The organism is Candidatus Pseudothioglobus sp. Uisw_050_01 (genome assembly GCF_048085775.1).
GTDB lineage: Bacteria > Pseudomonadota > Gammaproteobacteria > PS1 > Pseudothioglobaceae > Pseudothioglobus.
In genome coordinates this window covers 1,725,690-1,772,508 of the sequence record NZ_CP159804.1, presented here as the reverse complement: position 1 = coordinate 1,772,508, position 46,819 = coordinate 1,725,690, and the positions used below count along the sequence as shown (strand labels likewise).

Here is a 46,819-nt window from a genome sequence, read left to right as displayed (position 1 = left end):
TTGGATTTGTTGTTCTTTATTAACCCCACATCTATATAATTTAACTAATAAAACATAAAAAATTTGACCTTCAACCCAGAAAACTGACTAATGAAAAAAAACCCTTATAGTAGACTTTTTGAGCCTGTTAAGATTGGCCCTGTCGTTACAAAAAATCGTTTTTATCAAGTTCCACATTGTTGTGGAATGGGGCATCAAAGGCCACAAGCACACGCTGCTATGAGAGCCTTAAAAGCAAAAGGTGGGTGGGGGGTTGTTAGTACAGAGGAGTCAGAAATACACCCCACTTCCGATTTGTCGCCATATGTTGAACAAAGAATATGGGATAAAAGAGATATTCCAGCTCTAAGTCTTATGACAGATGCTGTTCATAAACATGGTGCTCTTGCGGCAATAGAGTTAGCCCACAACGGAAACCATGCTGCTAACTTATATTCAAGGCTGCCTGTTATTTCGCCCGTAAGTCAATCTATAGATCTTGTTTATCCCAAACAAACTAGGCGCATGAATAAGAAAGACATTGCTGAGTTTAGGCGCTGGCATCGTAACGCCGCTTTAAACGCAAAGGCCGCTGGTTTTGATATTATTTATGTCTATGCGGGCCATGGCATGACGCTTACCCAAGAATTTTTGCTTCCAGAAATTAACGATCGTACTGATGAGTATGGCGGCAGTATTGAAAACCGCGTTCGTTTAACACGGGAGTTGCTTGAGGAAACTAAAGATGCTGTTGGTGATACCTGTGCAGTAGCTTTTAGGTTTGCTGTTGATGAGCTTAAGGGTTCAGACGGAATGCAATTCTTTGAGGAAGGAAGAGCGGTAGTTGAAATACTGGCAGAAATTCCTGACCTCTGGGATGTTAATGTTTCTGACTGGGCTAATGACTCACAAACTTCTCGTTTTGAGCCAAATGAGGGCTATCAAATTCCATATGTTGAATTTGTGAAAAGCATAACAACAAAGCCAGTAGTTGGGGTTGGTCGGCTTACATCTCCAGACCTAATGGTTAGCTTAATTGAGAGAGGGGCCTTAGATCTTATTGGTGCAGCGAGACCTTCAATAGCAGATCCTTATCTTCCTAACAAAATAAAAGCTGGAAAGACTGATCAAATAAAAGAATGCATTGGTTGTAATATTTGCGTATCGAGCGATAATTTTTCAGTTCCAATTCGTTGTACACAAAACCCAACTATGGGAGAAGAGTGGAGAAGGGGCTGGGACCCAGAATCAATTAAACCTAAAAAGACAGATCAAAAAGCACTTGTTATTGGATCTGGACCTTCCGGATTAGAATGCACTATGCAGCTAGCAAGACGTGGTTATCATGTTACGTTGGCAGAGGCAGATAATAAATTAGGAGGCAGAGTGCTTTTTGAGTCTGGGCTTAAAGGCCTTTCTGCTTGGAAACGAGTCTCTGATAATAGAATTTATGAGATACAGCAAAAAAACAATATTGAAATTTACAAAGAAAGCGCATTAACTCTTTCACATATAAATGAACTTGGAATCAATAATATATTTTTAGCTACTGGGTCAAGTTGGCGCAAAGACGGTGTCGGCAGAAGTAGAAGAAAACCAGTTCAGGGCCTAGAGTCGCTTCAGGTGCTAACTCCAGAAGAGGCGATAAAGCAGAGCCCAAATTTAAGGGGCCCTATTGTTGTTTATGATGATGAGCAGGGATATTTGGCAGGGGTAATTGCGGATCATTTGAGTTTTGATGAACACGAAGTAATTTTTATAACGCCAGCAAGCGTTGTATCTCCATGGACAGAGTCAACTCTAGAACAAAAAAGAATTCAGAAGGCGCTTTTGGTTAGTGGCGTTAACGTAATTTGCAATAAGACCATAGATAAGGCTGAAGGTAGTAATCTTAATCTTAAGTGTGTGTTTACCGGAGAGATTTCACTTTTAAAATGTTCATCACTAGTAATGGTTACAGAGCGCATTCCAAACACTACGCTCTATGATCAGCTTGTGGAGCAAGAAAATAATACTGAACAGGGCGAAGCAAAACACATCCAGTTAATTGGAGATGCCGAGTCTCCAGGTTTAATAGCAGATGCAGTCTTTTTAGGCCACCTTGCCGCGCAAAGTTTTGAGGAGCCGGAACAAGAAATACAAAAGGCCATGTTTATGCGTGAAATGCCAAGTCTTAAGTAAAGACAATACTGGAGAGGGGCTAAGGCCTATTTCACAATTGATTTTGTGCGTGTTTTAGAGTAACATTGCCCTCTTTTTGTATGACCTAATAAAGTATGCGCAAGACAATTATTGCTGGAAACTGGAAAATGAACGCCAGTAAGGTCTCTGTTAAGAGCCTAATTGATGGAATATTGTCTGGAATGGAAGGCGTTAATTCAGAGGTTTTGGTTTGTGTTCCTTTTCCATATATGTCCCAAGTTGAGTCTTTGATAGAAGGCAGTAATTTAAAGCTTGGCGCCCAGAACATTAACATAAACGCATCAGGCGCATTTACTGGCGAAGTTAGTGCCGACATGATAAAGGACTTTGGTGCAAAACATGTTATCGCTGGACATTCTGAAAGAAGAAGTTTATACGGCGAAACAAGTTTGGTCGTTGCTGAAAAAACGAAAGCTGCAATAGATGCTGGTTTGTCACCTCTCTTATGTGTTGGAGAGTCTCTAGAGCAGAGAGAGGCTGGAAAAACTGAGACAGTTGTTGCGGAACAAATTAATGCTGTTATAGAGTTAGTTGGCATAGAGTCTTTTGACAGTATTATTATTGCCTATGAACCAGTCTGGGCAATAGGAACAGGCGTGACAGCAACGCCGGAACAAGCACAAGCGGTTCATTTTTTTATACGAAACCTCTTAGGCGAGAGTAGTGAAAATATTGCTCAAAAAACACCTATACTATACGGTGGAAGTATGAATGCAGGTAATGCTGTTGAGTTAATTTCTTGCCCAGATATTGATGGCGGGCTTATTGGTGGGGCTGCTCTAAAAGCAGAAGATTTTTTACAAATATGTAAGGCAGGTTAATATGACATTTCAAATAATTTTAGTAATTCATGTGCTATTGGCTCTTGGGCTAGTCGGGCTAATATTAATTCAGCACGGCAAGGGAGCAGATGCGGGCGCTGCATTTGGTTCTGGGGCCGCAGGCTCAGTTTTTGGAGCTAGAGGCGCGCATTCATTTTTATATAAATTAACCGCAGTCATGGCTATTGGTTTTTTTGTAACCAGCATAAGTCTTGCTTACTTCGCTTCAAATGAAAGGTCTGCAGCAGAGGCCGACCAAAGTATTATGTCCCAGACAACTATGAGTGATGATGGGCTTGATACAGACGCAAGCGAAATTCCCAGCAATTAATTAAAGCCGTCGTGGTGAAATTGGTAGACACGCAGCCTTGAGGGGGCTGTAGCGCAAGCTGTGACGGTTCGACTCCGTCCGACGGCACCAAACGTAGTTGTTTTAACTCAAGCTTTATTCATACAGTTTATTAAGGATGTTATGTACAATCAGCATTCTTTCATAATTAAGAGTTAATGAAAATTACGAATATAAAAATACTTAAAGGAATAGGCTTAATGCTTTTGGCGATGACTATTGTTCCTTTTTTAGATATTTTTGCTAAGCTTTTGAGCCAAGAAGGCTATCACGTAACACAAGTTACATGGACACGGTTTTTTTTCCATGCTGTCTGGTTGTTGCCAATGATTATGTGGCAAAAGGTTAGGTTATTTTCAATCCCTGAAAAGCCCGGCTTACAGTTTTTGCGGGGCTTGATGTTAACGCTAGCCACACTATTCTTTTTTGCAGCCATTGTAACCAATGATATCCCTGAAGCGCTTACGCTTTTATTTATCTCTCCTCTTGTTGTTGCAGTTCTCTCACCCTTTATTTTAGGAGAGCGTTTTGATATATTTATTGGGGCTGGCGTTCTAATAGGATTTATAGGGGTTATAGTAGTTCTTCAGCCAGATAGCGAGCAGTTTGATCCGACTTTATTGTTTGCCCTAGTTGCGGGAGTTTGCTATGCCCTTTATATTATCATAACCAAAAAATTATCTTTTCGTGCGCCACCAGTTTTAACTTTATTTTATTCTGCTGTCGTTGGAATAGTTATTATGACGTTGATTGTTGTGCCTTATTGGACAACTCCAGATTTAAAGGGTGTTTTAATGGGGGCAGCAATGGGTTTTTTTGCTGCAGCTTCGCACTTTATGATTATCAAGGCTTTTGAGTTTGCTAGCGCCTCAGAGCTAAGCCCCTTCAATTATTTTGAGATCGTAGTTGCCATTATTTTGAGCTATTTAGTTTTTGGTGTTTTGCCAAACGTTCAAGCGATACTTGGATTAATTATTATTATTCTTAGTGGTCTTTATGTCTCTTGGCGAGCAATGAAAAATAATCAAGATCAGGAAAACAAACAAGACGCCTTGATAGAGCCTTTATAAAAAGGATAGGCCAGACTTTAATCAATTCTATTCTTATTCTTTAATGTCTAACATATAATATGCAGGCTTTAATTTTCTTATGAAGTCCTTATATACTCAACATTGCAATTAACCATAAAATAATATGAATTGGCGAACAAAAACCGAAGCAAAGATAGAGTTATTTTCTGATTGGCTTTTTGATAACGCCAAGAAAACAATACTAATTATTTTTCTTCTTGTAGCTGCTCTTGGCTCGCAATTGCCATCTTTAAAGATTGATACAACTACTGAAGGGTTTTTACATAAATCAGACCCAATGCGTGTTGAGTACGACATATTCAGAGATCAGTTTGGCAGAGATGAAAAGTTAATGATCGCTGTTAAAACTGAAAATATTTTTGACTTAAGCTTTTTAAAGAAGCTTGATAGCTTTCATGACGCTCTTGAGAGCGAGCTACCAAATATTAAAGGCGTTGACTCTCTAATAAATGCAAGAAATACTTATGGAATCGAGGGCGAGTTAATTGTTGAGCCCTTAATTGTCAGCCTCCCTGAAACTAAGGGTGAATTATTCAAACTAAAAGAAACAGTCATTAGCAATAGACTCTATGAAAACTCACTTTACAGTGAAGACTTTACTATGACTACTGTTACGATTGACACAGAAACATACTCTAATGATGGGCTTTCAAATGAGCCAGTTAATATAGAGTTTGATGATGGCCTAGAGTTTGATGATGGCCTAGAGTTTGATGATGGCCTAGAGTTTGATGATGGCCTAGAGTTTGATGATGATAGCTTGGGCGGCCAGAGGGTGTATTTAACAGATGCTGAGAACGATGAAATAATTGCAAAAACCCAGAGCATCATGCAGCGTTTTGATGGAGATAATTTTGAAATATACTTATCAGGCTCGGCTGCAATTGCAGGGATCTTTAAGCAAGCCCTAATGAATGATTCAGTTATTTTTATTAGTTTAATGATGATTGTTATTATGGTTGTTTTGTTTGCTTTATTTAGGCGTATTTCAGGCGTTATATTGCCATTAGCCTGCGTATCTCTTACGCTTATAACAACCGTCTCATTAATGTCGGTATTTTCAGCTCCTTTTACAATGGCTACCCAAATTATGCCAACCTTTTTGTTGGCGGTGGTGACTAGCGCATCTATACATTTGCTGGCAGTCTTCTATAAGGACTTTTCAAAAACAAATGACAAGAAAGCATCCTTGAGGTATGCAATGGGCCACTCAGGTCTAGCAATTATAATGACCTCTATTACCACAGCTGTTGGCTTATGGTCCTTCTCTTTTTCTGGAGTTGCACCCGTAGCCGATCTTGGTGTTTTTGCTAGCAGCGGCGTAATGATTGGCTTAGTTTTTACTCTCATCTTTCTGCCTGCTTTAATATCTATAACTAGAGTTAAAACCCTTAAGACCAATTTAGATAAAGAAGGTCAAACCCTAATGGATAGATCTCTTATCGGAATAAGTGTGTTCGCAACTGGACGCCCAAAACTTATAGTGTCGGTAAGCGCTGTATTAATTATTTGCGCAGCTATAGTTGCATCACAGCTTAGGTTTTCTCACTTTCCGCTTCAATGGCTTCCAGAAGATAACTTTGCGCGCGTCGCAACCGAGGCGGTTGACAAAAATCTTAAGGGCTCCCTAACGCTTGAAGTTATTATTGACACTGGAGAAACAAATGGACTTTATAACCCAGAGCTTTTAAAGGTGATTGATGACGTTTCTAAAAATATAAATTCTATCTCAACAGGAAACATGTTTGTTGGAAAAGTTATTAGTTATATTGATGTTATCAAGGAAACAAATAGAGCGCTTAATGAAAACCGTGAAGAGTTTTATGCGATTCCTGATGATCCTGATCTTATTGCACAGGAGTTTTTGCTTTTTGAAAGCAGCGGCAATGATGACCTTTCGAGCCTTGTAGATGCAAATTATTCTAAAGCCCGGCTAACGCTTAAAACCCCTTTTATTGACTCACTTGAGGCTAATATTTTTATAGATAATGCACAGGTCTACCTAGATCAAAAGTTTGGACCTCTTGCTAAAGTTACTTTCACTGGTATTGGAACCTTGATGACTGTAACTTTTGAAGAGGCGATTTATAGTAGTGCATTTAGTTATGTCCTTGCCTTTTCATTAATAACTATTCTTATGGTGTTATTAATTGGCAATGTAAAAATTGGCCTCATTAGTATGATTCCAAATATTCTGCCCATAATTTTTCTTTCAACAATTATGGTTGTCTTTAAAATGCCTCTTGACATGTTTACCTTATTGATTGGTGCTATAGCACTTGGACTTGCGGTGGACGATACTGTTCATTTTATGCATAACTTTAGAAGATATGAGCTTCAATATAATGATGTTGATAAGGCAGTAAGGCTTACATTGCTTGGCACTGGAAGAGCCATTACACTAACTTCTATAGTCCTCGCTCTTGGCTTCCTTGTGCTGACCTTTTCTCAAATGAACAACATGTTTGACTTTGGTGTTTTAACAGCCAGTGCAATTTTGGTAGCAGTATTGGCAGACTTTTTCTTGATGCCAGCAATAATGAAGCTGATTATTAAAGATAAGGCTAGTATGTAGGAGTTGTAAATTCGAACTATAAAAAAGGCGCCGAAGGCGCCTTTTTTGAAGATCTTAAAGCTTAGCTCTGGGCTTGAGCCATAACCTCTTCGACAAAATTATCTTCTTTTTTCTCAATACCCTCACCGACTTCATAGCGAATAAAAGACTCAACCTCTGAATTTTTAGATTTCACTAAGGCGCCAACGGTAGTGTCTGGATCTTTAACAAAAGATTGGCCGTAAAGAGTAACTTCATTGACAAATTTTTTCATTCTCCCAACAATCATTTTTTCAATAATATTGTCAGGCTTTCCACTTTCTTTAGCTTGTTCAATAAAAATTGCCTTTTCTCTTTCAAGAAGTTCAGTTGAGAGCTGGTCTTCACTTATACATTCAGGCTTTGAGGCTGCAATATGCATAGCGATATCTTTTGCAAGTTCGGCGTCATTTGAAGACAATACTGTGAGTACAGCAATTCTCTCACCATGCTTGTATACGCCTAAAACTCCGCTTTCAGTGCTGACAATTTGAACTCTTCTAACTGAAATATTTTCACCAATTTTAGCGATAATTTCTTCTCTTGCCTGATCAACAGTAACGCCAGAGTCTAGTTTTTGCTCTGAAAAAATCTCAATAGATTCTGGTTTATTCTTTAGTGCTAGGGCGCCTAAAGTGTCAACAAAATCAATAAAGGCAGAGCCTTTAGTTACAAAGTCTGTTTCAGAATTAACTTCAAGAATTGCAGCATGCATTTTATCTTCACTAATAGTAACACTTACAAGTCCTTCAGAGGCCACTCGGCCAGCTTTTTTTGCAGCTTTTGCTGCCCCAGATGCTCGCATTAAATCAATTGCAGCTTCTAGGTCTGCATTGGTCTCAACCAAAGCTTTTTTGCAGTCCATCATGCCTGCGCCAGTTCTTTCTCTTAGTTCTTTAACTAAAGCGGCTGTAATTGCCATAATTTATCTCCTATATATACTTTGTATAGCTATTTATTCAGTATCTGCCTTCTTAGCAGCAGGCTTCTTAGCAGCAGGCTTCTTAGCAGCAGGCTTCTTAGCAGCAGGCTTCTTAGCAGCAGGCTTCTTAGCAGCAGGTTTCTTAGCAGCAGGCTTCTTAGCAGCAGGCTTCTTTTCTTCAGTAGCAGCTTTAGTCTTAGCAGCAGGCTTCTTTTCTTCAGTAGCAGCTTCAGTCTTAGCAGCAGGCTTCTTTTCTTCAGTAGCAGCTTCAGTCTTAGCAGCAGGCTTCTTTTCTTCAGTAGCAGGCGCAGATTTCTTAACTGCAGCTTTGTTTTCTACAATTGAGGCTTTAGCCTCTAGTATTGCATTAGCAATTTCTCTCGCATAATAACCAATTGCTCTTATTGAGTCATCATTTCCCGCTATAACATAATCAATTCCCTCAGGACTGTGATTTGTGTCAACAACACCGATAATTGGAAGTTGTAAAGTATGGGCTTCACGAACCGCGTTCTTTTCATGACCAATATCAACCACGAAAATAACATCAGGAATGCTGCCTAAATCTTTAATTCCACCAAGACTTCTTTCAAGTTTTTCTTGCTCTCTAGTCATAATGAGCGCTTCTTTTTTTGTAAACTGAGAAAAATTTTCTTCAGCAAGAAACTCTAAATCCTTAAGGCGCTTAATAGAGGCTTTAATAGTTTTATAATTTGTCATCATGCCGCCTAGCCAGCGATGGTTGACATAAGGCATCCCACATCTAATTGCCTCTTCTTTAATAATGTTGCTTGCTGCTCTCTTTGTGCCAACAAAAAGGATTGATCCTCCAGCAGCAGCAGTTTTGCTTGCAAAGTTGAGGACATCATTAAATTGTGGTAGAGTTTTTTCTAGGTTAATTATGTGAACACCATTTCGTGTTCCGTAGATAAAAGGCTCCATTTTTGGATGCCAAAAACGAGACCTGTGACCAAAATGAACACCTGCCTCTAACATTTTTTTCATTGACGCTTTCGCCATATTTTTCTCCTGGGTTAAAACTTCCACATTGCCTATTAACCAACCTTATTAAAAAGGCACCCTGGCTAATATTGGGGCTCTGTGTGATACATTAAAATACTAACTTTATAAAGATTTAGTTAGCCCTTTTTCCAGCTCATGTTGGCTGAAAGGCGACGATTATCCCATATTTTTTTGAATTAAGCAAAGCATATTTTCTCTAATTACCTATATAGGCAGGGACTTACTCCCCTATTCACTAAAAAAACATACAACTCAAAAAAACACCCTTTATAATTATGCCTTTTTAAAATAATTGTGACCAGATGTTGGTTATGATATGTATCTAGCCTAATAAGGGGGGCTCTATAATACATATTTGATTTTATACTATGAAAATTGCTATTATTGGAAGCGGAATATCTGGCTTAACAGCCGCACACCTTCTTCACAAACAACATGATATTACCATTTTGGAAGCTAATGATTATATAGGCGGCCATACCCACACCCATCAAATCGAGGTAGACAAAAAGAAGTGGCTGATTGATTCTGGCTTTATTGTTTACAATGAAAACACATATCCAAACTTTATAAAGCTTCTTCAAAAACTTAAAGTCGACACGCAAAAAACTTCTATGGGTTTTAGCGTTAAGGCTCCAGGACAAAAACTAGAGTATTCTGGAGGCTCCCTAAATTCTTTATTTGCTCAACGCCTCAACCTATTTCGACCTTCTTTCTTGATGATGCTTAAAGACATTTTAAGATTTAATCGCATATCAGTGGCAAAGCTAAATAATTTAAACGAGTCAACAACAATCTATGAATTTTTGATTAACCATAAATTTAGTAAGAACTTTATTGAGCACTATATAATTCCAATGGGTGCTGCCATATGGTCAACAGCAGCGAAAAAAACAACAGAAATGCCAGCAGTTTTTTTTATTAGATTTTTCAAAAACCATGGACTACTTCAAATATTTAATCGTCCCCAATGGTTCGTAATTAAGGGCGGCTCAAAAGCATACATACCAAAAATAATTGCAGGATTTAAAAATAAAATTTTGCTTTCAACCCCAGTTTCCAAGGTTATAAGAAGCAAAAATAGTGTTGAGGTTTTTTATGGAAATGATTTTGCCTCTCATCAGTTTGATAAAGTTATATTTGCAACACACAGTGATCAAGCATTGGCATTATTAGAGGACCCTAGTGATGAAGAAGTTAAAATTTTAGGCTCTCTGCCTTATCAAAAAAATGTGGCACTGCTGCACACAGACTCTTCTATATTGCCTAAAAAGAAAATAACATGGTCTAGTTGGAACTACCTTTTGAGCGGTGATCAAAGTAAGCCGGTGACGCTAACCTATAACATGAATATTTTGCAATCATTAAAGTCGAAGACTAATTTTTTAGTAACCCTAAATAGTAATGGGGATGTTGACACAAGCAAAATAATTAAGACTTTAGTCTACCACCATCCTCTTTTCACGGCCAAGGGCGTTAAAGCACAAAAAGAAAAGAATAAAATAAGTGGTGTAAATAACACTTTTTATTGCGGGGCATATTGGGGAAATGGTTTTCATGAGGATGGCGTTAACAGTGCCCTTGATGTTTGTAGTTTTTTTGATAAGGCCTTATGATGCTCTCTAAAAATCACCAACTGTATTGGGGTACGATTAGTCATCAGCGACACACCCCATTTAAGCGGTTTTTTTCATACCCAATTTTTATGGCCTATATTGATATCTCGTCTTTAGCATCCACGATGAAGCCATCACTTCTTTGGAACATTAATAAGCCTGCGCTTGTTTCATTTAAAAGGAAGGACTACCATGGAGATCCAGACTTAGACTTAGATAGTGCGGTTCGAAAAACACTTCATGAAAAAACTGGTAAAGTTTTTAAAGGGCCAATTAGACTCCTGACGCACTTGAGATACTTTGGGCATTGTTTTAATCCAGTAAGTTTTTATTACTGTTTTGATGATTTAGACCAAAAGGTTGAGGCCATAATGGCTGAAGTAACAAACACACCATGGAAAGAAAGGCATGCCTACATTATTGAAGAGCAGACAGAAAATAATACTAGGACGGGGTTTATCGCCTCTCCAAAAAAACAACTACATGTAAGCCCTTTTTGGGGGATGGACCATGATTATGAGTGGTTTTTCTCACAGCCTGAAGACTCTCTAAATGTAAAAATGAAAAACTTTAAAGATGGTGAAAAGGTTTTTAATGTTTCGCTTGACTTAAAGAGGCGTGCATTTTCAAACGCAGGGCTTGTTAAGGCAATTTCCAGGTTTCCATTTATCACGCTGATGGTTGTATATAGAATCCATTGGCAAGCATTTATGCTCTATGTAAAAAGAGCTCCATTTTTTACACATCCTGACAAACTATGACTCAAGAAATTCAAACTAAAGACAGACTTTCAGTTGATGGCCTAGCAAACAATATTCAAGAAATGCAAAGAAGCACTAGAATGACTTCATTCTTTAAAAGGATTTTATTTAAAAAACTGAAAGGCTTAAAAACTGGTGAGCTGACAATAATTGATGGTTCTGAAATTCACGTATTTGGCATTCCAAAATCAGAGCTTAAGGCAACCTTAACTGTTTCATCTCAAGAGTTTTATGTTTTTTTAGGGAGTGGCGGCACCAACGGCGCAGCAGAGGCCTTCACTGCTGGTTATTGGTCTGCAGATAATTTGGTTGAATTAATTCAGATCATTATTAGAAATAAAAAAACCATGGAGGGGCTTGAATCTGGACTTGCAAGATTAACAAATCCAATCACTAAAATAATCCATAGGCTTAGACAAAACACCTTAAAAGGAAGCAAGAGTAATATCTTGGCACACTACGATTTGAGTAATGATTTTTATAAGCTATGGCTCGACTCAACCATGACTTACTCAAGCGGCATTTTTCTTAACAAGAAGTCAAGTATGCTTGATGCCTCGGTAGAAAAGCTGGATAGGCTATGTCGAAAACTAAACCTTAATAGTAGTGACCATGTTCTTGAAATAGGAACGGGATGGGGAAGCTTTGCAACACATGCAGCCAAAAATTATGGCTGTAAAGTTACCACTACGACTATATCAGACAATCAGTTTAATTATGTTGCTGCGCTGATTAGTAAGGAGAATTTAGATAATAAAATAACTTTACTAAACAAAGATTATAGAGAGCTTGAGGGTGTTTTTGATAAGGTTGTTTCAATTGAAATGATAGAGGCTGTTGGGTCTGACTTTGTGCCTGGCTTCTTTGAAAAGGCCTCTTCATTGCTGAAGAAAAATGGTTTAATGGCGCTTCAAGGAATAACATATAACGACCCAGACTTTAATGCCTATAAAAATTCGGTAGACTTTATCAGAAAATATATTTTTCCTGGCTCATGTCTTATCTCATTGTCACAAGTTGAGAAGGCCATCAAAGATAAAACGGATTTAATTATGGTTGACTCTGAAGATATAACTCTTCACTATGCAAGGACACTCGAGATATGGCGTAAAGACTTTGAAAATGTATTGCCGCAAGTGAGAGAGCTTGGTTTTTCAGATCCTTTTATAAGGATTTGGGTTTTTTACCTAGTCTACTGTGAAGCGGGATTTCTTGAAAACCTAATTGGTGATTTTCAGTTTATATTTGCTAAACCTGACTCCAAAAACATTAAAATTACACACTAAAAAAATGATTAAATTATTAATAAAACTTGCAGAAAATGGTTTATTACCAGACATGCTTATTAGGCTTGGAATAAGGCGTTTATGCGCTCAAAGGCTTTTAGAGGCAACGAGCATTGGCAAGCTTGAAATGGAAAAAAGACACTCATCTTGGATTGGCTTTTTAAATGAAAGCCCAATTGCTCTGGTTCCAGAAAAAGCAAATGAACAGCACTATGAGGTTCCACCAAGGCTTTTTGAATTGGTCCTGGGCTCGAACTTAAAATACAGTTCTGGTTATTGGCCAAAGGGTGCTTCGTCTCTTGACGAATCAGAGCTGGAGATGTTAAAGCTTTCTTGTGAAAGGGCATCCCTTTCAGATGGCCAAGAGGTTTTAGAATTAGGATGTGGTTGGGGCTCCTTGACTCTTTATATGGCACAAAATTTCCCTAATAGCAAAATTACTGCTGTTAGTAATTCAAAGGACCAGAGGCAGTTTATTGAGAACAAATGTAAGAAATTAAAGATAGAAAATATCAAGGTTATAACAGCAGACATGAACGACTTTTCAATTGATAAAAGCTTTGATCGTGTTGTTTCAATCGAAATGTTTGAACATATGCGTAACTATGGTGAGCTTCTAAAAAGAGTAAGTGGCTGGTTAAAAAAAGATGGAAAACTTTTTGTTCATATTTTTTCTCATAAAGAAATTGCCTATCCCTTTGAAGACCAAGATGAGGGAGACTGGATGGCTAGAGAGTTTTTTAGTGGCGGTCAGATGCCTTCACATAGGCTCCTAACCTGTTTTCCAAGTCGGATGAAAATTGAGAAAGATTGGAGGGTAGATGGAACTCACTATGAAAAAACCTCGCTCGCATGGCTTAACAAGATGGATAAAAATAAAGCTGAAGTGCTTAAATTATTCGAAAAAACTTATGGTAAAGATGAAGCAGGCATTTGGTTTCAAAGGTGGCGTATTTTTTTCATGTCATGCGAGGTTCTTTTTGGCTTTAAAAGTGGCTCTGAATGGGGTGTTTCCCACTATCTTTTTGAGAGGCCATAATGGATAATATCAAGGACCTTGTTGCTATTATTTTATGTATTTTGACAGCCTATTTTGTTGCAAATGCTGCAACAGTTGAGGGCGCTGTACTTTACGGCGTGCCAGCCATACTTTTATGTGCCGCTGTTAGCTTTATTGTGCACTGGATTGTTGCAATCCCTTCGCTTGTAACAAGCTCAGAAAAATATTTTGACTTTACAGGAATGATCGCAACTCTACTTCTAGTTGCTACTTCTATATTTGCACTTTTAGGCCAAGGAATGCAAGTTTCTATGCGCTCGACTATTGTGGCTATTTTTGTATCTATATGGACGCTAAGACTTGGGACATTTCTCTACATAAGAATAGTTAAAAGTGGAGAAGACAAAAGGTTTAGGGAGATCAAGAAATCGTTGCCAAAATTTTTAATGACATGGACTCTTTCAGCCCTATGGGTTTTCTTAACGACAGCAAATGCTGTTACCATTATTGTTTTAAATCAGCATGCAGCTCTTGACTTATTTTTTATAGCAGGATTTTCCCTCTGGGTTTTAGGGTTTGCTTTCGAGGCTCTCGCAGATAAACAAAAAAAGAGCTTTAGTGAAATCCCTGAAAATAAGGATAAATTTATAACACTTGGATTGTGGTCTATATCACGCCACCCAAACTATTTTGGGGAGATTGTTCTTTGGACGGGCATTGCAATTATATCGCTCCCACTTCTCTCAGGCTGGCAGTTTTTAACCCTTGTGTCGCCAGTTTTTGTCTATCTTCTCTTAACTAAAATAAGTGGACTACCTTTTTTAGAAGAAAAAGCTGAAAAAAAATGGGGCAATGACAAGGAGTATCTTGAATACAAGAACAACACACCCATATTGATTCCTTATTTTGGAAAAAAATAACTCAAACTAAAAAAATGGCAATTGAAACCCCTGAATATAAAATAATATCCAAGTATGAAGGCTTTGAAGTTCGTCGTTATAGTGACATGGTTATTGCTACAACAAAAGTTCAGGCCGACTACAAAGCCTCAACCTCTTCTGGATTCAGAAGAATTGCAAGTTATATTTTTGGTGGCAATGATAAAGAAATGAAAATTGCCATGACTGCACCTGTTATTGCTGATTGCCCTTCTGAGGGGCTTAAGTCTTATAACATTTCTTTTATAATGCCCAAAGAACACTCTATGAGCGACCTCCCCAAAGCCAACATAAGTGAAGTTTCAATTCAGAAAGAGAGTCTTGGTAAAGTCGCTGTTCTATCTTTTGGGGGCTGGGCTACTGAATCTAGAAGCATAAACTATCAAAAAAAACTTTCAGAGTTGCTTTTAAAAAACAAGATTGAAATAAAAGGAGGCTTTATGGTTGCTCAATTTAATTCACCATGGACGCTGCCAATGTTTCGTAAAAATGAACTTATGGTGAGAATAAGCAGTTAAATAGTTTTTTTATCTACTGGCACATCTTACAGAGCCCACTAAGCTCTACAGCTTGAGAGTTATTAACTGAAAACTTGTTGCTTTTAGGTAAAGAAAGTTGAGCTGAAAGCTGACAAGACTCTTCCACAGATTTACAACTAGTACAGTTAAGCAAGACATGAAAGTGGTTTGTGTGGCTATCATTGCAAACTAGATAAGTATTGCTTGAGTCCATTTTATGAACAACCCCCACATCAATCCAAAAGCTTAAGACCCTATAAATTGTACTAATATTAAATGAATGGCCTTTATCTTTTAAAGAGTCCCTCAGATCATAGGCAGAAAGATTTTTTCTTGCAGAGTCTAGTTCATTAATAATTGACATTCTTTGAGGCGTAGCACTTTTTCCAGACTCTAAACATTTAGACATTAATTTTGCGTTATTAATCATCACTTTCCTCTTCGTTTTTTCTATACTCCTCGTCACTAAAATGCAGCGTCTCAACAACTGCATCAGTAATGGCATATCCGCTATCAGCAATATCAAAACTTTGCGATCCTACAGATATTCTCCCATAAACAATTATTGGTACGTATAAATCGCGAAACTTTATTGGATTGTTTGACACATCGACAATCAGTGTTTGGTTTAGAGGTGGGGGCGGAACATGGATGCACTGACCAGCTTCAGGGACAAGCAAAAACTTGCTAATGTCAGATCCTACATATTCAATTGGAACCATGAATCCAGCAAGTGCAATATCTTCTCCTTCTAGCAATTTATTTAGTTTTGTTCCAGCCTCTTCTAATTTTGCTTGAAACTCTGGGCTATTATAGATTTCATAGGTCAGATCTTCTGGAATAAAATCATATGCATCAGCTGGCTCAAGGCTTAGCCAGTTTTCTTCTATTGTGGATAAATACTCATCAGTAACTACAATGGCAAAAGAGCTTAACGAGAAAAAAATTAAAATGGAGAGGGATATTTTTTTTAACATGCAGACTAGCTTAATGTTTGATGTAAATTTTTTCTAAAAACCATGACTGCTGGAACCAAACTACTTAATACTCCAGCAAATAAGATCAAGCCAAAAACCTTAATTTCCTCCAAGCTGATCCACTTAAACGAAGGTGAAATGCCTAAAGCCAAGTTTAACTGATTGGTTGCAAAGTAAGTCACAATTGTCACCAGAATAATTGCACCAATAATTGCAACCAATCCAATTACAAGAGACTCACATATTACCATTATGGCTAAAAATTTTGGCGAGGCCCCATTGGCTCTGTAAATTGTCATTTCCTGTTTACGGTTATCCAAACTGGCAATAATTAAAGTTACCATTGCTATGAGGCTGATTGCAATAATAATCCAGCTTAGAAGCTGAAATCCTTTATCAACTAACCCAACAATTGACCAAAGCTCTGACAATGCTATGCCCGGTATTACAGCAGATATAGCCTCCTTCGAGTATTCTCTAATACTCTTGGTAAATTTAAATAAAGTTATCTTTGATTTAAGGCCCACAAAAGCAGCTGTAACTGTTTTTGGGTCTAAAGCTCCAGCTGGCAGAGACGACAAGTCAATATCATCAAGGCTGAATACTTTTTTCCCGCTCATCCATCCAAGGTGAAGCAGCTCATAGCCCTTTAGGTCCAAAAAAATAGCTTGATCAATTGGGGTTCCTGTTTTCTTAAGAATCCCTGTAACCTTAAATGAAAAGTCATCATGCTTGCTACCTATTGACTCAACTGAGCCATGGGTGATTTGAATTTCTGAACCAACATTGTAATTAAGTCTTTCAGCAACATCAGACCCCAAGACTGCCTCCGATAGTTCAGAAAATGCTACTCCGTTCAAAAAAATCAATGATTGATTGTTGCCGTATTTAATGTGCTCAAAGTAATTTGATTGAGTCGCTACAACCCTAAACCCTCTATGACTATCACCTAGTGCAATTGGAACCAGCCAACTTATATCACTTCTCTGCTTAATATCATTGACAGTCTTCGTTGTGATGTTGTTTGTGGGCCTACCAAGATGAAAAACTGTGTATAAAACCAATTCAAGAGAGCTCGACCTTGGTCCAATAATTGCATCAACACCTGAAATACTTTGATTAAAGCCTTCCTCTGTGCCTTGTTGAACTCTCTCTATGCTTAATAGCAGAACCATTGAAGCCATCAAAGATATCGTCACAAGCGATGTCGGAATAATCCTTGAGCGCATTGATTTAAGCAAAAGACTAAGCATGCTGTTTATTCAAATCTATGACAGTGTCAAAGTAATGTGTAATAGAGGCGTCATGACTCACCATAATTATTGCCTGTTTGGTTGAGTCAAAAGCGTCCATCACCTCATTTAAAAATTTTTTAGTCGTTTCAGCATCAAGAGCAGAGGTTGGCTCATCAGCTAAAATTAAATCTGGCTTGCCAAGCAGAGCTCTAGCAACTGCAACTCTTTGTTGCTGACCAACGCTTAGGCGGTTTACTGGAGTTGTTAAAACCTCTTTTCCTAGCCCTAGTGATTTGACCAGTCTAGTGATTTCTTGATTTAGATCATTAACTTTAGATTTTCTAGATTGAGAGAATCTAATACCCAATGCTATATTTTCTGAAACACTTAAAAATGGAATAAGGTTAAGTGTTTGAAAAATATAGCCGATGTGATCTGCTCTAAATTTATCCAAAAGCAGGGAGGACATTGAAGAGTAATTAATGCCATCAAACTTAATATCACCAGCTTGAAGTTTTAAGGCGCCAGCAATCAGGCTGAGTAGAGTAGTTTTACCACAGCCTGAAAAGCCACTAATCAATAATCGCTGTCCCCTTTTAACCTCTATTTCTGGAAACACAATTTTTTTACCGTGCTGATAATGGTATTCCAGTCCCAGTGTTTCTAACATCAGATTCTCATTTAAAATATTACTTTATCGACGTCAGATTTTAGGCTTTTTGTTAGCGCTTTATTGTTTATTACTGCCTCGAAGTATAAATTTTCTAGTTCGCTGAAGTGATTGAATGCATTAATGGTAATGCTCTTTAATTGGCTTGGCTCATTGCAAGAAAACTCATATGATAATTCGACATCTTTGTGATCTCCTTCTGTTGAGACACTGTGAAGTTCAGATTTAAATGAAACTAAGTCACAATTAGCACCTTTAGGAAATGCAAATAATTGTGAATAATTTTGAAATTCAGCTAATGATTCATCTGATACGGTTAACTTATCATGCTCGTCATGTTCATCATGCTCGTCATGCTCGTCATGTTCATCATGCTCGTCATGCTCGTCATGTTCATCATTCTCATCATGTTCATCATGCTCGTCATGTTCATCATTCTCATCATGTTCATCATGCTCGTCATGTTCATCATTCTCATCATGTTCATCATGCTCGTCATGTTCATCATTCTCATCATGCTCGTCATGTTCGGCATGTTCATCAAGTAGTTGAACTATTGGCATTTCATAAGTAATAGCAACTTGATTTTGACTGATTACCATTGAAAAATTGTTTAGTCCGTGGGCATGTGCATCTGCACGCCTTTCTTCCTCTGCACTTGCAAAAGAAGAAATTAATAGCAACGAAAGAAAGCTAAGTTTTAACATTTTTGAGTCCTGTTTAATTAAAACAGGATAATATATCCTAAATGCAATATTATTGCAATAGGGTAAATGTAATTAATTCGTACACGCAGATATTGTTGAAAAATTTGATAGATATCTTGGCATGATAAAGTCTAGATAGTGTTTTGCAGTTTCAGTTTTTTCTTTTAAAAATTCAGAAGATGATGTGTTGTTTTTAAAAGCAGATGATGCCCTCTCAACGCTTAAAAGCATTTGCCAAGCTGCTGAAATAGTTCCAATCATCATGAGTGTATCAAAGGCAATTTTTCCAGTAAATTCTTTGTCATCAGAGTTTTTAGTAATAATCGAAACAGTTTCTTCAAGATCATCAAGAGACTTTTTAAACCGATCAATCTGCGACATGGAAATCAGCTTTGATAATGATGGGGCTTCGACACATTCTTGCATTTCTAAAATAAGCTCCCTAACTCCAAGCCCATCATCGCTAATGATTTTTCTACCAATGAGGTCCATTGCTTGAATTCCATTGGTCCCCTCATAGATTGGAAGTATGCGTGCATCCCTTAAAATCTGAGCAATTCCAGTCTCTTCAACATAGCCCATTCCTCCGTGACACTGAAGGCTGACAGAGGCAACTTCTTGTGCGGTTTCAGTGCACCAGCCCTTTACAACCGGCGTTAAGACTCCAAGTTTCCTTTTATGTTTTTCTAATAATTCTGCTGGCAAGTCGCTTCCAGAATAGTCAACTTCTGCACAAGCGGAATAGGCTAAAGCTCTCGATGCTTCGGTAATGGATTTCATGTTTGCTAACATTCTTTGCACATCAGGATGCCTAGCGATTGGACCAGGCTCTTGAAATCCTGGAGCAATTCCTTGAACACGTTCATTACAAAAACTAAGTGCTTGTTGGTACGCACGTTCTGAAACTGATACTCCCTGGAGTCCAACTGTGAGTCTTGCATTATTCATCATTGTGAACATACACTGAATACCTCTATTTTCCTCGCCAACTAAGTAGCCAATTGCCCCATCTTCTTCTCCATAGCTCATGACGCACGTCGGGCAAGCATGAATTCCAATTTTGTGCTCAATTGATAATGCTTTTAAGTCGTTTGACTCTCCAAGGGAGCCATCATCATTGACAAGAATCTTTGGCACTAAAAACAAAGATATGCCTTTAACACCCTGAGGAGAGTTTGGCAGTCGGGCCAACACTAAATGAATGATATTCTCAGACATATCGTGCTCGCCCCAAGTGATATAAATTTTTTGACCACAGATTAAATAATGATCGCCGTTTGGAGTTGCTCGCGTTTTAAGCGAACCAACATCTGTCCCTGCATCACCTTCAGTAAGATTCATCGTGCCGCTCCACTCACCAGATATAAGCTTTGGAAGGTAGCGCTGTTTGAGTTCCTCATTTGCATTTAGAGTTATTGCTTCCACTGCTCCCTGGGTAAGGAGAGGGCACAGACCCCATGACATGTTTGCCGAATGCCACATTTCTTGAACACTTGCAGCAACGACAAAAGGGACGCCTTGTCCTCCATAATTAGGTGAGAATTGTAACGAGCCCCACCCTCCTTCAACAAAGTGCTGGTACGCCTCTTTAAAACCAGTTGCAGTAGTGATTTTGCCAGAGCTGTCAATTTTTAAACCCTCTGAGTCGCCAGTTTTGTTAATTGGTTCTATCTCTTCTTTTGCAAGCTTTCCTGCAGCATCTAAAACAGTATCAATTATGTCAACTGTTGAAGCATCAAGGCCTATCTCATTACAAAGTTTTTCAATTTCAACAACTTCTTTTAATACAAAACTCATATCTTCTACAGGCGCAGTATAGTATGACATTATTCTTCTCCTAGGTTTTTAACTGACGCTCTAAGCTCGTGTTTTTGTATTTTCCCAGTTGCGGTTTTTGGCAGCGGCCCAAAGACAACTTTTTTTGGCCTTTTAAATTTAGCCATATTGTTTTTGCAAAAGGCTATAAGCTCATCTTCAGAAGCCTCTTGGTTAGACTTGAGTTCTACAAATGCACACGGCACTTCTCCCCAAGTCTCATTTGGCATTGCTACAACTGCTGCTTCTCCGACTGCAGGATGTTGATAAAGTACATTTTCAACCTCCACGGAAGAAATATTCTCACCACCCGATATGATGATGTCTTTTGATCTGTCTTTAATTTGAATATAGCCATCACTATGAATTACTGCTAGGTCACCACTATGAAACCAGCCACCTGCAAATGCCTCTTCTGTTGCCTTGGGGCTGTTCCAATAGCCCATCATACAAGTGTTACAGCGAATTACAATTTCACCAATCGCCTCTCCGTCATGCGGAACTCGCTGCCCAGTCTCTTGATCAATGACGCTAACATCCTCGGTCATTGGGAATCTTACTCCCTGCCTTGAGCTTAATTTAGCAAGCTCGGCTGGACTCTCATTAAGCCAAGATGCTTGAGGTGCGGCTTGAAGGATATGTCCATACGTTTCAGTCAATCCATATACATGCATAACATTAAATCCTAGTTTCATCATGCTCTCTAAAACCTTTGCAGGAGGAGGTGCGCCAGCAGTCATTACTTTAATTTCTCTCTCAAAATATTTTTGCGTTTCTTTAGGCGCGTTGGCAAGCATATTGAGCATTATAGGAGCTCCACCAAAGTGAGTTACATTATGCTGTTCAAGGAGGTTAAATACTTTTTCAGGGGCAAAAGTCCTAAGGCAAACTATAGTTCCAGCGATCGCAGCCATTGTCCAAGCATGGCCCCAGCCATTGCAGTGAAATAATGGAACTGAGTACAGATAAACCGGGTGGTTGGGAAGGCTCCAGCCAATCACAGTACCCATACTCATTAAATAAGAGCCACGATGATGATAGACGACGCCTTTAGGTTTTCCAGTTGTTCCAGAGGTGTAGCTGAGTGAAAGTGGGCTCCACTCATCATCAGGCATTTGCCAGTTATATAGAGGATCTCCATTTACAACTAGAGTTTCATAATCAGTTATATCTGAAGAAATATCAGGCTGTGATTCAGCAAAAGAATCGTTTATTACTACTATTTTTGGACTAACTGAAGTCATAGAGAGGGCCTCAGATGCAACTGCAAAAAGCTCTCTGTCTACAAAGAGCATCTTTGCATTACTGTCGTCAAAAATGTATGCAATTGTTGCGGCATCAAGTCTAATATTTATAGTGTTTAGGATTGCGCCAGCCATTGGAATTGAAAAATGTGATTCAAACATTTCTGGGGTGTTAAATGCCAGTACCGAGACAGTATCACCTGGCTTTATGCCATAACTTTTTAGACTTGAGGCAATTCGAACGCATCTTTCTCTTGACTCACTCCAAGTGTAAGCTCTATTTTCATAAATTACAGAAGTGTGCTGACCATAAACATCCGCTGTTCTATGTAAGAACGAAAGCGGTGAAAGAGGTATAAAATTTGCAGGATTTTTTTTCATAGCATTAACGGTTAATTTCTAAGCGTAATTCCATTATCTAACATAGACACAATTCTTGCTTGCGTTTCTTGCGTTTGAGCAAGAGTGAGGAATGAAGAGCGCTCAGCATCTAAAATATCTTGTTCAGTAAAAATAGTACCAGAAGCACAATTTCCACCAGTCATAATTCTTCCAATCTCAGTTCCAACAGTCACATCATGTGGCGTAAGCATGCCATTTTTATGATTTGTTGTAAGCCATTGCAACATTTCTTCAAAGTGGTCTACGCCAGAAAGTGCGAGGGGATTTCGGGCTTTTGCTTTTGAGGTTGTCTCAATCGATGAAAGCGCATCAGTCAGTATGCGGTCTCTATTCATATGAAAGACATCATTAGCTCTTCTCATTGATAGAGCATCAGCTTCTTGTGGAGAGTTGGCTTTTCTACCAAGTCCAATATTCATAAATGATTTCCAGGCACCTTTCCGATCGTCTCCTAGACTTTCAGACCACCTATATAGTGTTTCTTTACATCCACCACCAGCTGGAACAACCCCCATAAATGACTCAACAAGGCCCATGACAGAGTTAGCATGACCAACAACATGATCCGCATGAAGGACAACTTCAAAGCCACCACCAATTGACATGCCAACAGGGGCAGCAATTACAGGTAGTTTTGAATTTCTCATTTGTAGCATTGTGTTTTGAAAGTAAATAAGAAATGCATCAAGAGCATCAAAGTCATTTTTTTCAAAGCAATTTCTAACACTCCAAAGACTAACCCCACATGAGAAATGCTGGAAGTCATTGTGAATTACCACGCCTCGTAAGCCCTTTTTTTCAGACTCAGATATTGCATCAGAAATCATATCTAAAGACCCACTATCAAGAGCATTAGCTTTTGAGTGAAACTCAACAATTGCCGCGCCTTCGTATTCAAACCAGCTAGCAGACTCATTTGAATTGATTGCTTTGAGGGTTTGTCGCACTTCAGAAAATCTAAGCACACCATCTGGCCTGATAATTGGTTTTAGATTTCCACTAGGTGAGAGGGAGCTTAATCCAGATTTTGAATTGATATAAAATTTATTGTTAATAGCCTTAAGAAGAAACTCTGGAACGTCTCTACCATCAGCTTGTAGTCTGTCAACAAAGTACTCAATTCCAATTTCATCTAACAGCTCAAATGGCCCCTGAACCCAGTTATAGCCAAGCTTCATAGCATCATCTATCTGCGTTAAATCATCAGTGACCTCTGGTACCAGAGAAGCAGCATAGCAGAGCGTTTCTGAAATAACATCCCATATATAAAGACCATACGGGCTTGTGTCTTTAATAATAAAAGAGACCCCAATTTTTCTGCCTCTTCAAGAAGAGGAGTCTTTAAGCGCTCATGAGGACCATAACTTCCATTCGATAAATCAATTACTTGTCTTTCATCACCAATTTGTTTATAAAAACCTTTTTCATTTTTATTTCCAGTTTGGCCATTTGCAATCATTTTGCTCATAAACTTAATTTGAGACGAGTACTTATGAAAAGCATCATTTTCTGGAAGTATACTTACGAGGCTTTTGACAACATCAGCCATAAGATCAATGCCTATTAAATCATATAGTCCAAAAACCCCTGTCTTTGGAAGACCTAGAGGTCTGCCAAAAAAAGCATCCGCTTCTGTTGGTGATAGCTTATATTCAAAGGCTTTATGAAGGGCACACTGGATAGCAAAAACACCTACTCTATTAGCAAGAAAGCCAGGCGTATCTGAGCATGAGACAACACCTTTTCCAAGTATTTTCTCACTAAATAAATCAAGAGTATCAATTACTTCATCTCTAGTAAATTCACCACGCACCAATTCAAGTAATCTCATGAATCTAACTGGGTTGAAAAAATGAGTTATTGCAAAGCGCTCACAAAACTTTTTTGGCATTCCTTTTGTCAGAAGACTAATGGGAATCGTTGAGGTATTAGAGGTAATAATGGTTGACTCTTTACAACCTTCATTTAACTTTTGATAAAGGGCTTGCTTAATATCAAGCCTCTCTACAACAGCTTCAGCAATCCAATCGCAATCCTCAAGCTCATGGAAGTGATCACGCGTGTTTCCAATTCTTATAAGGCTTTCCGCCTCTTTACTCATAAGGCCAGGCATGTCTGGGTCTTTAAGCCTTTCAAGGCCTTTAGCCGCTAGGCTGTTTACGTTCTCACCCTCACTAGGAAGGTCAAGAAGCCAGACTTCTACCCCAGCATTTGCAACTTGACCAGCAATTCCAGCCCCCATTGTTCCGGCGCCAATAACGCCAACTTTTTTAATTTGATTTGTCATGAAGAGTTTTTTAGAATGAATGATTTAATAGCGTCAAGAGTATCTTTTGGAGACTCTATTGGAAGCATATGGCCTGCATTAGAAATAGTCGTAGTCTCAGCATTCAGCAGCTCAGCTAATTCTAAGCCGAATCGAAGAGGCGTATTTTTGTCTTCTGTTGCAAGAATAACATTAGATGGAATGTTGATATTTTTAGCACAATTTATGCCATTTTTATATTCAGTGCAAGCAATAAGATCTTCTGCTAGGGGATTATTAGCCATTATTTGTCGACCAATTCCTATAGGCTGCATTCCTGGAACAGCACTACTACCTGATTGTGACTGAGAGCCAAACCCCCACTTGAGCAACATATCAGCTGCATCAATAGGTGTCTTTTTAGCTGCGTCAACCAGAGCTTCGTTAACAGGTATTGAGGCAGCAGTTGCAACAGCAGTTAGTGTTTTTAGTTTTGCCCCTAAAGAGCTGGCTGTCTCCAAAGCAACAAGAAATCCTTGAGAGTGGCCAACAAGATGTATTGATTCACAGCCTGCTAGTTTAAGAGTTTTTCCAAGCCATTTGCCCATCTCTTCAATTGTTTTTAAAGGCTTACCTTCTGAAAGGCTATGACCTGGCAGGTCAGGTGCAAATACTGAAAAACCATGAAAAGCAAACCATCTAGCCTGAAGGGCCCAAGACCTATGGTCTAGACCACTTCCATGAATAAACACCACAGTAGGTTTTTTGGGATCAAATGCACAGCCACCGGTGGCTACAAAAATATTTTCTCCATCAACAACAATATTCATTATGAAATTGCCTTTTCTACTGCTTTAAGCCCAGATTTGAAGTCACTAATAATATCTGTTACAGATTCTATTCCAACAGATACGCGTATTAAGTCAACACTACTTCCAGCTGCTTTCATTGCTTCTTCATCAAGGCGCGAGTGAGTAGTACTAGCTGGATGAAGAACTAAGGTTCTTGAGTCACCAACATTTGCTAAATTAGATGATAATTTTAGTGCATTGATAAATGCCGCACCACCTTCTCTGCCCCCTTTGACCCCAAAGCAAAGCATAGAGCCAGCACCATTTGGAAATAGCTTTTGAGCAATTTCATAAGTTGGGTTTTCGGGTAAATCTGGATGGTTAACCCACATAACAGCGGATTGTTCTAGGAGCCACTTTGCAAGTTTAACCGCATTTTTTACATGTTGATTCATTCTAAGGGTGAGAGTTTCTATTCCTTGAAGAATCAAAAATGCACTATGAGGGCTCATTGCTGGACCAAAATCACGCATTGATTCTGCTCTAATTTTCATTGATAGGGCAGAGGGACCAAATTCTTCCCAAAAATTTATACCATGAAATGGCTCATAAGGTGTTGTTAGGGTTGGGTGTTTGTTGCTAGAACCCCAGTCAAAAGAACCGCCATCAACAATTACCCCTCCAACAGCAACTCCATGCCCACCAATCCATTTTGTGACTGAGTGAACAACTACATCAACGCCGTGCTCTAAAGGCTTGCATAATACAGGCGTAGCAAAAGTAGCATCCACAACAAGCGGCAAGTTATTTTGATGGGCGATTTCAGCAATTTTAGGAAGGTCAGAAACCTCGAGTCCTGGATTTCCTATTGACTCACAAAACACAAGCTTAGTATTTTCTTGTATTGCGTCTTTTAGGGCTTTTTCATCATTTATAGAAACAAAGGTACATTCTATATTAAACCTTTTAAGAGTGTGTTTTAGAAGTGTTGCTGTCGAACCATAAATTTGTGACGCACTTACAATATGATCTCCTGCAGAACACAGGCTAATAAAAGTAACAAAAAGTGCACTCATGCCTGAAGCAGTACAAATAGCTCCAACACCACCTTCAAGTGCAGCAATACGCTGCTCTAAAACCGCAACTGTTGGATTGGTCATTCGGCTATATATGTGACCACCTTTTTCAATATTAAAAAGAGCTGCAGCATCGTCAACTGTTTCGAAAACATAAGAGGTGGTTTGGTATATAGGAACTGCTCTGCTTCCAAAAGACGATTCTGGCTGATAACCAGAATGCAAAGATATTGTTTCAGGACCAAAAAAGGATGACTTTCCCATAAATGCTCAGTTTAAAAAACAAAGAGAATATTTTCTCACAACTGGCTATTGAGGTGGTTTAAATTTTGTCTTAAAGGTTATTTAGCTAAAGCCAGCTCTTTGCGCATTTTGTCAATCGTTAACTTGTAATTTTCAGTATTAAAAATTGCTGACCCGGCGACAAATGTATCAGCACCAGCTGCCGCAATTTCTTGAATATTGTCAACTTTAACGCCACCATCAACCTCAAGTCTTGTGCTAAGGCCTTTTTCATCAATTAATTTTCTTACAATTTTCAATTTTTCTAAAGACGAGGCTATGAAAGACTGACCTCCAAATCCTGGATTTACTGACATCAGCAGTATCATGTCAAGTTGATCGATTACATGCTCTAAATAGTGAAGTGAAGTTGCTGGGTTAAAAACTAAACCTGCTTTGCAGCCATTTTCTTTTATAAGCCCTATTGTGCGGTCTATATGATCAGAGGCTTCGGGGTGAAATGTGATGTAAGAAGCCCCCGCTTTTGCAAAGTCAGGAATAATTCTATCGACTGGCTTGACCATTAAGTGAACATCGATTGGTGCAGTAACACCATGATTTCTCAGTGCTTCACAAACTAAAGGCCCAATTGTAAGGTTTGGCACATAGTGATTATCCATGACATCAAAATGAACAATGTCGGCACCAGCAACTAAAACATTATCAACCTCTTCTCCAAGCTTAGCAAAATCTGCTGAAAGTATTGAGGGGGCGATAAAGTTTGATTGCTTCATTTTAGTCTCCGTTTATTCTATAAAAAGGCTTTGGCCTGTCATTTCTTTTGGCTGATCAATTTCCATAAGCTCCAAAAGCGAAGGCGCTAGGTCTGCAAGTGTACCAATATGTGGGCCCAATAGTGAGCTTTTCCTTTTCCCAACATATATTAAAGGGACTGGATTAGTTGTATGTGCAGTATGGTTTTTTTGCGTTTCAGGGTCTAACATTTGTTCTACATTTCCATGGTCTGCAGTAATGAGGACTTCGGTTTCAGACTCTAGACATGCCTGGTGAATTTTTCCTAAGCAGCTATCGACTGCTTCAACGGCTTTAATGGCCGCCTCAAGGTTTCCAGTGTGCCCAACCATGTCTGTGTTGGCAAAATTACAAACAACCAGTTTATGTTTTCGAGATTTAAGTTCTGAAATAAGATTTTCAGTTAATTCGTATGCACTCATTTCTGGCTTTAAATCATAAGTTTTTACATTAGGCGATTGAATAAGCTTTCTTTCTTCTCCAGCAAGTATTGTCTCAACGCCCCCATTAAAGAAAAAGGTAACGTGTGCGTATTTTTCAGTTTCAGCAATTCTAAGCTGACTAAAACCAAGGCTTGAAATATAGTAACCCAGAGTGTTAAAGACAGATATTGGAGGATAAGCGCACTCAAGATTAAAGTCTTTCTTGAACTCTGTGAGGCAAATAAAATTGCATTTTTTGAACGCATGCCTATCAAATCCATCAAATATTTCTGAAGTTAGAGCTTGAGTTATTTCTCTTGCACGATCTGCACGATAATTCATAAAGATTACTGTATCGCCATTATTAATTTTTACAGGTTCACCAATAATTGTAGGAGCAATAAACTCATCATTTTCGCCTTCTTCATAGGCCATTTGGATTGCATTTTTTGCAGAATCTGCTTTACGATCTCCTTTTCCAGAAGATATTAATTCATAAGCTTTTGAAACCCTCTCCCAGCGATTGTCTCGATCCATTGCATAGAACCTTCCTACTACTGAAACAATTTTACCTAAATTTAGCTCAGAGATTTTTAACTCCAGCAGTTCAATAAATTTTGAGGCACTGTTTGGCGGCGTATCACGCCCATCTGTAAAGACATGAAAATAAACCTCTTTGCAGCCTTTTTGTTTTGCCAGCTCAAGAGCCGCATAAATGTGGTCTTGGTGAGAGTGAACTCCTCCATCAGATAAGAGTCCAAGAATATGCACTGCTTTATTATTAGCCTTAGCAGAGTCAAGTGCTTTGCACAAATTTTTATTGCTGAAGAAAGCACCACTTTTAATGTCATTACCTATTCTGGTGAAATCTTGCTCAACAATTCTTCCCGCACCAATTGTTAAGTGGCCTACTTCTGAATTGCCCATTTGGCCTTCCGGCAGTCCAACACTTTTTCCAGAGGTACCAATTAACGTATTAGGGTAGGTATCAATAAGATGATTCCAGTTAGGGGTATTGGCCATTGCTATTGCGTTATTCTCAGTGTTTTGAGAATAGCCCCAGCCATCTAAAATTAAAAGTAGTTTTGTATTTTTCATTGAAAAATTAACAGTTATACATTAAATAAAAAGTGAACTACATCACCATCTTTAACAACATATTCCTTTCCTTCAGAGCGCAACTTGCCGGCGTCTTTTGACCCTTTTTCGCCTTTATATTGAATAAAGTCTTCATATGAAATCGTTTCAGCTCTAATAAAGCCTTTTTCAAAGTCACCATGTATTTTACCCGCGGCCATTGGAGCTGAATCTCCAATGTTTATTGTCCAGGCTCTAACCTCTTTAACACCTGCGGTAAAATATGTTTGAAGCCCTAGCAAGCTATATCCCGCTTTAATTAGGCGATCAAGGCCAGATTCAGATTGCCCCATCTCATCTAAAAAACCTTGCTTGTCTTCGTCATCAAGCTCAGCAATTTCAGACTCAATATCAGCACATACAGCAACAACTTGACTATTTTCATTATCTGCATAGTTCGTTAATGCAGATAAGTGAGGATTGTTTGTAAAGCCATTTTCACTTACATTGGCAACATAAAGAACTGGCTTTGAAGTAAGCAATTGCAGACCCTTAACTAGCTTTTCCTCTTCTTCAGTAAAGACAAGAGATCTAACTGCATGGCCTTCTTCAAGAGTTGGTAGGATTTTTTCAAGCAAGTTTTTTAAAGGCAGACCTTCTTTTTGCCCTGATTTGGAGTTTTTTATAGCTTTTTGGTAGGCCTTTTCTGCGCTAAAAAGATCGGATAAGGCAAGCTCCGTATTAATTGTATCTATGTCATCAAGTGGATCAACTTTGTTTGAAACATGAATGATGTCATCATTTTCAAAGCATCGAACAACGTGCAGGATTGCATCTGTTTCACGAATATTTGAAAGAAATTGATTTCCTAGTCCTTCACCTTTTGAAGCGCCCTCAACCAATCCAGCAATATCTACAAACTCCATTGTGGTTGGTAAAATTTTTTCTGGAGTAACGATGTTTGCTAATCCTTGTAATCGAGGATCATTAACAGGCACGATGCCAACGTTTGGCTCAATCGTACAAAAGGGGTAGTTTTCTGAATCTATGCCCGCCATTGTTAGCGCATTGAATAGAGTTGATTTACCTACATTTGGAAGTCCAACTATGCCACATTTAAATCCCATCTTTTTGCTCCATTATAAGGAATGAAGGGCCTTCATAGCGGCTTCAAAATCTCCATCAACTAGCATTTCAATAACGCCTGATGCTTCTATCATTCCTTGTTCAATTAGTTTTAATTCAGAGCTAGTTGGGGAGCTTAAAACAAAATCTACAACATCATTTTTTGTTCCTGGATGGCCTATTCCCATTCTTAGACGATAAAAATTATTCGTATCAAGTGCTTTAATTGCGTCTCTTAAGCCGTTATGACCACCATGTCCACCACCTAGTTTTAGCTTGATTAAGCCAACAGGCAAATCTAACTCATCATGAATCACAAGAGTCTCTTCAGGTTTGATGTTGTAATAACTCAATAAGCTTTTGATAGAGCCGCCAGAATTATTCATAAAGGTCTGAGGCTTGAGAAGGTGAACTTTTTTAGAGCCAAAGCTAATGGTTGAAGTTTCTCCTAGAAACTTAGACTGACCATTAAATTTGGAGCCTAAAACGCTAGCTAATGAATCAACAAACCAAAAGCCGGCGTTGTGACGATGTCCTTGATATTCTTTTCCTGGGTTTCCCAGTCCAACAATTAATTTAATCATTACAACGCTTCGTTTAAGTATTTATTGAGCCAATAAGGGCTGGCAACGTTTTATTCTTTTTCGTCACCATCTTTTGAACCTTCAGAGCCCTCATTAGATTCACCCTCTTCGCCTTCTGTTTCAGAATCAGTAGATTCTATTATTTCTTCCTCTTCCTCTACGATAACTTTAGGTTCCGTGACAGAACATACAGTTTGATCATGCGCCTCAACATCTTCATGCTGAAGTGAAGTAATTACAACGCCTTTAGGCAAGACAAGATTAGTTAGTGTTAGATGATCACCAATCTCTAGATTGGTAACATCTACATCAATACCATTTGGAAGGTCTTGCGGTAAGCATGAGATTTCAACCGAAACAACGAATTGATTCAGCATATTTCCTAGCCTTAATGCCTCATTTTCATCCATTCCAATAAAGTGTAATGGAGTCATTGTAACAAGAGCGTGTTTTGCGTCTACTCGTAAAAAATCCATATGTTGAACAGTATTTTTTGCAGGATGACGCTGAATGTCTTTTAAAACAACAGATTCTTTTGATTTATCAACCATCAAATCTAATACAGAAGTGAATGTATTTTCATTTTCTAGTAAGTGGGTGATTTCATGAATGTTTAGTGTTACCATCTGTGGCGCTTTAGTTCCACCATAAACGATACCTGGTACTCTTTCTTCTTTTCTCAAGCGGCGGCTCGCACCTTTCCCTTGATCTTTACGCTCTAATGCGTTTACAGTAATACTCATTTTGAGTTCTCCAATAAATAAAAAAACACCACGTTTAGTGGTGTAACCAATATTGCCCGTCTTGCGACCAGATAGGCTGGAGCATTATTTTACCCGAATTTCTTTTGCTATAGTCATCATTGGGGTGCACTCAGGCATCAAACGAAATTTGGACTTTAAGGCAAAATCAAATATAATCTTACTATGAATAAAAATACAAATGGACTACATACTGAGAATTTAGATAATGGCATGAGGCTAGAGACAACTTATAAAGATGGCATTAAATATGGAAGGGAAACTTACTGGTATGAAAGTGGCAAAAAAGCTTCAGAGGGATTCTATGAAAATAATGAGCTTGCAGGAACGCTGACTTATTGGTATGAGAATGGGAAAAAAGCTTCAGCAGGTTTTTATGAAGATAATAAACTTGAAGGAGTTCTAACTGCTTGGAATGAAGATGGTCTTTTAGAGTCCGAGCAAGAATATAAAAATGGTATTCTTAATGGTAAATCTATTTTCTATGAAGATGGTGTAAGAGCGGCAGAGTACATTTTGGAAAATGGAGAGATATCAGGAAATACTAACGGCTGATCAGCTTAATATAGTCTTAGTATAAAGGCTCCTAATCAATGTTTAACTTTTTGCCTAAGACTTAGACTCACTTATTATGACAAAATTATTCCTAATTGTACTTTTTTTAACGTCCCATTCAATTTCTGCTGATGAAATTAATAAAATGGCTACAATTGATGGAGATCCCGATGGAATTATAGTTGAGAGCTTTTCTTTTGAGAGAAAAGAGCTAACTGATAGTACTTCAATTTTCATCAGTACTAATGAAGTTACAAGTATTAAGTGTGCCATTTATGATAAAAATGATAAGCCAATAAAGGCTTCAGACGGCATAGCCACTCCTCCGCTTAGTAAGGTTTTGGTTTTATCTCAAAACGCAATGATTACATCAGTTAAATGTTGGGAACAAGGCCCTGAAAAAAAAGTAAAAATAATAGATAACTCAGTTGATATGTACTACAAGATGCCAACTTTTTTACTAGATGACTAAACCCGTAAAACTTCCAATTTTTACGTCTTGTTGAGTTTCTTTAGCGAGATTTAAACCAGAATATAAGGCTGGAAAATGCACTTACTGCTGCATAAGTCCAGATTGATTGAGTAACAAGGAACCCTGTGAGTGCAAGAAGCGATATTGCAATAATAGTTGCACGCTCCTTTAGAGAATTTTCTCGAAGTTGAGAGAGAATCGCTTCTGTTTGTTTTTTTGAATTTTCTTGTTTAAGCGAGCCTTTTTCAATTTGTTTTAAAGCGTTAATAACCAACATAGGGATTTCGGGTAATTCTAAAATAAGTTCAGGGAGTTGAGCAGAGATTTTTTTAACAGTGTTTTTTAAGCTGTATTTGTCTTTGGCAAGCTTTTCAAGGTAAGGCTTTGCAGTTGCCCAAAGGTCAAGTTCAGGGTATAGAGTTCGACCTAACCCTTCAATGTTTAGTAACGTTTTATAGAGTAATAGAAGTTGAGGCTGAACTTCCATATCAAAACGTTTGGCCTCTTTTAGTAAGCTTAATAAAACTTGACCAAAAGAAATTTCACTTAAAGGTTTTTCGAATATCGGTTCACAAACGCTTCGAATGGCGTTTTCAAACTCTAAGACGTTTGTTCCTTCTGGTATCCACCCTGACTCAAGATGGACTTGAGCTACTTTTTTATAATCCTGATTGAAAAACGCTAAAAAGTTTTGAGCAAGATAGTATTGATCGGCCTCTGTTAGGGTACCCATAATGCCAAAATCAACACCAATATATTGATCATTTTCACCAACAAAAATGTTTCCTGGATGCATATCAGCATGGAAAAAATTATGATCAAACACTTGGGTGAAGAAAATCACCACACCATTTTCAGCAAGAGTTCGAAGGTTTGTATCAGTACTCTTTAAGGCCTCAATATTAGTTACTGGAGTTCCATAAATGCGCTCAGTTACTAGTATGTTAGAGCGGCAATAATCCCAGTGTACTTTTGGAACATAAAGAAGGCTAGAGTCACTAAAGTTCTTTCTAAGTAGAGATGCATTAGCTGCTTCAACCATCATATTAAGTTCGTTATAAATGATAGTTTCAAATTCAGCAACCGCTTCTCTTGGCCTTAGTCTTTTGCCGTCAGGATGCTTTTCAGCTAAGCCTGCAAATGCATAAAGTAGGCGAATATCTCTTTTAATTTGTTTTTCTATTCCTGGGCGAACAACCTTAATAATAATTTCTTCCTCATTATGAGTAATCGCACTATGAACCTGTGCAATAGATGCCGAGGCTAAGGGTTCATCATCAAAAGATGCAAATAGGGTTGAGACGCTTTCATCAAGGGCTTTTTCAATAATCAACTTAGATTCTTTAGCAGGAAAGGGAGGGCATTTATCTTGGAGTTTTGCTAATTCATTGCCTATATCTTCTGGAAGAAGGTCCCTTCGAGTTGAGAGCGTTTGACCAAATTTAATAAATATTGGGCCTAGTTCTTCGAGTGCAAGGCGAATTCTTTCACCTCGAGTAAATTTTTTGCTCGGAAAGTAATGCCATGGTGTCAAATAAATTAGTGGCTTGAGGCTTTTTAAGAGCGAAGTAGATAATATAAGATGATCTAATCGATACCGAATTAGAGTCCTTGATATGCCAAGGAAGCGAAAAAAGCTTTTCATCTAGAACGCGCTTTTTTAAAAAATTTAGACCGACTAGGGGCAATCAAAAGAGTGGTAAATTCATTTTTTAAGTTTTCAACAAATGAATCCTTTTCCTGAGATGATGAGCCTTTAATCCTATCTAATGTTTGTCCAAGCTGATGCGCAATAATGTCCCCAGTATATTGAGAAATAAGCTCTTCAATGTCAATAGAGGATAATGCGAGTAAGTCAGCCAACTGCTGTGCTGTTTTAATGCTTCCATTAATTTCAATATCTTCGCTTTCAATTAAATCTTCAAAAGATATACCTTTAAATAAAGCTAAAAAGGCTTTTTTATTGAGAGTGATATCAACATTAGTATTTTTTTGCTCACTATTTTCTATGACGAAAATGCGAGAATTTAGACACAGAAAAAAAAGCCTTAAATCAATATCATCAACATACACGCTAACTAGACTATTATCGAGGCGCGTTATGTTAATGTCATTAACATTTACCATGTGGTTAAGAGCTTTTTCAATAGCGAGGCGAAACATAGTAATTAAGTTTTGATTGCTTTATGAAGTGCGACTATGCCACCCGTAAGATTGTGATACTCACAAAAACCAAACCCAGCATCAAGCGCCATAGACTTCAAGGTTTCTTGATCAGGATGTTTGCGAATTGATTCCGCAAGGTATTGATAACTATCTTCATCATTTGCAAAAAATTCACCAAATTTTGGTATAACGTTGAAAGAGTATAAATCGTATATCTTTTTAAGCATCTCATTTTCAACTTTAGAAAACTCCAAAATCAGTAATGTGCCACCTTTTTTTAAAACACGATACATTTGCTGAAGGGCAACATCTTTATTTGTTACATTCCTTAAGCCAAACGCAATACTTACACAATCAAATGTGTTGTCTTCAAATGGGAGAGATTCAGCATTGGCCTGAACAAAGTCCACATCAATAATGCCATGATTCAAAAGATTTTTTCTACCCTCATTCAGCATTGAGCCATTGATGTCAGATAAGATAACCTTTCCAGATTCGCCAACTTTTTTTCTAAATTTTATAGCCAGATCACCTGTTCCTCCAGCAATATCAAGAACATGATCTCCTTCTGATACATTGCTACTAGAGATTGTGTAGTTTTTCCACAGACGGTGGGTCCCCATTGACATGACATCATTCATGAGGTCATATTTGCCTGCAACTGAGTCAAATACACCCTTAACTAGGCCTTGTTTTTTTTCAACGTCGACCTGTTTAAAGCCAAAGTGTGTAGTCTTGTCCATTATTAACTAGAGGGATAGTCCCTAAAGTCAGCACCAGTATATATCTGTGTTGGCCTAAAGATTCTATTGTGACTAACCTGCTCGTGCCAATGAGCTACCCATCCAGCTGAACGAGCCATGGCAAAAATAGGAGTAAAGTGTTCTTTGGTAAAGCTAAATATTTCTGAGTAAAGGATGCCAGAATAAAAGTCAACGTTGGGATAGACACCTTTTTGAGACAATAACTCCTCACAGATGCTTTCAACTTCAAGCGCTGTTTCGAATCGGTTAGATAAGTTGAGGCCATTTTTCTTAATATAAGTTTTAATCATTTTTTCAAGAATTGTGGCTCTAGGATCTTTGGTTTTATACTCACGATGACCCATTCCCCAGATAACTTGTTTGTTTTTGAGTCTATTTTCAATCCAAGGGCGGGCATTTTTTGCAGAACCAATTTCATCAAGCATAAGAAGCACATTTTCATTTGCGTTGCCATGCAAAGGTCCTGCAAGTGTTCCAACTCCTGATGCAATTGAAGAAAAAGGATTAGCAAGAGTAGATGCTGTCACCATGGTAGAAAAAGTGGAGGCGTTGATTGTATGCTCGGCATGTAAAATTAAGGAGGCATCTAAAAGGTTAATAATTTCTGGGTCAGATTCCTCTCCAAAACACATGTACATAAAATTTTCAGCATAAGACATCTTGTTGCTTGGAGGAATTGGATCATATCCTCTACTAATGCGAGTCCACATTGCGACCAGAGTGCTCATGTTTGAGATTATTTTAATAAGCGCATTTTGCGTATAGGCCGAGTCTGGCTCTGATGCGCCAGCATCTGGGTAAAAAGTAGCCATTGCAGCCATTGCAGTTTGAAGCACATCCATTGAGTGGCCAGTTGGTGGAAGCGACCAAAGTAAATGGCGGATTTTTCGTTTTACTTCATTTCTTTTTTGTAAAATATTTTTAAAGGTTGACAGCTCTTTAGGTGAAGGCAATTCACCATTCATTAACAACAAAGCAGTTTCTTCAAATGAGGAGTGCTCGACGAGATCTTGAATGGAGTAGCCTCTATAAGCGAGTATTCCTTTTTCTCCATCGATTGAAGAAATTGCTGATTTAGTTGCTGGAACACCTGCTAGGCCTGGAATATATTCGGTCATAATATTGTTATTAAATTGAAAAAGAAGAGCCACAACCACACGTGGTTTTGGCATTAGGGTTACTTACAATAAATCTTGCTCCTTGGAGATCCTCAAGATAGTCTACTGTTGAACCCATTAGATACTGATAACTCATTGGGTCGATAACTAACTCAACGCCCTGCTTATTAACACCACTATCACCTTCTTTAAGGTTTTCATCAAAAGCAAAGCCGTAGGAGAAGCCTGAACATCCTCCACCAGTAATATAAACTCTAAGCCTTAAAGCTGGGTTTTTTTCTTCCTTGATGAGTTGCGCCACCCTGCTTGCAGCACTATCGCTAAAAACTATATCAGCTTCATCTTGAATTTCAGCGGCAACCATAGGGCATCTCCAAATTATTATATATAGACTGCTTTTAAGGCAGTATACCAATCTGTCTAAGGCCTTCCTTTTCTGCAAGCCCAAACATTAAGTTCATATTTTGGATTGCTTGTCCCGCAGCACCCTTAACTAAGTTGTCAATAACCGACATAATTACTAGTTTATTGCTGTGTTCAATATACTGAATTGAAATCTGGCAATAGTTCGATGATTTAACTGAACGCGTTTCAGGATAAGTACCTTCAGGGAGTATTTTAACAAATTCTTCGTTTTTGTAGGCATTTTCGAAATAAGGCCTAACATTGACAGATGAATCAACAAGGTCAACATAAATCGTAGCCTCTATGCCTCGAATCATAGGAAGCAAGTGGGGAACAAAAGTTAATCCAATTGGCTTCCCAGCAATAAGTTCTAGCTCTTGCTTTATTTCAGGAAAGTGTCTGTGGCCACCTACTGCATATGGCTTAAAGCTTTCAGTTATCTCACAAAGAAGAGTTGCTTGGTTGGCAATTCTTCCTGCTCCGCTAGCTCCAGATTTGCAGTCTGCAATTATGTTTGAGATATCAATTAAGCCACTCTCAAGAAGAGGCTTTAAGGCCAGAAGAACGGCTGTTGGGTAACATCCAGGATTTGCAACTAGTCGTGCATTTTTTATAGCATCTCGTCTAATTTCAGGCTGACCATATACTGCCTCCTCAAGAAGTGAAGGCTGTGAGTGTTCCATTTTGTACCAATCTGACCATAAGTCAGCATCATTAATCCTAAAGTCAGCACCCAAATCAACAACTTTGACGCCTTTTTCAAGAAAAGATTCAGCATTATCCATGGCAACCCCATGAGGCGTTGCAAAGAAAACAATATCACATTCAAATAAAGCTTTATCATCGGGAAGTGAATATACCAACTCTGAGAGACCATGCATGTTGGGGAAAACGTCTGATATTTTTTTACCTTGAAGAGCCCTTGATGTAATCGAGGTAACTTCTGCAAGTGGATGTTGATGGATGATACGCAATAGTTCAATACCGGTATATCCTGAACCACCAATTATTCCAACTTTAATTTTCATTATTCTTCATCCCCAAGCATCTTTTCTAGATAGTGAATATTCATACCACCTTTCCTAAACACTTTATCGGTCATAATTTTTCTTTGAAGTGGAATATTTGTTTTTATTCCATCAATAACCATTTCATCAAGAGCATTTTGCATCTTAATAATTGCATTATTTCGATTGTCGCCAAAAGTAATCACTTTTCCAATCATAGAGTCATAGTATGGCGGGACATTATAGCCATTATAAATGTGAGAGTCTATTCTAACTCCAAGACCGCCAGCAGCATGGTACTGTGTAATTTTTCCTGGTGAAGGCATAAAAGTTTCAGGATCTTCAGCATTAATTCTACATTCAATAGCATGACCTTTAATTTCAACTTGATCTTGAGTTATTGATAACTTATCACCACCCGCAATTAAGATTTGTTCACGGACAATATCAACACCAGTGATCATTTCAGTTACTGGATGCTCAACCTGAACTCTAGTGTTCATTTCAATAAAGTAAAACTCATCATTATCGAAAAGAAATTCAAAGGTCCCAGCTCCACGATAGTTAATTTTTTTACAAGCTTCAGCACAAATATTGCCAATTTTATTTCGTAATTTTGGAGAGATTCCTGGTGCAGGAGCCTCTTCTACAACTTTTTGATGACGCCTTTGCATTGAGCAGTCTCTTTCACCAAGATGTACTGCGTTTCCATGCTGGTCCGCTAGAATTTGAATCTCAACATGGCGAGGGGTCGTTAAGAATTTTTCCATATAAACTTCACCATTACCAAAAAAGCTTAACGCCTCAGATTGAGTGAGCCTTATTGAGTCAGCTAAGTCATCTTCAGAGTCAACAACTCGCATTCCTCGGCCACCACCACCACCAGAAGCTTTAATAATTATTGGTAAGCCAATTTCTCTGGCAATTTTAATGCTTCTTTGTTCGTTGTCATCTAATGCTCCATTTGATCCTGGAACACAAGGTACGCCAGAGCTTTGCATTGCCTCAATGGCAGCTACCTTGTCCCCCATAACCCTTATATTTTCTGCGTGTGGACCAATAAAGATAAAGCCACTTTGCTCAACTTGATCGGCAAAATCGGCGCTTTCAGAAAGAAATCCATATCCTGGATGTATTGCATCAGAGTGTGTGACCTCAGCCGCACTTATAATAGCTGGAATATTTAAATAGCTTTTGATAGATGGATGTGGCCCAATACAAACGGCTTCATCAGCTAAACGAACGTGCTTTAAGTCTTTATCTGCTGTTGAATATACTGCTACAGTTTGGATTCCAAGTTCTTTGCAAGCCCTAAGAATTCGAAGTGCAATTTCACCCCGGTTAGCAATTAAAACTTTTTTTATTGAGCTCATTCGACTATGATTAGCGGTTGTCCAAATTCTACAGCTTCACCATCTTTAACAAGAATTTGAAGGACTGTTCCAGACTTCTCAGCTTCAATTTGGTTCATTATCTTCATGGCCTCAACAATACCAATGGTGTCGCCCTGTTTTACGTGCTGACCAATTGTAACAAAAGGCTTTGCAGTTGGAGATGGGGCTGAATAGTAAGTTCCTACCATGGGAGATGTTAGAGACTGACCAACAGTTGAGGGCTCATCTGCAATTGCTGGAGCCGCAACCACTGGAGGCAATGAAGTAGGCGCTTGTTGCTGAACAAAAGAGTGACTTGGTGCAGGCGAATTTCCATATCTAGAAATTTTTACTGACTCTTCACCTTCTTTAATTTCAATTTCTGACATTCCAGATTCCTCTAGAAGCTCCATTAGCTTTTTAACTTTTCGAATATCCATTTACGTTCCCCTTTATTATTCTTTGCAACTAGTTTTTTGAATCTAAATACAAATTCACATTGCGGCCATTAAGGCAGGCAATGATTGCAAGTTCATGTTTTGGCTTAAAAATATAATAAATAAGCCTTTAAGACTAGATTTTAACTGTAAGTAACTAAGAAGTATTTTAACATCTATTTAATCAAATATAGCTACAATTCGAAGCTTTTAGAGGAAATTAATAAATATTTATTGCAGATTATTTATGTGGGCTACAAACTCTTTAGCGCTAAATTCACCAATAATTCTTTGGTCTCTAAGCTCGATGCCATTTTTAAAAAATAATATGGCGGGTGGTCCAACAAGTGAGAATCTTGCAAGTATCGACTGGTTAAAGCGATTATTCTCAGTAACGTCTAATGTGTGTTTAAGAGAATCTGCAAGAGCCTCATTGACTTGTCTGTTTGAGAATACAACCCTCTCTAGCTTGTTGCAAGAAATACACCATTCTGCATAAAACTTAATGACCAGTAGGCTGTTATTCTTTGTAGTTATAGCTAATAATTTATTAAATTCATCTTCATCTGTAATTACTTGAAAGTCGACACTATTTGATGAATCTATGCTGTCCCCATAAATGATTGAGTCAAGAGGTTGCTGAATATCACCACCACCTTTTGCCACCAATAGCCATAGCAAGACGCCATAAGCTAAGAAAATCAAACATGTTGCTTTAAATAGTAAACTCCAGAAGCTAATAGGTTTAGTGATTTTGTTAAAAACACCAAGCATAATTGGCCCTAGAGTGAATAGGAGTGACCATAGAATTAGAGATAAAAGTGGACTCAGAATTCGATCCAGTAAATACAGAGAAACAGCAATCATTGAAAGACCAAAAATTTTCTTGACGTTTTCCATCCATAGTCCAGCTTTTGGCAGTGCATTGACACCCCAGCCACAAATTATTATTAAAGGGATGCCCATTCCCAGTCCCATTGCAAAAAGACTAGCAGCGCCTTTAGCAGCACTTCCTCCAGCAATAACATAACTTAAAGCAGTTGCAAGGAATGGCGTAACACATGGACCAACAATTAGGGCAGAAAGGAACCCCATGATGCTAACACCAATGAAATCCCCACTCGTTTGCCTGTTACTTAGGTTTGTAATCTTGACCTGCAATTTAGAGGGTAGTTGAATGTCATAGTATCCAAACATTGAAAATGCTAAGAATAGAAAGATTAAACTGAAAACAATTAAGACCCAGGGAGTTTGCATTATCGCCTGAATATTTATGCCAGCTCCAAAGTAGCCTGCTGTCGCTCCAATCAAAGCATAAGCGAGAGACATTGAAAAAACGAAGACAACCGACATCAAGATAGCTCTTGGAGTGCTTGGAGCTTTCTTTTGTCCAATAATAATTCCAGACAGTATTGGGACCATTGGGTATACACAAGGCGTCCAAGAAAGAGCCAACCCAGCCAAAAACGCTGCAATTAATAAAGTTAAACCGCCTTGTTGAAACTTTTCATTGGCACTTTTTTCTGACTTTGTTATTTGACTATTATCTTGAGAAGAAAATGCTTGAGTTCCATTAAAATCAACTTGAATGGTATCGCTCTGAGGGGGATAACAAACTCCACCCTCCCAGCAGCCTTGGTGTTCTAGTGTTAATATAACTTTGTTGCTAACAATGTCGGTAAGTGAAAGAATAACCTCCACGGATGAATTGTAAATATTGACCTCACCAAAAAACTCATCAACTTTTAACTTTGCCTTTGGAAACAGGGCATCTTCAATTGTTGCTCCTTTGACTGAAAAAGAAATTTTATCTTTATAGAGATAATAGTTTTCTTTAACAATCCATCTCACAGCAATTGTATTTTCATCAACCGAAATAGCGCTTAACTTGAAAGCCTCGTTAACTTTTACTGGGCTTTTTTCAAAACCGAGATTATTTTCAGACTGCAATAAAATTGATGATTGATTGCTTTCACTTAGAGTAGGTTCTTTATCAACTGAAAGGATTTCAGCCCAGCTTGTTGAGAGAGGGACAAGGATCAAAAGCAGAATGATAGAAAAAAATTGCTTCATAAAATTATTTAAAATTGGGTAACTTTATTCAAAAGAAATAGTCAAAATCTGACGGGTTTCTGAAAGAATTACAGTATATATTATAGTCTAATCAAAGTTTTGCTCGAGTGACGTTTCTTGGTTGCCATAGAGCTATTTTGTTTAAAATCGATTCTTGATTAATTATTTAAGTTATTTTAATTAGTGATTTATTAAGTAAATGAATTTTTGGTGTTTTTTATGAAAAATCTTACTTTAAGTCCCCGTTTGATTCCATGGCTATTTGTTTTGATATGGAGTACAGGCTTTGTGGCTGCAAAATATGGCCTTCCATATGCAGAACCTTTTACTTTGTTGTCTTACCGTAATGGCCTTACATTAATAGTGCTATTTATAATTATGCAAGTTAAGAAAAGCATTTGGCCAAGTTCTGGCATGGCATTTATTCACTTGATGGTAACAGGTTTATTAATTCATGGAGTTTATCTTGGTGGTGTTTTTCAAGCTATTAAGTGGGAAATACCTATTGGACTTACGGCTATGATTATTGGACTTCAGCCACTAGGAATGGCCTTTATTGCAGGAATAATTCTCCATGAGAGGATTATAAGAAAACAATGGATAGGTTTAATAATAGGGTTTTTAGGACTATATTTGGTTTTATTTGAAAAGTTTGATTTAGCTATTGAGGGATTTTTTACTGGTTTTTCTTTTCTGGCAGTTTTAGCTGTCTTTGGGTCGCTAGTTGGTATCTCTCTAGGGACTATTTATCAAAAGCGATTTTGTAGTGATATGGATTTAATTAGTGGAACTTTGATCCAATACCTTGGTGCTTTTATACTATGCATTATTATGTCCCTTTGTTTTGAGACTGGTGATATTCTTTGGACTAATGCATTTATGATTACCCTAGCTTGGCAGGTCTTTGGCCTATCAATCGGTGCAGTGCTGTTATTAATGACAATGATAAAGCAAGATGCTTTAGCAAGAGTTGGTAGTTATTTTTATCTAGTTCCAGCTCTTGTTGCTATCCAAGCTTGGTATTTATTTGATGAAACTATGAACTTTATCTCAATAATTGGGGTTTTATTAATAGTATTTGCAGTCGCAATAGCTAGCTCAAAAAAATAAGGATTCTAAAGTAGTACATTAATAAGTTTATTTAAAGCAACCAATTCTTTACTTTTATGAAAATCTGAGAGTCCTTATTTGCAAGCCGCTCTACTACTCCAAAGTGATCTACATCTGGTTCTGCATGATAATCAAGCGGAGCATTATGCTCTTTCCACTTTTCAACAAATTTATTAGTTTGCCAATGAAATTCAGGAGTCTCTCCATCACCAAGTGCTACTAGAATGGGAGCGCTTGTTTTTGGTTCAAAGAAATGAGGGCTTAATGCTTTGCTTTCCTTATCATCTAAGCCTAGCGCATCACCTATTGTTGTCTCTCTAATTGGATCGAGTTGATAAAGGCCACTTATTGGAATACCTGTCTTTACAATATTTTTTGGTAAGTCATTGGATATTTGTTGCCAATCTGTTGCAAGAACCATACCAGTGATATGGCCACCTGCAGAATGTCCAGAAATATTAATTCGATTTTTTGAAATTGAGTACTTATCAGCATTTCGCCACAACCAAATGATAGCCTCTTGTATTTTTTCAACAATATTGGTCATGCTTGCACCAGGACATAGTTGATAGCCAATAAGAGCAACATCAATCCCAGATTGCACAAATGACTCAGCTACAAAGCTATAGAATGATTTATCACCTCGCTGCCAGTATCCACCATGAATAAAAATGAATAGCGGCGCATTATCTTGTCCACAACGAAAAATATCTAGCTTATCTTTTTCACCACTTCCATATTGACAATCAATTGAGGAATCTACAGTAGCTCTGAAAGTGGCGCTTCTTTTAGTCCATTTATTAATAAGACCGTCAAAATCATCAACTAATAATCTTACGTTATAACCCTTCTCTAATATTGGGTCAATGGCTTTAGTTCTTGTCATTTAAAATCCTTTTTAGTTAGTTCTACTTTTATAAAAAGTATCTTTATGGATAATTAGTCCATCACGGAATGTCAAGATATCAATACTCAAAAAGTCTTGAGTTTCACCAGATTTGAGTTTTGCAAGTCGATGAAATTCACAGTAAGCTTTGTCTCCAGAAATCCTGGTATCAATTGGGGTCCATTGAACACTCTCAACACTATTAAACAGTCCCTCGAAAATTCCTCTGATAGTATCCAGTCCAGAAAACCGAGTACCATTGATATTAGGCCCTGTTGCGTGGTCAAACACCACATCTTCCGCAAAAAATGACATTACTTTATCAATATCATTTTGATTGTAGGCATTAGTAATTTTATCAAGCAGATCGGTGGTTATTCCTGCTTCTTTTGTTGAAATATTTGAATTAAAGATTGACATAGAAGTTAATTATAAATTTTTCTCACCTTTGGTTTGTAATTTCAAGAATTCTTCAGGTGAGTTGCCAAATGGCTGCATTGCGTGTTCTTTGTAAGGATTTCTCTCAGTTAGTCTTTGATACCATGCTTCAATTCCAGGCATTGATGGTCTTTTAATATCAAGGACAAAGTACTTATGTATTAAAACACCAAGAGGAATGTCACCATAAGTAAAATCATCACCAGCAACAAATTTATTATTATCTAAATGCCCCTCAAGCACTTTCAGTACTTCAGCACTCTGCTTTGCCATTTCAGCAATCTTGTTATAATCTCTTTGTGACTCTTCAGTTCGAACAAGCTGCCAAAAAACAGGAAAAAAAGTTCCCATAAAACCATCTGTAGACCAGGTCATCCATTGATCAGAGATTGCCGCCTTTTGAGGATCTTTAGGATAAAGATTACCAAAACCATACTGCCTTGCAAGATAGCGAATTATTGCATGGGATTCCCACAATACAAACCCATTGTCACGAATAGTAGGTATTTTTGAGTTAGGGTTAAGGGATTTATAATCATCAGCATCTAGATCACCTGATTCAGTTCCTATAGAGTGCCTTTTGTAATCAACACCTAACTCAGATAGAGTCCAAAGGACCTGTATAACTTGATTAGCATTTTTTCTACCCCAAACTTCTAACATTTATTTAATCTCCTATTCTTAAACTCCATCTGGATTAAACCTGGGCATAACCCTCTCCGAAAATAAAGCCATGCTTTTGAGTATTTTTTGATAGTCAAATCCTGGAAATTGTTGAAGCAGCATAATATGATTTAGACCAATTGATTTATTAAGCTTATCAATTTTCTCAGCAACATAGTCTGCATCACCAACCCATATCAGTTCATACTTCATAAGGAAATCAAACCACTCTCCATTGAGATCTTCATCAGTTGGATTGGCATCTTCATCTAGATAGGCTTTTCTAGTCCAACTTCCTTCTGGTCTCGAACCACTTAGATATTCATAATAGCCATTGATTGCAGCTCTAGCATCTTTGTCAGCCTGCTCCATTGTTTCAGCAACATAAATAACGGTGCATACTCCAACACCATCCCCTCTTTGGTATTTTGCCCCATCATGTGACTCTGCATTGGCATAGGCATCCCAACAACTTACAAGCTTTCCTGGAGGGCTCGACATGCCAATCACCTTAAATCCTCTCTCAGCAGCTAATTTATAGGTGTGTGGTGAATTCGACATTAGCCATACTGGAGGATGTGGATTTTGATAAGGCCTAGGATGGATATACATACCAGTATATTCACCTTCTTTTGAGTGATATTCTTTTTCAAGAGGCATTAAGAATCGGTTTGATTCTTTCCAACCGGGAACAGGGAACTCATAAAACTCTCCCTTATGTGAAAATGGATCTTGGGTCCATGCTTTTAATATGACTTCAAGAGACTCCATGAATAGTCTGTAGCTTTTTTCATTATCTCTTCGATCAGCCTCTTTATTGAATTGAATTGTCACCCTTTCATTAATACCCTTGGCAACTCCAAAATCAACCCTTCCTTCAGTCATGTTATCAAGCAGTGCTATATCTTCTGCCACTCTTAATGGATGCCAATCAGGAAGAACGATTGGTGCCTGACCTACTCTTATTCTTTTTGAGTGAGAAGCTAGATCAAGAGACATCATTATTGGATTAGGTGGGGCATTTAGATAACCATTGTGTGCAAAGTGATGCTCTGTAAGCCAAACAGTTGTGAAATCAGCCTGTTCAGCTAAATTCGTTTGCTCACGCATCATTTTAACAACACGATTCCAAGGAATATTTTCTCCTGGATTAAAAAATGGAACAAAATCAAATCTCATAGATATCCAAAAGTCATTTAAGTTATATCCAAGTAATTGTAAGAATTTTTTGGCACTTAAATCTCACCAGCATTCTCTAAAACTTTTCTTGCAATTTTAAAACACTCAACTCCTTGAGGAACTCCGCAATAGATTGCAATAACATGGAGTATTGATTTAATCTCATCCTTACTTACTCCATTCGTTAAAGCTCCTTTGAGGTGGATTTCCCATTCATCCATTTTTCCAAGGGCAGCAATCATTGTTAGATTCATCATAGACCTAGTTTTTTCATTAATGGTGTCATCACCCCATCCAAAGCCCCAGCACCACTCAGTCATTTGTTTTTGAAAGTCTTCATTAAAATCATCAGCGGCCTCTAGGTTTTTTTCTACATAGTCACTTCCAAGGGTTGCTTTTCTCTTTGATAAGCCTAGTTCGAATAATTCTTTGTCCATTATTTACTCCGTTAATTTTTTAAAGATTATTTATCTCATTATAAAAGGATTGCTCATTGGTTCAGAAGAGGTATTAATCCAGGTTGTTTTAGTTCTAGTGTATTCATGAATAGCATCTATGCCTGCCTCTCTGCTACCACCACTTTGCTTCACTCCACCAAAAGGAGCAATAGGTGATATTGCTCGATAAGTATTAATCCAAACAATCCCAGACTGTATTTTTTCACTAACGCGATGAGCTCTTGCTAGGTTTTCAGTAAATACTCCTGCACCAAGACCATAAGCAGAGTCATTTGCCATCCTTATGGCTTCTTCCTCAGTGTCAAATGCAATGACACTTATTACTGGTGCAAATAGTTCTGTTTTAACGCAATCAAATTCCTGATTAGGACAATCAAGTAGAGTAGGCTCAAAGTACCATCCTTCTTTTTTATGACTTGGCTTGTTCCCTCCAAAAATAAGGCTAGCTCC

General features: G+C 38.0%; 47 protein-coding genes and 1 tRNA gene (1 of these 48 running past the window's edge). 15 read left to right on the top strand and 33 right to left on the bottom strand.

The window, feature by feature from the left end:
- The first annotated feature begins 90 nt into the window (after nt 1-90).
- From ABXT51_RS08995 to ABXT51_RS08970, 6 genes are all read left to right on the top strand, one after another.
- A complete protein-coding gene (locus ABXT51_RS08995; RefSeq protein WP_416695495.1) occupies nt 91-2,160 on the top strand; it encodes an FAD-dependent oxidoreductase in 2,070 nt (689 codons plus the stop codon).
- A gap of 95 nt (nt 2,161-2,255) precedes the next feature.
- Complete coding sequence (tpiA, locus tag ABXT51_RS08990; RefSeq protein ID WP_416695493.1) at nt 2,256-3,002, top strand: triose-phosphate isomerase; 747 nt, start codon at nt 2,256-2,258, stop codon at nt 3,000-3,002.
- A gap of 1 nt (nt 3,003) precedes the next feature.
- Nucleotides 3,004-3,333, top strand: a complete 330-nt coding sequence (secG, locus tag ABXT51_RS08985) for a preprotein translocase subunit SecG (protein ID WP_271541938.1) — start codon at nt 3,004-3,006, stop codon at nt 3,331-3,333.
- Between the two features lie 5 nt (nt 3,334-3,338).
- Nucleotides 3,339-3,423: transfer RNA gene (locus ABXT51_RS08980), tRNA-Leu, on the top strand.
- Nucleotides 3,424-3,509: 86 nt separating this feature from the next.
- Nucleotides 3,510-4,421 (top strand): DMT family transporter, encoded by a 912-nt coding sequence (locus ABXT51_RS08975; RefSeq protein WP_416695491.1) that lies wholly within the window; start codon nt 3,510-3,512, stop codon nt 4,419-4,421.
- A 124-nt stretch (nt 4,422-4,545) separates the two neighbouring features.
- Nucleotides 4,546-7,017 carry an efflux RND transporter permease subunit gene (locus ABXT51_RS08970; RefSeq protein ID WP_416695489.1) on the top strand — a complete coding sequence of 824 codons (2,472 nt, stop codon included), beginning with the start codon at nt 4,546-4,548 and terminating at the stop codon, nt 7,015-7,017.
- Between the two features lie 61 nt (nt 7,018-7,078).
- On the opposite strand, the gene tsf is transcribed toward ABXT51_RS08970, so the two are convergent.
- Together tsf and rpsB are read right to left on the bottom strand one after the other, a co-directional pair.
- Nucleotides 7,079-7,957, bottom strand: a complete 879-nt coding sequence (gene tsf / locus ABXT51_RS08965) for a translation elongation factor Ts (RefSeq protein ID WP_416695487.1) — start codon at nt 7,955-7,957, stop codon at nt 7,079-7,081.
- Between the two features lie 33 nt (nt 7,958-7,990).
- Nucleotides 7,991-8,977 (bottom strand): 30S ribosomal protein S2, encoded by a 987-nt coding sequence (gene rpsB, locus ABXT51_RS08960; protein WP_416695485.1) that lies wholly within the window; start codon nt 8,975-8,977, stop codon nt 7,991-7,993.
- A gap of 371 nt (nt 8,978-9,348) precedes the next feature.
- Here rpsB and ABXT51_RS08955 point away from each other — a divergent pair, with 371 nt between their 5' ends.
- Genes ABXT51_RS08955 through ABXT51_RS08930 form a run of 6 tightly spaced genes read left to right on the top strand, consistent with a single transcriptional unit; the run spans nt 9,349 to nt 15,099 of the window.
- Complete coding sequence (locus ABXT51_RS08955; RefSeq protein ID WP_416695483.1) at nt 9,349-10,596, top strand: NAD(P)/FAD-dependent oxidoreductase; 1,248 nt, start codon at nt 9,349-9,351, stop codon at nt 10,594-10,596.
- On the top strand, nt 10,593-11,357 hold the full coding sequence (locus ABXT51_RS08950) for a DUF1365 domain-containing protein (RefSeq protein ID WP_416695481.1): 765 nt from the start codon (nt 10,593-10,595) through the stop codon (nt 11,355-11,357). The genes ABXT51_RS08955 and ABXT51_RS08950 overlap by 4 nt, the downstream gene beginning before the upstream one ends.
- Nucleotides 11,354-12,643, top strand: a complete 1,290-nt coding sequence (locus tag ABXT51_RS08945; protein WP_416695479.1) for a class I SAM-dependent methyltransferase — start codon at nt 11,354-11,356, stop codon at nt 12,641-12,643. Before ABXT51_RS08950 ends, ABXT51_RS08945 begins: the two co-directional genes overlap by 4 nt.
- Nucleotides 12,644-12,647: 4 nt before the next feature.
- Nucleotides 12,648-13,682, top strand: a complete 1,035-nt coding sequence (locus ABXT51_RS08940; RefSeq protein WP_416695477.1) for an SAM-dependent methyltransferase — start codon at nt 12,648-12,650, stop codon at nt 13,680-13,682.
- Nucleotides 13,682-14,563: a DUF1295 domain-containing protein gene (locus tag ABXT51_RS08935; RefSeq protein WP_416695476.1), complete on the top strand. Its 882-nt coding sequence runs from the start codon at nt 13,682-13,684 to the stop codon at nt 14,561-14,563. Before ABXT51_RS08940 ends, ABXT51_RS08935 begins: the two co-directional genes overlap by 1 nt.
- A 14-nt stretch (nt 14,564-14,577) precedes the next feature.
- Nucleotides 14,578-15,099, top strand: a complete 522-nt coding sequence (locus ABXT51_RS08930) for an SOUL family heme-binding protein (RefSeq protein WP_416695474.1) — start codon at nt 14,578-14,580, stop codon at nt 15,097-15,099.
- A gap of 13 nt (nt 15,100-15,112) precedes the next feature.
- Here the strand turns inward: ABXT51_RS08930 and ABXT51_RS08925 are convergent, their stop codons facing one another.
- From ABXT51_RS08925 to ABXT51_RS08850, 16 genes are all read right to left on the bottom strand, one after another.
- Complete coding sequence (locus tag ABXT51_RS08925; protein ID WP_271541885.1) at nt 15,113-15,529, bottom strand: Fur family transcriptional regulator; 417 nt, start codon at nt 15,527-15,529, stop codon at nt 15,113-15,115.
- Entirely contained in the window at nt 15,522-16,076 is a 555-nt protein-coding gene (locus tag ABXT51_RS08920) for a DUF3299 domain-containing protein (RefSeq protein WP_271556643.1), read from the bottom strand. Before ABXT51_RS08920 ends, ABXT51_RS08925 begins: the two co-directional genes overlap by 8 nt.
- Before the next feature lie 5 nt (nt 16,077-16,081).
- Complete coding sequence (locus tag ABXT51_RS08915) at nt 16,082-17,329, bottom strand: ABC transporter permease (protein WP_416695472.1); 1,248 nt, start codon at nt 17,327-17,329, stop codon at nt 16,082-16,084.
- Nucleotides 17,322-17,981, bottom strand: coding sequence for an ABC transporter ATP-binding protein (locus ABXT51_RS08910; protein WP_416686994.1), 660 nt, complete (start codon nt 17,979-17,981; stop codon nt 17,322-17,324). Before ABXT51_RS08910 ends, ABXT51_RS08915 begins: the two co-directional genes overlap by 8 nt.
- A gap of 11 nt (nt 17,982-17,992) precedes the next feature.
- A complete protein-coding gene (locus ABXT51_RS08905) occupies nt 17,993-18,688 on the bottom strand; it encodes a ZrgA family zinc uptake protein (RefSeq protein ID WP_416695470.1) in 696 nt (231 codons plus the stop codon).
- Nucleotides 18,689-18,760: 72 nt separating this feature from the next.
- Complete coding sequence (locus tag ABXT51_RS08900; protein ID WP_271558714.1) at nt 18,761-20,515, bottom strand: acyl-CoA dehydrogenase family protein; 1,755 nt, start codon at nt 20,513-20,515, stop codon at nt 18,761-18,763.
- The gene (locus ABXT51_RS08895; protein ID WP_416695468.1) at nt 20,515-22,128 is read right to left on the bottom strand and encodes a long-chain-fatty-acid--CoA ligase; all 1,614 of its coding nucleotides are present in this window, start codon (nt 22,126-22,128) and stop codon (nt 20,515-20,517) included. The genes ABXT51_RS08900 and ABXT51_RS08895 overlap by 1 nt, the downstream gene beginning before the upstream one ends.
- A gap of 11 nt (nt 22,129-22,139) precedes the next feature.
- A complete protein-coding gene (locus ABXT51_RS08890; protein ID WP_416695466.1) occupies nt 22,140-23,327 on the bottom strand; it encodes an enoyl-CoA hydratase/isomerase family protein in 1,188 nt (395 codons plus the stop codon).
- Between the two features lie 17 nt (nt 23,328-23,344).
- On the bottom strand, nt 23,345-24,436 hold the full coding sequence (locus ABXT51_RS08885) for a 3-hydroxyacyl-CoA dehydrogenase family protein (protein WP_416695464.1): 1,092 nt from the start codon (nt 24,434-24,436) through the stop codon (nt 23,345-23,347).
- Nucleotides 24,433-25,224 (bottom strand): alpha/beta fold hydrolase, encoded by a 792-nt coding sequence (locus tag ABXT51_RS08880; RefSeq protein WP_416686984.1) that lies wholly within the window; start codon nt 25,222-25,224, stop codon nt 24,433-24,435. Before ABXT51_RS08880 ends, ABXT51_RS08885 begins: the two co-directional genes overlap by 4 nt.
- Nucleotides 25,224-26,525 (bottom strand): O-acetylhomoserine aminocarboxypropyltransferase/cysteine synthase family protein, encoded by a 1,302-nt coding sequence (locus ABXT51_RS08875; protein WP_416686982.1) that lies wholly within the window; start codon nt 26,523-26,525, stop codon nt 25,224-25,226. Before ABXT51_RS08875 ends, ABXT51_RS08880 begins: the two co-directional genes overlap by 1 nt.
- Nucleotides 26,526-26,602: 77 nt before the next feature.
- Nucleotides 26,603-27,277 carry a ribulose-phosphate 3-epimerase gene (gene rpe, locus ABXT51_RS08870; protein ID WP_416695462.1) on the bottom strand — a complete coding sequence of 225 codons (675 nt, stop codon included), beginning with the start codon at nt 27,275-27,277 and terminating at the stop codon, nt 26,603-26,605.
- A gap of 12 nt (nt 27,278-27,289) precedes the next feature.
- Nucleotides 27,290-28,816: a 2,3-bisphosphoglycerate-independent phosphoglycerate mutase gene (gpmI, locus tag ABXT51_RS08865; protein WP_416686980.1), complete on the bottom strand. Its 1,527-nt coding sequence runs from the start codon at nt 28,814-28,816 to the stop codon at nt 27,290-27,292.
- Between the two features lie 14 nt (nt 28,817-28,830).
- Nucleotides 28,831-29,922, bottom strand: a complete 1,092-nt coding sequence (gene ychF, locus ABXT51_RS08860; protein ID WP_416678023.1) for a redox-regulated ATPase YchF — start codon at nt 29,920-29,922, stop codon at nt 28,831-28,833.
- A 12-nt stretch (nt 29,923-29,934) separates the two neighbouring features.
- A complete protein-coding gene (gene pth, locus ABXT51_RS08855; RefSeq protein WP_416686977.1) occupies nt 29,935-30,504 on the bottom strand; it encodes an aminoacyl-tRNA hydrolase in 570 nt (189 codons plus the stop codon).
- A 50-nt stretch (nt 30,505-30,554) separates the two neighbouring features.
- Nucleotides 30,555-31,247 (bottom strand): 50S ribosomal protein L25/general stress protein Ctc, encoded by a 693-nt coding sequence (locus ABXT51_RS08850; RefSeq protein ID WP_416678019.1) that lies wholly within the window; start codon nt 31,245-31,247, stop codon nt 30,555-30,557.
- A gap of 183 nt (nt 31,248-31,430) precedes the next feature.
- On the opposite strand from ABXT51_RS08850, the gene ABXT51_RS08845 reads away from it, so the two are divergent.
- Both ABXT51_RS08845 and ABXT51_RS08840 read left to right on the top strand, forming a co-directional pair.
- Complete coding sequence (locus ABXT51_RS08845; RefSeq protein WP_416686976.1) at nt 31,431-31,820, top strand: toxin-antitoxin system YwqK family antitoxin; 390 nt, start codon at nt 31,431-31,433, stop codon at nt 31,818-31,820.
- A 76-nt stretch (nt 31,821-31,896) separates the two neighbouring features.
- Nucleotides 31,897-32,292, top strand: coding sequence for a hypothetical protein (locus ABXT51_RS08840; RefSeq protein ID WP_416695460.1), 396 nt, complete (start codon nt 31,897-31,899; stop codon nt 32,290-32,292).
- A gap of 40 nt (nt 32,293-32,332) precedes the next feature.
- Here the strand turns inward: ABXT51_RS08840 and ubiB are convergent, their stop codons facing one another.
- From ubiB to dsbD, 9 genes are all read right to left on the bottom strand, one after another.
- Nucleotides 32,333-33,937 (bottom strand): ubiquinone biosynthesis regulatory protein kinase UbiB, encoded by a 1,605-nt coding sequence (gene ubiB, locus ABXT51_RS08835; RefSeq protein ID WP_416695458.1) that lies wholly within the window; start codon nt 33,935-33,937, stop codon nt 32,333-32,335.
- Nucleotides 33,934-34,455: an SCP2 sterol-binding domain-containing protein gene (locus ABXT51_RS08830; RefSeq protein ID WP_416686969.1), complete on the bottom strand. Its 522-nt coding sequence runs from the start codon at nt 34,453-34,455 to the stop codon at nt 33,934-33,936. Before ABXT51_RS08830 ends, ubiB begins: the two co-directional genes overlap by 4 nt.
- A gap of 5 nt (nt 34,456-34,460) precedes the next feature.
- Nucleotides 34,461-35,201 (bottom strand): bifunctional demethylmenaquinone methyltransferase/2-methoxy-6-polyprenyl-1,4-benzoquinol methylase UbiE, encoded by a 741-nt coding sequence (gene ubiE, locus ABXT51_RS08825; RefSeq protein ID WP_416678009.1) that lies wholly within the window; start codon nt 35,199-35,201, stop codon nt 34,461-34,463.
- 2 nt (nt 35,202-35,203) lie between these two features.
- Nucleotides 35,204-36,340 (bottom strand): citrate synthase, encoded by a 1,137-nt coding sequence (locus ABXT51_RS08820; RefSeq protein ID WP_416695456.1) that lies wholly within the window; start codon nt 36,338-36,340, stop codon nt 35,204-35,206.
- A 10-nt stretch (nt 36,341-36,350) separates the two neighbouring features.
- The gene (gene erpA, locus ABXT51_RS08815; RefSeq protein WP_416678005.1) at nt 36,351-36,704 is read right to left on the bottom strand and encodes an iron-sulfur cluster insertion protein ErpA; all 354 of its coding nucleotides are present in this window, start codon (nt 36,702-36,704) and stop codon (nt 36,351-36,353) included.
- A gap of 34 nt (nt 36,705-36,738) precedes the next feature.
- On the bottom strand, nt 36,739-37,773 hold the full coding sequence (argC, locus tag ABXT51_RS08810) for an N-acetyl-gamma-glutamyl-phosphate reductase (RefSeq protein ID WP_416695454.1): 1,035 nt from the start codon (nt 37,771-37,773) through the stop codon (nt 36,739-36,741).
- Nucleotides 37,773-39,125 (bottom strand): acetyl-CoA carboxylase biotin carboxylase subunit, encoded by a 1,353-nt coding sequence (gene accC / locus ABXT51_RS08805; RefSeq protein ID WP_416686962.1) that lies wholly within the window; start codon nt 39,123-39,125, stop codon nt 37,773-37,775. Before accC ends, argC begins: the two co-directional genes overlap by 1 nt.
- Nucleotides 39,122-39,565, bottom strand: a complete 444-nt coding sequence (gene accB / locus ABXT51_RS08800) for an acetyl-CoA carboxylase biotin carboxyl carrier protein (RefSeq protein ID WP_416686960.1) — start codon at nt 39,563-39,565, stop codon at nt 39,122-39,124. The genes accC and accB overlap by 4 nt, the downstream gene beginning before the upstream one ends.
- A gap of 228 nt (nt 39,566-39,793) precedes the next feature.
- Nucleotides 39,794-41,635 carry a protein-disulfide reductase DsbD gene (gene dsbD, locus ABXT51_RS08795; RefSeq protein WP_416695452.1) on the bottom strand — a complete coding sequence of 614 codons (1,842 nt, stop codon included), beginning with the start codon at nt 41,633-41,635 and terminating at the stop codon, nt 39,794-39,796.
- A 219-nt stretch (nt 41,636-41,854) separates the two neighbouring features.
- On the opposite strand from dsbD, the gene ABXT51_RS08790 reads away from it, so the two are divergent.
- Complete coding sequence (locus ABXT51_RS08790; RefSeq protein WP_416695450.1) at nt 41,855-42,745, top strand: DMT family transporter; 891 nt, start codon at nt 41,855-41,857, stop codon at nt 42,743-42,745.
- 31 nt (nt 42,746-42,776) lie between these two features.
- Here the strand turns inward: ABXT51_RS08790 and ABXT51_RS08785 are convergent, their stop codons facing one another.
- The 6 genes in view from ABXT51_RS08785 to ABXT51_RS08760 are tightly spaced (at most 56 nt apart) and all read right to left on the bottom strand, a layout consistent with a single transcriptional unit that may run on beyond the window.
- Nucleotides 42,777-43,631: an alpha/beta hydrolase gene (locus ABXT51_RS08785; protein ID WP_416695448.1), complete on the bottom strand. Its 855-nt coding sequence runs from the start codon at nt 43,629-43,631 to the stop codon at nt 42,777-42,779.
- 12 nt (nt 43,632-43,643) lie between these two features.
- On the bottom strand, nt 43,644-44,051 hold the full coding sequence (locus ABXT51_RS08780; protein ID WP_416695446.1) for a nuclear transport factor 2 family protein: 408 nt from the start codon (nt 44,049-44,051) through the stop codon (nt 43,644-43,646).
- A 9-nt stretch (nt 44,052-44,060) separates the two neighbouring features.
- On the bottom strand, nt 44,061-44,732 hold the full coding sequence (locus ABXT51_RS08775; protein ID WP_416651999.1) for a glutathione S-transferase family protein: 672 nt from the start codon (nt 44,730-44,732) through the stop codon (nt 44,061-44,063).
- Between the two features lie 18 nt (nt 44,733-44,750).
- Nucleotides 44,751-45,911 carry an LLM class flavin-dependent oxidoreductase gene (locus ABXT51_RS08770; RefSeq protein ID WP_416695444.1) on the bottom strand — a complete coding sequence of 387 codons (1,161 nt, stop codon included), beginning with the start codon at nt 45,909-45,911 and terminating at the stop codon, nt 44,751-44,753.
- A 56-nt stretch (nt 45,912-45,967) separates the two neighbouring features.
- Complete coding sequence (locus ABXT51_RS08765) at nt 45,968-46,348, bottom strand: carboxymuconolactone decarboxylase family protein (protein WP_416677993.1); 381 nt, start codon at nt 46,346-46,348, stop codon at nt 45,968-45,970.
- Nucleotides 46,349-46,378: 30 nt separating this feature from the next.
- On the bottom strand, nt 46,379-46,819 hold the end of the coding sequence (locus tag ABXT51_RS08760) for an aldehyde dehydrogenase (protein WP_416695442.1). 1,029 nt of this gene lie beyond the right edge of the window; the window shows 441 of its 1,470 coding nt (coding positions 1,030-1,470); its start codon lies beyond the right edge, outside the window; the stop codon is at nt 46,379-46,381.

Excerpts from the sequence above, each read along its gene's own strand:
- ABXT51_RS08995 (WP_416695495.1), top strand. The coding sequence starts at position 91 with ATGAAAAAAAACCCTTATAGTAGACTTTTTGAGCCTGTTAAGATTGGC.
- tpiA (WP_416695493.1), top strand. The coding sequence starts at position 2,256 with ATGCGCAAGACAATTATTGCTGGAAACTGGAAAATGAACGCCAGTAAG.
- secG (WP_271541938.1), top strand. The coding sequence starts at position 3,004 with ATGACATTTCAAATAATTTTAGTAATTCATGTGCTATTGGCTCTTGGG.
- ABXT51_RS08975 (WP_416695491.1), top strand. The coding sequence starts at position 3,510 with ATGAAAATTACGAATATAAAAATACTTAAAGGAATAGGCTTAATGCTT.
- ABXT51_RS08970 (WP_416695489.1), top strand. The coding sequence starts at position 4,546 with ATGAATTGGCGAACAAAAACCGAAGCAAAGATAGAGTTATTTTCTGAT.
- tsf (WP_416695487.1), bottom strand. The coding sequence starts at position 7,957 with ATGGCAATTACAGCCGCTTTAGTTAAAGAACTAAGAGAAAGAACTGGC.
- rpsB (WP_416695485.1), bottom strand. The coding sequence starts at position 8,977 with ATGGCGAAAGCGTCAATGAAAAAAATGTTAGAGGCAGGTGTTCATTTT.
- ABXT51_RS08955 (WP_416695483.1), top strand. The coding sequence starts at position 9,349 with ATGAAAATTGCTATTATTGGAAGCGGAATATCTGGCTTAACAGCCGCA.
- ABXT51_RS08950 (WP_416695481.1), top strand. The coding sequence starts at position 10,593 with ATGATGCTCTCTAAAAATCACCAACTGTATTGGGGTACGATTAGTCAT.
- ABXT51_RS08945 (WP_416695479.1), top strand. The coding sequence starts at position 11,354 with ATGACTCAAGAAATTCAAACTAAAGACAGACTTTCAGTTGATGGCCTA.
- ABXT51_RS08940 (WP_416695477.1), top strand. The coding sequence starts at position 12,648 with ATGATTAAATTATTAATAAAACTTGCAGAAAATGGTTTATTACCAGAC.
- ABXT51_RS08935 (WP_416695476.1), top strand. The coding sequence starts at position 13,682 with ATGGATAATATCAAGGACCTTGTTGCTATTATTTTATGTATTTTGACA.
- ABXT51_RS08930 (WP_416695474.1), top strand. The coding sequence starts at position 14,578 with ATGGCAATTGAAACCCCTGAATATAAAATAATATCCAAGTATGAAGGC.
- ABXT51_RS08925 (WP_271541885.1), bottom strand. The coding sequence starts at position 15,529 with ATGATTAATAACGCAAAATTAATGTCTAAATGTTTAGAGTCTGGAAAA.
- ABXT51_RS08920 (WP_271556643.1), bottom strand. The coding sequence starts at position 16,076 with ATGTTAAAAAAAATATCCCTCTCCATTTTAATTTTTTTCTCGTTAAGC.
- ABXT51_RS08915 (WP_416695472.1), bottom strand. The coding sequence starts at position 17,329 with ATGCTTAGTCTTTTGCTTAAATCAATGCGCTCAAGGATTATTCCGACA.
- ABXT51_RS08910 (WP_416686994.1), bottom strand. The coding sequence starts at position 17,981 with ATGTTAGAAACACTGGGACTGGAATACCATTATCAGCACGGTAAAAAA.
- ABXT51_RS08905 (WP_416695470.1), bottom strand. The coding sequence starts at position 18,688 with ATGTTAAAACTTAGCTTTCTTTCGTTGCTATTAATTTCTTCTTTTGCA.
- ABXT51_RS08900 (WP_271558714.1), bottom strand. The coding sequence starts at position 20,515 with ATGTCATACTATACTGCGCCTGTAGAAGATATGAGTTTTGTATTAAAA.
- ABXT51_RS08895 (WP_416695468.1), bottom strand. The coding sequence starts at position 22,128 with ATGAAAAAAAATCCTGCAAATTTTATACCTCTTTCACCGCTTTCGTTC.
- ABXT51_RS08890 (WP_416695466.1), bottom strand. The coding sequence starts at position 23,327 with ATGAAGCTTGGCTATAACTGGGTTCAGGGGCCATTTGAGCTGTTAGAT.
- ABXT51_RS08885 (WP_416695464.1), bottom strand. The coding sequence starts at position 24,436 with ATGACAAATCAAATTAAAAAAGTTGGCGTTATTGGCGCCGGAACAATG.
- ABXT51_RS08880 (WP_416686984.1), bottom strand. The coding sequence starts at position 25,224 with ATGAATATTGTTGTTGATGGAGAAAATATTTTTGTAGCCACCGGTGGC.
- ABXT51_RS08875 (WP_416686982.1), bottom strand. The coding sequence starts at position 26,525 with ATGGGAAAGTCATCCTTTTTTGGTCCTGAAACAATATCTTTGCATTCT.
- rpe (WP_416695462.1), bottom strand. The coding sequence starts at position 27,277 with ATGAAGCAATCAAACTTTATCGCCCCCTCAATACTTTCAGCAGATTTT.
- gpmI (WP_416686980.1), bottom strand. The coding sequence starts at position 28,816 with ATGAAAAATACAAAACTACTTTTAATTTTAGATGGCTGGGGCTATTCT.
- ychF (WP_416678023.1), bottom strand. The coding sequence starts at position 29,922 with ATGGGATTTAAATGTGGCATAGTTGGACTTCCAAATGTAGGTAAATCA.
- pth (WP_416686977.1), bottom strand. The coding sequence starts at position 30,504 with ATGATTAAATTAATTGTTGGACTGGGAAACCCAGGAAAAGAATATCAA.
- ABXT51_RS08850 (WP_416678019.1), bottom strand. The coding sequence starts at position 31,247 with ATGAGTATTACTGTAAACGCATTAGAGCGTAAAGATCAAGGGAAAGGT.
- ABXT51_RS08845 (WP_416686976.1), top strand. The coding sequence starts at position 31,431 with ATGAATAAAAATACAAATGGACTACATACTGAGAATTTAGATAATGGC.
- ABXT51_RS08840 (WP_416695460.1), top strand. The coding sequence starts at position 31,897 with ATGACAAAATTATTCCTAATTGTACTTTTTTTAACGTCCCATTCAATT.
- ubiB (WP_416695458.1), bottom strand. The coding sequence starts at position 33,937 with ATGAAAAGCTTTTTTCGCTTCCTTGGCATATCAAGGACTCTAATTCGG.
- ABXT51_RS08830 (WP_416686969.1), bottom strand. The coding sequence starts at position 34,455 with ATGTTTCGCCTCGCTATTGAAAAAGCTCTTAACCACATGGTAAATGTT.
- ubiE (WP_416678009.1), bottom strand. The coding sequence starts at position 35,201 with ATGGACAAGACTACACACTTTGGCTTTAAACAGGTCGACGTTGAAAAA.
- ABXT51_RS08820 (WP_416695456.1), bottom strand. The coding sequence starts at position 36,340 with ATGACCGAATATATTCCAGGCCTAGCAGGTGTTCCAGCAACTAAATCA.
- erpA (WP_416678005.1), bottom strand. The coding sequence starts at position 36,704 with ATGGTTGCCGCTGAAATTCAAGATGAAGCTGATATAGTTTTTAGCGAT.
- argC (WP_416695454.1), bottom strand. The coding sequence starts at position 37,773 with ATGAAAATTAAAGTTGGAATAATTGGTGGTTCAGGATATACCGGTATT.
- accC (WP_416686962.1), bottom strand. The coding sequence starts at position 39,125 with ATGAGCTCAATAAAAAAAGTTTTAATTGCTAACCGGGGTGAAATTGCA.
- accB (WP_416686960.1), bottom strand. The coding sequence starts at position 39,565 with ATGGATATTCGAAAAGTTAAAAAGCTAATGGAGCTTCTAGAGGAATCT.
- dsbD (WP_416695452.1), bottom strand. The coding sequence starts at position 41,635 with ATGAAGCAATTTTTTTCTATCATTCTGCTTTTGATCCTTGTCCCTCTC.
- ABXT51_RS08790 (WP_416695450.1), top strand. The coding sequence starts at position 41,855 with ATGAAAAATCTTACTTTAAGTCCCCGTTTGATTCCATGGCTATTTGTT.
- ABXT51_RS08785 (WP_416695448.1), bottom strand. The coding sequence starts at position 43,631 with ATGACAAGAACTAAAGCCATTGACCCAATATTAGAGAAGGGTTATAAC.
- ABXT51_RS08780 (WP_416695446.1), bottom strand. The coding sequence starts at position 44,051 with ATGTCAATCTTTAATTCAAATATTTCAACAAAAGAAGCAGGAATAACC.
- ABXT51_RS08775 (WP_416651999.1), bottom strand. The coding sequence starts at position 44,732 with ATGTTAGAAGTTTGGGGTAGAAAAAATGCTAATCAAGTTATACAGGTC.
- ABXT51_RS08770 (WP_416695444.1), bottom strand. The coding sequence starts at position 45,911 with ATGAGATTTGATTTTGTTCCATTTTTTAATCCAGGAGAAAATATTCCT.
- ABXT51_RS08765 (WP_416677993.1), bottom strand. The coding sequence starts at position 46,348 with ATGGACAAAGAATTATTCGAACTAGGCTTATCAAAGAGAAAAGCAACC.